Source organism: Novosphingobium sp. PASSN1 (assembly GCF_002278815.1).
On the sequence record NZ_NKIS01000005.1, the window covers coordinates 115344 to 173014 of the forward strand.

Annotated in this window: 45 protein-coding genes (2 of these 45 cut by a window edge); 19 read left to right on the top strand and 26 right to left on the bottom strand. The window is 65.3% G+C overall.

The window, feature by feature from the left end; genetic code table 11:
- The 3 genes from CFE35_RS10290 to CFE35_RS10300 all read left to right on the top strand — a co-directional run.
- Positions 1–306, top strand: partial view of a peroxiredoxin gene (locus CFE35_RS10290; RefSeq protein WP_292930507.1) — the 3' portion only. 174 nt of this gene lie to the left of the window's left edge; 306 of the gene's 480 nt are visible here — the last part of the coding sequence; the start codon falls outside the window, past its left edge; it ends in the stop codon at positions 304–306.
- 149 nt (positions 307–455) lie between these two features.
- Positions 456–1457 (top strand): sterol desaturase family protein, encoded by a 1002-nt coding sequence (locus CFE35_RS10295; protein WP_292930508.1) that lies wholly within the window; start codon positions 456–458, stop codon positions 1455–1457.
- Positions 1458–1460: 3 nt separating this feature from the next.
- Positions 1461–2138 (top strand): hypothetical protein, encoded by a 678-nt coding sequence (locus CFE35_RS10300; protein WP_292930509.1) that lies wholly within the window; start codon positions 1461–1463, stop codon positions 2136–2138.
- A gap of 15 nt (positions 2139–2153) precedes the next feature.
- On the opposite strand, the gene CFE35_RS10305 is transcribed toward CFE35_RS10300, so the two are convergent.
- The 7 genes from CFE35_RS10305 to CFE35_RS10335 all read right to left on the bottom strand — a co-directional run bounded on the left by CFE35_RS10305 (position 2154) and on the right by CFE35_RS10335 (position 9680).
- Positions 2154–2882, bottom strand: coding sequence for a TorF family putative porin (locus CFE35_RS10305; RefSeq protein WP_292930510.1), 729 nt, complete (start codon positions 2880–2882; stop codon positions 2154–2156).
- 46 nt (positions 2883–2928) lie between these two features.
- Positions 2929–3396, bottom strand: a complete 468-nt coding sequence (locus tag CFE35_RS10310; RefSeq protein ID WP_292930511.1) for a hypothetical protein — start codon at positions 3394–3396, stop codon at positions 2929–2931.
- A gap of 113 nt (positions 3397–3509) precedes the next feature.
- Positions 3510–4124, bottom strand: coding sequence for a GTP cyclohydrolase I FolE (gene folE / locus CFE35_RS10315; RefSeq protein WP_292930512.1), 615 nt, complete (start codon positions 4122–4124; stop codon positions 3510–3512).
- A gap of 49 nt (positions 4125–4173) precedes the next feature.
- Complete coding sequence (locus CFE35_RS10320) at positions 4174–4485, bottom strand: septum formation initiator family protein (RefSeq protein ID WP_292930513.1); 312 nt, start codon at positions 4483–4485, stop codon at positions 4174–4176.
- A gap of 81 nt (positions 4486–4566) precedes the next feature.
- A complete protein-coding gene (locus CFE35_RS10325) occupies positions 4567–5823 on the bottom strand; it encodes a hypothetical protein (protein ID WP_292930514.1) in 1257 nt (418 codons plus the stop codon).
- A gap of 48 nt (positions 5824–5871) precedes the next feature.
- A complete protein-coding gene (locus tag CFE35_RS10330) occupies positions 5872–7674 on the bottom strand; it encodes an adenylate/guanylate cyclase domain-containing protein (protein ID WP_292930515.1) in 1803 nt (600 codons plus the stop codon).
- Positions 7671–9680, bottom strand: coding sequence for a toll/interleukin-1 receptor domain-containing protein (locus CFE35_RS10335; protein WP_292930516.1), 2010 nt, complete (start codon positions 9678–9680; stop codon positions 7671–7673). Before CFE35_RS10335 ends, CFE35_RS10330 begins: the two co-directional genes overlap by 4 nt.
- A gap of 81 nt (positions 9681–9761) precedes the next feature.
- Between CFE35_RS10335 and CFE35_RS10340 the strand changes: the two genes are divergently transcribed.
- Together CFE35_RS10340 and CFE35_RS10345 are read left to right on the top strand one after the other, a co-directional pair.
- Entirely contained in the window at positions 9762–12536 is a 2775-nt protein-coding gene (locus CFE35_RS10340) for a calcium-binding protein (protein ID WP_292930517.1), read from the top strand.
- Between the two features lie 90 nt (positions 12537–12626).
- Positions 12627–13079: a PaaI family thioesterase gene (locus tag CFE35_RS10345; RefSeq protein ID WP_292930518.1), complete on the top strand. Its 453-nt coding sequence runs from the start codon at positions 12627–12629 to the stop codon at positions 13077–13079.
- 43 nt (positions 13080–13122) lie between these two features.
- Here CFE35_RS10345 and CFE35_RS10350 read toward each other — a convergent pair whose 3' ends face one another.
- Complete coding sequence (locus CFE35_RS10350) at positions 13123–13422, bottom strand: hypothetical protein (RefSeq protein ID WP_292930519.1); 300 nt, start codon at positions 13420–13422, stop codon at positions 13123–13125.
- A 157-nt stretch (positions 13423–13579) separates the two neighbouring features.
- Here CFE35_RS10350 and CFE35_RS10355 point away from each other — a divergent pair, with 157 nt between their 5' ends.
- The 3 genes from CFE35_RS10355 (at position 13580) to CFE35_RS10365 (ending at position 17950) form a co-directional block, all read left to right on the top strand.
- Positions 13580–15325, top strand: coding sequence for a monovalent cation:proton antiporter-2 (CPA2) family protein (locus CFE35_RS10355; protein WP_292930650.1), 1746 nt, complete (start codon positions 13580–13582; stop codon positions 15323–15325).
- Positions 15326–15424: 99 nt separating this feature from the next.
- The gene (locus tag CFE35_RS10360; RefSeq protein WP_292930520.1) at positions 15425–15865 is read left to right on the top strand and encodes a MarR family winged helix-turn-helix transcriptional regulator; all 441 of its coding nucleotides are present in this window, start codon (positions 15425–15427) and stop codon (positions 15863–15865) included.
- 108 nt (positions 15866–15973) lie between these two features.
- A complete protein-coding gene (locus CFE35_RS10365) occupies positions 15974–17950 on the top strand; it encodes a TonB-dependent receptor (protein WP_292930521.1) in 1977 nt (658 codons plus the stop codon).
- Positions 17951–18097: 147 nt separating this feature from the next.
- Here CFE35_RS10365 and CFE35_RS10370 read toward each other — a convergent pair whose 3' ends face one another.
- Entirely contained in the window at positions 18098–20158 is a 2061-nt protein-coding gene (locus CFE35_RS10370) for a tetratricopeptide repeat-containing sulfotransferase family protein (RefSeq protein ID WP_292930522.1), read from the bottom strand.
- A 387-nt stretch (positions 20159–20545) separates the two neighbouring features.
- Between CFE35_RS10370 and CFE35_RS10375 the strand changes: the two genes are divergently transcribed.
- A complete protein-coding gene (locus CFE35_RS10375; protein ID WP_292930523.1) occupies positions 20546–23242 on the top strand; it encodes a TonB-dependent receptor in 2697 nt (898 codons plus the stop codon).
- A 288-nt stretch (positions 23243–23530) separates the two neighbouring features.
- On the opposite strand, the gene CFE35_RS10380 is transcribed toward CFE35_RS10375, so the two are convergent.
- Positions 23531–25711: a molybdopterin cofactor-binding domain-containing protein gene (locus tag CFE35_RS10380; RefSeq protein WP_292930524.1), complete on the bottom strand. Its 2181-nt coding sequence runs from the start codon at positions 25709–25711 to the stop codon at positions 23531–23533.
- Entirely contained in the window at positions 25708–26181 is a 474-nt protein-coding gene (locus CFE35_RS10385) for a (2Fe-2S)-binding protein (protein WP_292930525.1), read from the bottom strand. The genes CFE35_RS10380 and CFE35_RS10385 overlap by 4 nt, the downstream gene beginning before the upstream one ends.
- A 245-nt stretch (positions 26182–26426) precedes the next feature.
- On the opposite strand from CFE35_RS10385, the gene CFE35_RS10390 reads away from it, so the two are divergent.
- The 8 genes from CFE35_RS10390 to CFE35_RS10425 all read left to right on the top strand — a co-directional run bounded on the left by CFE35_RS10390 (position 26427) and on the right by CFE35_RS10425 (position 32722).
- Positions 26427–27131, top strand: coding sequence for a TetR/AcrR family transcriptional regulator (locus CFE35_RS10390; protein ID WP_292930526.1), 705 nt, complete (start codon positions 26427–26429; stop codon positions 27129–27131).
- Between the two features lie 438 nt (positions 27132–27569).
- Complete coding sequence (locus CFE35_RS10395; protein ID WP_292930527.1) at positions 27570–28769, top strand: amine dehydrogenase large subunit; 1200 nt, start codon at positions 27570–27572, stop codon at positions 28767–28769.
- Positions 28769–29347: a MauE/DoxX family redox-associated membrane protein gene (locus tag CFE35_RS10400; RefSeq protein WP_292930528.1), complete on the top strand. Its 579-nt coding sequence runs from the start codon at positions 28769–28771 to the stop codon at positions 29345–29347. Before CFE35_RS10395 ends, CFE35_RS10400 begins: the two co-directional genes overlap by 1 nt.
- 4 nt (positions 29348–29351) lie before the next feature.
- A complete protein-coding gene (locus CFE35_RS10405) occupies positions 29352–29954 on the top strand; it encodes a methylamine utilization protein MauD (RefSeq protein WP_292930529.1) in 603 nt (200 codons plus the stop codon).
- Positions 29955–30021: 67 nt separating this feature from the next.
- Entirely contained in the window at positions 30022–30564 is a 543-nt protein-coding gene (locus tag CFE35_RS10410) for a methylamine dehydrogenase light chain (protein WP_292930530.1), read from the top strand.
- A 58-nt stretch (positions 30565–30622) separates the two neighbouring features.
- A complete protein-coding gene (locus tag CFE35_RS10415) occupies positions 30623–31162 on the top strand; it encodes a cytochrome C (RefSeq protein ID WP_292930531.1) in 540 nt (179 codons plus the stop codon).
- A complete protein-coding gene (locus CFE35_RS10420) occupies positions 31159–32154 on the top strand; it encodes an XdhC family protein (protein ID WP_292930532.1) in 996 nt (331 codons plus the stop codon). The genes CFE35_RS10415 and CFE35_RS10420 overlap by 4 nt, the downstream gene beginning before the upstream one ends.
- Positions 32135–32722, top strand: coding sequence for an NTP transferase domain-containing protein (locus CFE35_RS10425; RefSeq protein ID WP_292930533.1), 588 nt, complete (start codon positions 32135–32137; stop codon positions 32720–32722). The genes CFE35_RS10420 and CFE35_RS10425 overlap by 20 nt, the downstream gene beginning before the upstream one ends.
- On the opposite strand, the gene glpK is transcribed toward CFE35_RS10425, so the two are convergent.
- From glpK to CFE35_RS10500, 15 genes are all read right to left on the bottom strand, one after another.
- Positions 32714–34198 carry a glycerol kinase GlpK gene (gene glpK / locus CFE35_RS10430; protein ID WP_292930534.1) on the bottom strand — a complete coding sequence of 495 codons (1485 nt, stop codon included), beginning with the start codon at positions 34196–34198 and terminating at the stop codon, positions 32714–32716. The two genes, CFE35_RS10425 and glpK, sit on opposite strands and share 9 nt — an antisense overlap.
- Before the next feature lie 94 nt (positions 34199–34292).
- On the bottom strand, positions 34293–36038 hold the full coding sequence (locus CFE35_RS10435; protein ID WP_292930535.1) for an amidohydrolase family protein: 1746 nt from the start codon (positions 36036–36038) through the stop codon (positions 34293–34295).
- An 85-nt stretch (positions 36039–36123) separates the two neighbouring features.
- On the bottom strand, positions 36124–37500 hold the full coding sequence (locus CFE35_RS10440; protein ID WP_292930536.1) for an L-serine ammonia-lyase: 1377 nt from the start codon (positions 37498–37500) through the stop codon (positions 36124–36126).
- Entirely contained in the window at positions 37497–38006 is a 510-nt protein-coding gene (locus tag CFE35_RS10445; protein ID WP_292930537.1) for a prolyl-tRNA synthetase associated domain-containing protein, read from the bottom strand. The genes CFE35_RS10440 and CFE35_RS10445 overlap by 4 nt, the downstream gene beginning before the upstream one ends.
- A complete protein-coding gene (locus CFE35_RS10450; RefSeq protein WP_292930538.1) occupies positions 38003–38530 on the bottom strand; it encodes a sarcosine oxidase subunit gamma family protein in 528 nt (175 codons plus the stop codon). The genes CFE35_RS10445 and CFE35_RS10450 overlap by 4 nt, the downstream gene beginning before the upstream one ends.
- Entirely contained in the window at positions 38523–41387 is a 2865-nt protein-coding gene (locus CFE35_RS10455; RefSeq protein WP_292930539.1) for a glycine cleavage T C-terminal barrel domain-containing protein, read from the bottom strand. Before CFE35_RS10455 ends, CFE35_RS10450 begins: the two co-directional genes overlap by 8 nt.
- Positions 41384–41656: a sarcosine oxidase subunit delta gene (locus CFE35_RS10460; RefSeq protein WP_292930540.1), complete on the bottom strand. Its 273-nt coding sequence runs from the start codon at positions 41654–41656 to the stop codon at positions 41384–41386. Before CFE35_RS10460 ends, CFE35_RS10455 begins: the two co-directional genes overlap by 4 nt.
- 10 nt (positions 41657–41666) lie before the next feature.
- On the bottom strand, positions 41667–42920 hold the full coding sequence (locus CFE35_RS10465; RefSeq protein WP_147157922.1) for a sarcosine oxidase subunit beta family protein: 1254 nt from the start codon (positions 42918–42920) through the stop codon (positions 41667–41669).
- The gene (locus CFE35_RS10470) at positions 42917–44164 is read right to left on the bottom strand and encodes an aromatic ring-hydroxylating dioxygenase subunit alpha (protein ID WP_292930541.1); all 1248 of its coding nucleotides are present in this window, start codon (positions 44162–44164) and stop codon (positions 42917–42919) included. Before CFE35_RS10470 ends, CFE35_RS10465 begins: the two co-directional genes overlap by 4 nt.
- Before the next feature lie 4 nt (positions 44165–44168).
- Positions 44169–46676 (bottom strand): FAD-dependent oxidoreductase, encoded by a 2508-nt coding sequence (locus CFE35_RS10475; RefSeq protein ID WP_292930542.1) that lies wholly within the window; start codon positions 46674–46676, stop codon positions 44169–44171.
- A 254-nt stretch (positions 46677–46930) separates the two neighbouring features.
- Positions 46931–48595 (bottom strand): APC family permease, encoded by a 1665-nt coding sequence (locus CFE35_RS10480; protein WP_292930543.1) that lies wholly within the window; start codon positions 48593–48595, stop codon positions 46931–46933.
- Positions 48592–50259: a choline dehydrogenase gene (betA, locus tag CFE35_RS10485; protein WP_292930544.1), complete on the bottom strand. Its 1668-nt coding sequence runs from the start codon at positions 50257–50259 to the stop codon at positions 48592–48594. The genes CFE35_RS10480 and betA overlap by 4 nt, the downstream gene beginning before the upstream one ends.
- The gene (gene betB / locus CFE35_RS10490) at positions 50246–51655 is read right to left on the bottom strand and encodes a betaine-aldehyde dehydrogenase (protein WP_292930545.1); all 1410 of its coding nucleotides are present in this window, start codon (positions 51653–51655) and stop codon (positions 50246–50248) included. The genes betA and betB overlap by 14 nt, the downstream gene beginning before the upstream one ends.
- A 190-nt stretch (positions 51656–51845) precedes the next feature.
- Positions 51846–54302: a TonB-dependent receptor gene (locus CFE35_RS10495; RefSeq protein ID WP_292930546.1), complete on the bottom strand. Its 2457-nt coding sequence runs from the start codon at positions 54300–54302 to the stop codon at positions 51846–51848.
- A gap of 211 nt (positions 54303–54513) precedes the next feature.
- Positions 54514–56856: a transketolase gene (locus tag CFE35_RS10500; protein WP_292930547.1), complete on the bottom strand. Its 2343-nt coding sequence runs from the start codon at positions 56854–56856 to the stop codon at positions 54514–54516.
- A 135-nt stretch (positions 56857–56991) separates the two neighbouring features.
- On the opposite strand from CFE35_RS10500, the gene CFE35_RS10505 reads away from it, so the two are divergent.
- Together CFE35_RS10505 and CFE35_RS10510 are read left to right on the top strand one after the other, a co-directional pair.
- Positions 56992–57465 (top strand): Lrp/AsnC family transcriptional regulator, encoded by a 474-nt coding sequence (locus tag CFE35_RS10505; protein ID WP_292930548.1) that lies wholly within the window; start codon positions 56992–56994, stop codon positions 57463–57465.
- Between the two features lie 100 nt (positions 57466–57565).
- A protein-coding gene (locus CFE35_RS10510; RefSeq protein ID WP_292930549.1) for a CoA transferase crosses the window boundary here: on the top strand, positions 57566–57671 show its 5' portion. 1103 nt of this gene lie beyond the right edge of the window; the window shows 106 of its 1209 coding nt (coding positions 1–106); it begins with the start codon at positions 57566–57568; its stop codon lies beyond the right edge, outside the window.

Below are 57671 nucleotides of genomic sequence, written 5' to 3' on the forward strand. Positions count from 1 at the left end.
GAAAAGGCCGCCGAGATTCGCGCCAAGGGCGTGGACGAAATCGCCTGCACCGCAGTCAACGATCCCTTCGTGATGAAGGCATGGGGTGCTGCGTCAGGTTCGGCCGACGTCACCATGCTGGCGGACGGCAATGGCGATTTCGCCAAGGCGCTCGGCCTGACGATGGACGGCAGCGGCTTCGGCCTTGGCCTGCGCGGCCAGCGTTTTGCCATGGTTATCAACGATGGCACCGTCGAACAGCTCCACGTCGAAGCCCCGGGCGACTTCAAGGTCTCTGCGGCCGAGTATGTGCTCGAGCACCTGTGACGTAATAAATCGTAATACTCATGCCGCAGTGCAGCGCATACGGCGCTTCCCTGCGGCATGAACTACCCCTGAAATTGCCCGTTTGCGGGCTTGACGACTGTCAAATATTTGCCATCCTCCCCTCGCTGCACCGCACAATGGGGGCGTTGATGGACGGTATTCGAGTCGGTAAGCGCGTCGTCGGGACCCAGTCCCCGGTCACTATCGGGTGGGACAACATCCCCAAAGTGGAAGGCGGCACCTTCAAGCGCCTGTTCTTCACCCTGTTCCAGCCCGCCGTGCTCTTCGGGATGATCGCGTTCTGGTATTACGCGCCAAATTCCATTGCCAAGGCCTCGACCGCGATCGGCATCGGCATCGGCTTTCGCGTGATCCTGCAGATCCTCGAACTGACCAACCCGCGCCACAAAAGCTGGCAGATCACCTGGAAAGAACTGGCCACCGACCTGTTCTACGTCGGCGTATCGGCCACACTGGTGAACTTGGCTGAAAACTACATCGGCAGCGACGTGGCGATCGAGGCGATCCAGAAGGGCATGGATCTCGAAAAGTTCGCGTGGTTCACCAGCCTGCCGCTGCTGGTGCAGGCGGTCCTGATCCTGTTCATCTTCGATTTCGGGCAATACTGGATGCACCGCGGGATGCACAACTGGTATCCGCTGTGGCTGCCGCATTCGGTCCACCACTACATCACCCAGCTCAACGTCCACAAAGGCGCGGTGGGCAATCCGGTCGAACTGTTCCTGATCGGCCTCGGCATCGGCGGGCTGTTCGATTTCCTGCCGCGCGCGTTTCTGCTGGCAGGTGCCATCGGCATGTCGGTCGGCGCATACCAGCACATCAACGTGCGCTTCAACACGCCGCGCTGGTGGCGCTTTATGTTCAACACGACCGAGCATCACAGCCTGCACCATTCGCAGGACTTTGAATCGACGCGCAGCAACTATGCCAACACCTTCATCCTGATCGACCGCATGTTCGGCACATGCATCGATGGCGAGGCGGAGCTGCTCGGCATGGAAGGCGGCCGCCGGATGTCGATCCGCGAACAGATGCTCTATCCTTTCACCGAAGGCTGGAAGGCGTGGAAGGAACGCGCGACCCGCGCACGGTTCTTTGATGATGCGCCCTCTGCGGTTCCGGCGGAATAAGGCGTGGCCTCCTCCTTCAGCGCCGAGCACGCACACACCCCGCCCGCCCCGCACCGCTCGCTCTGGCGCATGATCGACTGGATCTGGCACATCCGCGGCGAAGTCCCGCTGCCTGCCGGGCAGACGGCGGACGAGGCGTTCGGCAAGCTCGATCCGCTGTTCGCCCATGCCGGGACGATCCACGCGCGCATGGGCAACCACCTCACCATGACCAAGCACGATCCGCTGGCGCAGGATCCACTCGCGGTGATCGATGCGGGCACGATGCAGATCGAAGCAGCAGGCGATGGCGCGATACTGCGCTACCATCTCGTCAGCCGCGCACTGCTCTATTGCTTCCTCGCGCCGCTGCTGTTCCTTGGCGTGGGGCAGCTCACCGCCGCGCTCGGCACGCTGGAAAAGACGCCGATCGAGGACAAGGCGGACAAAAAGAAGGACAAGCAGGCCGAAATCCAGCTCAATCCCGTCGACAAGTTCCTCGGCGCGCCTGCGCCCGAGAAGCCGAAGGACGAGAAGAAGGACGGGAAAGACAAGAAGGCAGGCGGCGACAAGGAGAAGGACAAGTTCTCCCCCACCCCGGCCTATGTCTTTGCCGGGATCTTCGCGGCGCTATGGCTGCTGGGCCGTTTGCTGGAGCCGTGGCTGATCCGGCGTCTGTTCACGCGCCAGTTGGCGGGATAAGCAGGCCGCGCCGCCTCAGAAGCTGAAGCGTACCCGCGCGACGATCCGGTCCGCACCGCCCGCCGGATCGGCAAAGGGCGAAATGGTGGCCCTGTCCGCCGCGATGTCGGTGCCGGTGTAGTCCAGCCCGAAGGTCAGCGGATAGCGGCTGTATTCCGCGCCCAGTTTCCAATCAACATAGTCCCCGTCCGGGCGCAGCCGTGCCGCGCGCGGGGCGTTGCCGCTACCGGTGGTGTAACCGGCGCTCGCCAGCAGCGTTATCGGCAGGCCCGGCAAACCGGCGTCTGCCGCTGCGCGCAAGTGCAGATTGTCGCCGCCGATGGTGCTTTGGGAAGGCGCATACCAGACCGTGGCGGAGAGGCGCAGCGGCCCGATGCCATAGCGCGCGCCCAGCGCCAGTTCGCCATAATCCATGCCCTCATTCCGGCCCTGCGCCGCGCCGCCGAACACGTGGCCAATCGCTTCGGTGCGGAGGGTGACTGCGCCGAGTGACCAATCACGCCCCAGCGCAATATCGGCCACGACGTCCGCGCCGCCATGGCGCACCGCGCCGCGCAGCGCTGCCATGCGCAGCGAAACGTCCGCTATGCCGAGATCGACGCGCGCATCGGCGGAGGCGGAAGCCTTGCCGCCGCTCCAGCTGATCCCCGCGCGCACCTCGTTGCTCGCAGCCTCTGCCCCGGCATCGAAGGATTGTGCGCGCGCTGGATCGGTTGCGGCAAATCCGACCGATGCGACAAGCATCGCACCGGCCAGCGCCACATTCCTGTTTGATGCCGCGAGGGCTGCCTCAGCCGCCAAGCGAGGCCTTGCGCATGCTGTCAACTTCGGTGAGGAGCACCGCGCGGTCCTGCTCCACCAGCGCCATCAGCGCGGCGTGAATCTCATCGCGGTGGCGGGCGGCGATACGCTCTGCGCCATGTTCACGGTCCGGGCACCAGCCCGGAGTGGAGCCCTTCACCACATCGCTACGGACAAGCGAGCGGCGTGCCTGATGGCCCGAGCCGAGCCGGGCATGGCGTTCAACCGCCAGCGAAACCGTCCACCGGCAGCTGAGCGAGCTGGGCCGTCCGGCCGCGCCAACACCGCCGACCTGCTGCATCGCGACACGGGGCTTGCCCGCATAGTCGGCTGCGATGGGGCCTTCGGGGTGATTGATCGTGGTCGTGTATTCAGCGGCCTGCGCCGGAGCGCACATCGCCAGGGCCGCTGCCGCTGCGGCAAGCGCGCAAGTCTTCATCGGTTTCATCTCCTGCATCGGCCCGGCTTTTCTCCGGGTCCGATTGCAAGATAAGCATTGTCTGATGTTCAGGGAACGTCCGGCTGGTAATAATTTATTGCTGCAACCTGCCCCCAAGGGTCAGGCCGCGCTCAGTAGCCCATCAGGCTGAGCACTTCCTTGCGGCTGCGGTTGTCTTCCAGGAACGTACCCATCATGCGGCTCGTGACCATGCCCACGCCGGGGGTGCGCACGCCGCGCCCGGTCATGCAGCCGTGCTGCGCCTCGATCACCACCGCCACGCCGTGCGGCTTGAGGTTGTCCCAGATGCAGGTGGCGACTTCGGCCGTCAGCCGTTCCTGAATCTGCAGCCGCCGCGCATAAGCATTGAGCACGCGCGCCAGCTTGGAAATGCCGACCACCTTGTTGCGCGGCAGGTAGGCGATGGCCGCCTTGCCGATGATCGGCGCCATGTGGTGTTCACAGTGCGACTGGAACGGGATATCCTTCAGCAGCACCAGCTCGTTGTAGCCGCCCACTTCCTCGAACTGGCGCGCAAGGTGCGCCGCCGGATCCTCGGCATAGCCCTGGCAATATTCCTTCCACGCGCGGGCCACGCGGCGCGGCGTATCGAGCAGGCCTTCACGCTCCGGATCATCGCCCGACCAACGGATCAGGGTGCGGATTGCATTCTGCACCTCGTCTGGCACTGAAATCTTGCCATCTTCGGCAAAGTCATCGTCATCGTGCCCATGATGGACGGTCATGTTCAGGTCTGCTCCTTCAGGGGTGCTGCGCGCCGTACGGCGCCGTGCGTCACTTACGCTGGATGACGATCTCGTCCGGATGCGCCACATTGAGATCGGAGCGCAGCAGTTCGCCGACGAGGTCCGGATCAGCGTGACGCGGATCGAGCAGGTTCACGCGGTTGTGAAGCCGGTCGCGCTCGGCCTGAAGCTGCTTCACTTCGGCCTGGCGCTGTTCGAGCAGGCGGGCATTTTCGGTCCACGCCAGCACGCCGCTGGGCCCTGCCAGCGCGATCGAGCCGAGCAGCAGCAACGCAACCAACGCAAAGCTCTGCGTCAGGCTTTCGCGCGGCAGCTTGAGGTGGGACTTTCGCCTTTTCATCAAAACGGACAGAATCACACTTGTTGTGCCGATTCAACCCGAAAAGCGACTTATCCCGACATCAAGAGCAGGTCGCACTGCTCAGAACGCAGGAAGGGGCATCCGGTCCCGCAGACTGGAAGTGCCGGTGGTGCCCGTCCCGTCAGCCGTGGCGACCGGGTCTGACGGCAGCCCGAAACCCGGTTCCTGCAGCGAGACCTCCTGCAAGGCGGCCGCCGCATCGTCCTGCACCGCGCGTTCTTTGCGGCTGCGCCGCTGATCCGCTGCGGGCATGGCGAAAGGTGCAGCGACCAGGCGATTGCGACGATCTTCGGCGAGCAATGGCGGCGCCGCAGCCGTGGCAGCGGCACGCGCAGGGGATTGGGCCGACTGCGACCGTGCGGGACGTTCGGCCATCGGCGCACGGCGCGGCTTGTCCTTCGGGCGCGGCGCGGGCGCGACATCGAGCAATGCCAGTGGACGCGGCGCAGCAGCCCGATCTGCGGTGATTGGAGCGCTTGTCCGGGCGTTCGGGCTGGCCGACGCGGCGGCTGCGAAGGGTTCAGGCCGCATGGCAGGTGCCTTGGGCGCTATCTGCGGCTGCGCAGCCGCATGACCTTGCGACGCTGCGCCGCGACCGGTCAATTCGGGGGGCAGCGCTTCGGCATAATCCCAGGCCGAAGCAGGACGACGCATCTCCGCGCTGACATCGCTCGTCAAAGCCGTTGTCCGAGGACCGGGACGCATGGGCGGCGGTGCCAGCACGATCTGCACGGGCTGCGGCTCTGCCGGGCGTGCCACCACCGAGGCAGCGGGGCCAGCCGGAGCACGCACCACCGGCGCACCGCTCACGATGCGCACAGGTGCCAGCAAACCGGCATCGGGCTGGGGCACGCGGGGCGTGATCGCCGGTGCGGAAGTCGCATGCCCGGCGATCCGGGCAGCTGCAACGGGCGCAAGTGCTGGCGCAGCATCTGCCGCCGGCAGCGGCCCGCGTTGCCGGCCCGGGGCCGCCGGAGCTGCATGCACCGCTGCGGCTGGGATGGAGACCACCCGCACCTTTGCAACTGCCGCGACAACGGGCTGTGACGCGGCCCTGCCAAACGCGGGTTGGGGCATGGTGATGCGCGCTGGCGCAAGCTTGTCAGGCGACTGGCTAGGCCCTTGCGGGGCCGAAACCACGTATTCCGCCGACGCTGTGCGCAGCAGCAGGCCCGCACCAATCAGCACGGACACAAAGCGAAGAACGCCGAACGTCATGGACCGAACGGGATGGTTCTTGGGCGGCGCAGGCAGGGTTTGCGGCGCATCGCCCTGCGGCAAAACCGTGATGTCTGCGCCCTGAAAAACCTGCCCCATGCCACCCAAATCCCGTGCGCCCCGGCAGGAACCGGGAGCAGCTAAGGGTCAGCGCGTAGCCGATTCGCATGAGTCCTTGATGACAAACGCGTCATTAACCCTGATTCTTTCGAGCCGGTAAATCCGCTCCACCCCGAAGTCCTTGGCCAGCGCCAGCCGCCCGACATAGCGGCAGGCGAAAGCATCGCGGCAGGTCATCTCCACCGCCGCCGCCATCGGCTCGGTCACGTAGACTTGCCCCGGCGGCGTGATCGGCTCGACCCGCGCCGCGCGCGAGACTTCGGTGCCATAATAGTTGGGCAGGCCCGTCACCGGATCGTCCACGGCATAGACCGAGCCATAGTGCGCCGCGATGCGCATGCCGCTGCCCGGCGGCAGGCCGAGCGCCGCCGCGTCGATACCGGCGAGCGCATCCTGCAATCCGCACAGCACCGTGGCCGCCGCGCGGACATCATCGAGCGCCAGGTAGAGCGCATCGCCCCAGGTGTTGAGGCACTTGATCTCGGCCCGGTGCGCGGTCAGCACGGCGGCGCAACGCCCCATCACATCGCTCCAGAACTGGGGCATGACCGGTTCGGGCAGGCGCGAGAAGCCTTTGAAATCGGTGAACACGATGACCCGCAGCGCGCGTTCCACCGGCACCGCGCCAACCCCCGGCGCAAACGTGCCGCGCGCGCGGGGCAAGTTCGCGCCATCGATCACCACAGTCCGCCCGCCGCCGGCGCGCCAGCGCGTCACATCGGCGCCCGCCCCCGCAATCCCGCCCGCATAGGCCCCATCCCATACAGCGATCTGCACGGCTTCCCCGCCAAGCTGCGCCGCGCGCAAGCGGGCAAGGCCCATCGCCACTTCGCTGCCGAACGCGATCTGGGTATCATCGCCGACATAGCGCATGGCAGAAGCGCGGTGCGTGGTCGCTGCGCCCGCAAGGCAGCGCTGAAAGCGCGCTTCCCAGCCCGGCCCGCCCGGCCGCACCGAAAGCGCGAGAAAATCCTCTTCGGCAAACGGCAGAACCGCGTGGAACTCGATGCCCAGCGCAAGGCAGGTTTCCGCGATCACGATGTCCGCCCCGCAGGCAAGCGGACCGAACATCGCCCCGATCCGCTCGGCCTCCAGCACCGCACGCAATTCGTCAGCGATCCGCGCTTCGGCGGCCGCATCCTCACGGAACATATGCCCGGTGAGCACGGCACTGCGCGGCGGCCGGATCGGATCGAGCGAAACCGCCAGCCCCGCGCAGGCCGGGCTGGCCAGCAGCGCGGTGAACTGGCGGAAGGTGGAGGCGCGGGCGGCCACGGTTGCGCTCGCGCGCCCGGTTGCCGCCAGCAGCATCGCCTCAGCCTCAGCGCCCCGGCCCAGCAGCAGCAGCGCCTCGGCGGCGGTGGCGAGCGCCCAGTAGTCCTGCTCGGGCGCGGTTTGGGCACCGGCCAGCGCCGTCTCTGCATAGCGGCGTGCTGGTTCGCCCTCCCCCGCCAGCGCGGCCATCGCTGCGGCGTTGATCGCGGAATAAAAGTCGCTCTTGGCCGCATGGACCGCGCCATACGTCGCCGCCGCTTCGGAAAAGCGCGCCGCGCGCTCCGCCGGTGCCGCGGCAAAGGCTGCGTCCTTGAGGATGCGGCCGCGCAGTGCGAGGCTGTCGACATCGCCCCGCGCGCCGACGCCCGCTTCCTCATAGCGCCGCAGCGCGCCCTGCCAGTCCCCCATGCCCGCCAGCGCGCGCACTTCGATATAGGCCAGCTCGCTGTCCGGCTCGGCGCTTTCGGTGGCGAGGTCATAGGCGCTGAACACATCGCCGCGCGACAAGGCCTCACGCGCGGCGTTCAATGTAGCGGCAGGGTCTGCTGCGCTCATCGCACCAGCGCCTCGTGCCCGCGTTCCGCCACGCCGATGTAAGTGCCCGCAGGCCAGCGCTGCGTCACCGCCGCGCGGCTGCGCGCAATCAGCGCCGCCCCTTCGGCGCGCTGGCCCGCCCTTGCCAGACAGGCCCCGCGCACGTTCTCCAGCCAGCCGCTGCGCCACGGCGTGCCCGCATGATCGCGCGCAATGGCCGGGGCCGCCTCGGCCACCAGTGCCAGCCCGCGCGCGGTATCACCGCCCGCACAGGCGCTTTCGGCGGCATCGGTGAGTACCGGGCCGCGCATGGGATGATCGGTCTCACGCCCCAGCCGCGCTGCGCGGGCAAACAGCTCTGCCGCCTCAGCCCGCCGCCCGGTCTGGCTGCGCGCGATGCCGAGGTTGCCATAGAAAAACACCAGATCGTCCACTTTCGTCCCGCGTTGCCCTTCGACCACGGCAATCGCGCGCTCCAGCAGCGGCACGGCTTCGGCAAAGCGGCGCTGGTCGATCAGCATCCGCGCCAGATTGTTGAGCGTGATGCCAATATCGGGATGCTTCGGCCCGAGCACGCGCTCGTCCTTGACGAGATTGGCGCGGTAGACCGCCTCTGCGCCCTTGAGATCGCCCGAAGCATAGGCAATGCTGGCCAGCGAATTGCGGTTGTCGGTCACGCTCGGGCTGTTCTCGCCCTCCACCGCAAGGCGGATGGCCAGCGCCTCGGTCGCCAGCTTGCGCGCAAGGGCATAGTTCCTGACCGTGACGGCGTTGTTGCCCAGCGCTTCCAGATCGCGGGCGACATCGGCGCGCCCTTCATCGCCAAGGCTGCGGTCGATCGCCAGTGCTTCGTTGAGCAAGCCCTCGGCCCCTTTCGCATCGCCATCGCCCGATTGCAGCTGGCCCAGCCCGAACAGCACGCGCGAGCGCAGCGACGGCGTAACGCGGGGCGCGCCAAGCAGACCCTGCGCGCGGCGAAAGTTTTCAGCGGCGCGCGCATAATCGCCCAGCAGCACTTGCGTTTCGGCCAGCGTCGTCAACTGGCGCACGCGCACGTCGCCCTCGCCGTGGCTGAACTTCAGCGTCGCGCCGACAATCGCATAACCGCGCTGATAGAGCCCGAGCGCGTTGTAGACCTCGGCCAGCGTCACGCCCAGATCGGCGCGCGCGGCGGGTTCCTTTTCCAGCCCGGTTTCCAGCATCCGCGCACCGCGATCGACCACTTCGCGCGCGGTGATCTTCTCGCCCTCGCCTTGCGCGATCGAGGGATCGGAAACACGGAACATGCCCTTCACGAACGAGAGCGTGCGCTCTGCGGTCATCGTGCGCTGTTCGGCGATCAGCCTCGCTTCCTCGGCCTGTTGGCGCGCAATGACGGCGGCGATGGCAAGGCCCGTCGTCACCACGAAGCCCACGGTGGAAGCTGCCGCGATGATCGCGAGGCGCTGCTGCCGCCGCGCCGCCTCGCGCTGGCGCAATTCGTCATAAGGAACGCCGAGAATGCCGGCCAGGAGCTTGAGCTTGGCCCCCTGCTTGCCGTCCTGCCCGGGCCGCGCATCGGCGGCGAGCGGCTCGCTCTCCGCGCCTTCGAGGATCGCGGGCGGCAGCGCGGCGAGTTCGGGATCGTCCGACATCGGCTCGCCGCCAACGATGATCAGCCGGATCCGATCACGCCGCCCCATCGCGATAAAGGCGCGGATTTCCTCGTTCACCCAGCGCGAGCGTGCGCCATTGGGCGAACAGACCACCACCAGATAGGCCGCGTCCTCCAGACCTTGCCGCACGGCTGCGGCAAGGTCGGCGCCGCTGGCCAGTTCGTCGCGATCACGAAACACCGGCGGCAGGCGCTTGCCCAGCGGTCCGAAGGCGGAATCGCGCCCCCGCAGCCGGGGCGGTATGGAATAGCGTTCCAGCGCCCGGTGCAGCCAGACTGCCCAGCCCTTGTCCTTGTGGTTATAGCTGATGAACGCGCTGTACTTCAGACCCCGCCCCCTTCGGCCGTCACCTGCCCCGCTGCAAAGTGACAAAACGCACCCTACATGCGCCGGATTGTGTTACGGCACACCAATTGGCAAGCGCAAACGCTAGGTTTCCCGGGGGAAAGCGACATGTCACGCAGCCGCAGACTGGCCGTTGACGATAACAATACGTGGTTGATCCGGGCGGAATATCTAGCTGATCCACTGGCGGGTCCGGACGGCACTGTCGATCACGGCGATGTGGACTACATCGTGTTCGCCTCCGATGGCAGCGGTGATGAGGCCTTCACCGTCAAGCCCGGTCTCTATGGAGACTTCTCCAGCGTGTTCCAGACCTTCGTCGTCTGGGGCAAAGGCCTTGTCTCGTTCGGCGCGCCGACGGCAGACCAGATCGCGTTTATGGCCGCAGCGACCGACGCAACCGATCTCGGCAAGTTTCCCGGAGCCTTTATCCACGCGGGCTATTCCGACCCCGCCGCCAACGACCTCTACGTGGCGATCAAGGATCCCGATATCGTCGCTGGCGCTGACGCCTATACCATCATCGAATTCGGCTCGACCACGATCACGATCTACCGCGACCGCGTCACCTTCAGCAACGGCGCAGGCGTGGTCGATCTGGGCACGGGAGTGCGCCTCACCCCGCAAGATGCGGAAAATGGCGCCGTGCGCCTCAGCCACCTGCTCTCAGTCAACGGCACGGCTGGTGACAACGTCATCGATGCAACGGCGGCACCGCAGACGATCCACGGACTCGGCGGCAACGATACGATCCGGGGCGGAGCCGGGGCGAGCGACCTTTACGGTGATGCGGGCAATGACCGCATTACCGGCGGCATCGCGCAGGACCGCCTCTATGGCGGCGAAGGCATCGACACGATCACGGGCAGCTACGGCGACGTGATCTATGGAGGTGGCGGGAACGACCGGCTCAGCGCCGCACGCGGCGTGACCGTGGACGGCGGCAGCGGGGTCGACCGGCTCCATCTCGATTTCACCGGGTTCGGGTTGGTCATCGATGTCGCCTTGCCCGATGGAACCAGCGGAACGCTGGCCGCGATCGGAACGAGTTACACCGCGATCGAACAGATCGACATCACCGGCGGCAACAACAACGACCGGCTGCTGGGCAACAGCGCAGATAACGTCATCAACGGCGGCGCCGGTGCTGATGCGATCGATGGCGGCGCGGGCAACGATATCCTCGATGCCGGCATAGGCGGCCCTGCACCGGAGCCGATCGTCGAGACCACGAGCCGCGATAGCGCGACGGCGATCGCGATCGACACCGCATTCAGCGCAGTCGCGGGCGCTTCGCCCCAGGCCGTGCTGGCCTATACCGAGCAATCCTTCGCAGCCGATCCCGCCTACTACAGCTTCGACGTGCTGGCGGGCGGCGACCTCCTGATCGAAAGCGACAATGGCCAGCCGCTCTCCGCAGGCTATTCGCTGACGCTGTTTGATGCAGATGGCAATCAGGTTGCCACCAATGACCCCGGATTTGGCCTCAGCGTCGCCGATCTGGCCGCCGGGCGCTATGTCGTGCTGGTGGAAAACCAGAGCGACAGTGGTTTCGTCAAGACCGGCCACGTCAGGGTCAACCTCTCGACCGCAACGCCGCAAGTGCGCCGCAACGACCTGACCGGGGGCTCAGGCGACGATACGTATCTGGTCCATGCCGCATCGGACCGGATCACCGAAAAGGCAGGGCAAGGCTTCGACGCGGTAATTGCCGACATCACGTGGACCCTGTCGGACAACGTCGAGAAGCTCACGCTCAAGGCGGGTGCAGGCGCCATCAACGGCGTTGGCAACGCCCTTGCCAACACCATCGTTGGCAACGAGGCGGGCAATATCCTCAACGGCGGCTCGGGCAGCGACACCCTGATCGGCGGCGGCGGCAATGATTTCCTGCGCGGCGATACGGGGGCAGACCGCATGGCAGGCGGCGCCGGCGATGATGGCTACCGCGTTGACAACGTGCTCGACGTGGTGATCGAAAAGCCCGGCGAAGGCTCCGACAAGGTCACCACCAACGTCACGTTCACGCTGGCCGACAACGTCGAGATTCTGGTGATGGCGGGGCTTGATCCGCTGTCCGGCACGGGCAACGCGCTGGCCAACCAACTGTTCGGGAATGCAGCTGCCAACCTGCTCGATGGCAGGGCGGGAGCCGACCTGATGCTTGGCGGCGGCGGCGGTGATACCTACCGTGTCGATAACGCTGGCGACATGGTCTACGAGACGGTCACAGTCGCGAGCAGTGTCGATGCCGGCGGCTTGGACACCGTCCTCAGCAGCGTGACGTACAGCCTTGAGCCGAACGGCCGGCAATTCGTCGAGAACCTCACGCTGACCGGCACCGCAGCCATCGATGCGACCGGCAATTCGCTGGCAAACCTCCTTCGCGGCAACGGGGCAAACAACGTGCTGTCGGGCAATGGGGGTGCCGATACGCTGATGGGCTATGGTGGAGACGATCGGCTGCTGGGCGGGCCGGGGCGCGACACGCTGACCGGTGGCAGCGGCAATGATGTGCTCAATCCGGGAAGCGGGATCGATACCCTGTCCGGCGGCGCAGGAGCAGACTGGTTCGTGTTCAACGATACCGCCATACTCGATGGCAAGACGAAGTCCGCCGCAGACAGCATCGCTGACTTCAGCCATGCCGAAAAGGACCGCATCGATCTGCGCGCGGTGGATGCAAATGCGCTGGTCTCGGGCGATCAGGCCTTTGCCTATCGCGGCACGGCTGCCTTCACGCACCACGCCGGGGAATTGCGCATCGAAGCGAGCGCAGCGGGCACCTTCCTCGCCGGTGACCAGAACGGAGACGGCAGCGCGGACTTCTACATCCGCCTGACGCCCGGCATCACACTCATCGCTGCCGACTTCCTGCTTTAGACCCCTGCACTTCCACCGTCCCGGTTGACGGAAGGCATTTGCTTGGCCAGCGCGAGCCGGCTTCACGTCATCATCAGGGAATCGCCGTCCATGCCAGCTTCACCCCCGCCGTTTGCCGGAAAACTGGAACCAGCTGGTGATCCCGCGTGGGCGGGGTGGTATCACTGGGCAGGCAACGATCCGTTCGAGGACGACGTTGGCCCGTTCTACGTCCGCCGCGATGCGCAAGGGCTGGTCACCGGCTTTCGGCCTGGTCCGCGCAACTGCAACGCCCACGGCACGATCCACGGCGGCTGCCTGATGACTTTCGGCGATTTTTCACTGTTCATGATCGCCAGCGGCTCCGGCGAGGAAATGAGCGGGGTCACCGTGACGTTCAACAGTGAATTCGTCGGTCCGGCGCGGGCCGGGCAGCTGCTCGAAGCGCGCGGCGAAGTGATCCGCGCGGGGCGCAGCCTTGTGTTCGGGCGCGGGCTGATCACCGCAGATGGCGAACCGGCGCTGGCCTTTTCAGGCACGTTCAAACGCGTCCGGCCGCGCTGACGGCATCAGGCGGGGGAGGACAGCGCCCTCCCCCGCATCCCCGTCAGCCGATGCGCTTGCCGTCCATCGGAAAGCTGCCGAACATGCCTGCCGTCACCGTTCCATTCAGCGCGTCGCCATCGATCGTCGCGGTGCAATCGAGCTTCATCGGCATCGGCACGGTGATGTTGCTCGACCAGCTGATGGTGTTGCCATCGACCGTGCCGCCAGTGATTTCCATGTTGCCCATCGGCCCCGAATTGCTGCCGCTGAAGCTGGCGCCATCGACTTCGACGGTGAGGATCGAGGTTTGATCGCCCATCGGCGAATGGGTCACGCATTCATACTTGCCGGCAACAGACATGGAGCTCTCCCTTGTGGTTCAAGACCGCAGGGAACCATGCTGCCTACACCAATGTCAATAGTATTGGTCCGGCCCGGACATGTGTTCGCGCACGGTTGACCTGGCGGGCAGGAGGGCGGACAACCGTGACGTGACGTCTTCCCATCCTGCCTCGATCATGCACGACGGCTTTCTGCTGCTCGGCTTCGCGCTTGCCTTCGTGCTGCTGTTCCGCCGCCTCGGCCTCGGCGCGACGCTGGGCTATCTCGTCGCGGGCGCGGTGCTGGGGCCGTTCGTGCTGAACCTTGTCGGCGATGCAGAGCAGAAGCTGGGCTTTGCCGAACTGGGCATCACACTGCTGCTGTTCCTCGTCGGGCTGGAGCTTGATCCGTCCAAGCTCTGGAAGATGAAGCGCGACATTCTCGGCCTCGGTCTGCTGCAAGTCTCGCTCTGCGGGGCGGCGCTGGCCGGGGCGCTCATGCTGACGACCGACTTCTCGCCGGCCGCCGCGATTGCGCTGGGCCTGCCGCTGGCGCTTTCGTCGACCGCGCAGGTCCTGCCGATGCTGCAATCCTCGGGTCGCCTCAAGACCCGGTTCGGGGAGCGGGCGTTTTCGGTCCTGCTGTTTCAGGATCTCTCGATCATCCCGCTGATCACGATCATCACCGCGCTGAGCCGCAACCCCGCCGATGCGGGCGGCCCGCCGGGATGGCTGCTCGCGCTGGAAACCGTGGCGGCCATCGCCGGTCTGGTCGCGGCCGGGCGCTTCCTCATCCGTCCGCTGTTCCGCCTGATCGGCAACATGGGCGAGCGCGAGATGTTCGTGGTCGCCGCGCTGTTCACCGTACTGGCGGCGGGCGCGGTGATGGAACTGCTCGGCCTGTCGACCGCGCTCGGCGCGTTCATCGCGGGTGTCATGCTGGCCGACAGCCCCTATCGCCACGAGCTAGAGGCCGATGTGGAGCCGTTCCGCTCGATCCTGCTCGGCCTTTTCTTCCTCGCCGTGGGCATGATGCTCGATCTTGGCGCCATCGCGCGCGATCCGCTGTTCGTGCTCTCGATGGCGGTGATGCTGATCACGGTGAAGGCAGCGGTGATCTTCGTCGTCGCGCGCCTGTTCGGGATGCCGTGGCGCGGCGCATTGGCGCTCGGCCTGCTGCTCAGCCAGGGCGGCGAATTCGGCTTCGTCCTCTTTGCGCAGGCCAGCCATGCGCTGCTGATCGCGCCCGAGGCCGCGAGCCTGTTCGGGGCGGTCGTCACCCTTTCGATGGCCACCACACCGTTCCTGATGATGGCCACGCGCCGCTTCCGCGCCGAACCCGTCTCCGCCGCCGGATCGCGCGAAGGCCCCAGCAACGACGGCGCAAATGCGCTGATCGTGGGCTATGGCCGCTTCGGGCAGGCGGCGGGCCAGGTGCTGCAGACGGCGGGCATCACCGTCACCCTGATCGACACCGATGTCGACATGATCGATACCGCCGGCACGTTCGGCGCCAAGGTTTACTTCGGCGATGGCACGCGGATCGACATGCTGCGGCAGGCTGGGGCCGCCGATGCCGAGATGATCCTGTTCTGCCTCGATGGCGATCAACTCGATGCGCCCGTGCTCCACGCGGTGCACGAAGCCTTCCCCCGCGCCGCGCTCTATGTCCGCGCGTTCGATCGGCGCGTGGTGATAAAATTGCGCGGCGCGCCTGCCACGCTGATCGTGCGCGAAACCTACGAATCCGCTGTCACCATGGCCCGCGCCGCGCTCGACAATGCGGGGCTGAGCAACGAGGCGATTACCCGCGCCGAAACCCTGTTCCGCGCGCGCGATGCCGAGCGGCTGGCGATCCAGGTCGCAACTGGCGATCCCCGCGCCGCGCGCGACCGCCTGATCCACGAGCCCGAGCCCCAGGAGGCCGCAGGCGAACCCGGCTAAGTAGTTGCACTTGCATGGACTTTCCCATGCAGGCGCATCATGTTTTCGATGCATCGGCATGGGATTTTCCATGCTCGTGCACCGAAAGGCCCTGATCCGATGGCCCAACCTGCCGCCACCACCCTGCTGGCCTGGACGCGCTTGCTCCGCGCCGCCGATTTGGCCGCACAGCACTGCGCCGAAGCCCTTCGCAAGGTCGGCCTGCCGCCGCCCGAATGGTACGATGTGCTGCTCGCGCTCGAACGCGGCGGGGCGCAGCGTCCGCGCGATCTGCAGGCCGCGCTGGGCATGGAGCAGTATGCCCTGTCGCGGCTGATCGACCGGCTGGTCAAGGCCCACCTCCTGATCCGCACCCCCTGCCCCACCGATGCGCGCGGCCACATGCTGACACTCACGATCGAAGGCCTGGCAATGCGCGCCGCGATGTGGCCGATCTATGCCGAAGCCATCGAAACCGCGCTGGGCGGGCGCGTGAACGAAGAAGACCGCGCCGCACTCGCCCGCCTGCTCGCCCCGCTGGCAGAACCCATGGCTGCCTGATCCAACGGGCAAATCCCTTGACACCGCGCCCCGCCCCGGCAACGGCCAACAGGCCCCTATCCTGTTGAAAGCGCCCGTTCCGTGCCTCGTCCGTTTCACAGTGCCGCCGTGTCCCTGCTCCTTGCCAGCGTCGCCTGGTCCAGCCCCGCGCTGGCAGACGAGGCTGCCCCCGATCAGATTGTGGTCACGGGCCGCGGCCTTGATGCAGCGCCCGCCGCCACGGCTTATAACGTGCAGGATATCGACGCCGAGCGGCTCGCCGTGGCGGCCTCGGGCCGGCTGGAAGATGCGCTGTCCGCCGCCGCGGGCTTCCAGCAGTTCCGCCGGTCTGACAGCCGCGCCTCCAACCCCTCCGCGCAAGGGATCACCCTGCGCGCGCTGGGCGGCAATGCCACCAGCCGCACGTTGATGCTGCTCGACGGCGTGCCGGTTGCCGATCCCTTCTTCGGTTATGTCCCCCTCTCCGCCCTCGCACCGGAACGGCTGGCCTCGGTCCGCGTCATGCGCGGCGGCGGCTCGGGCGCGTTTGGTGCGGGCGCAGTCGCGGGCACGATTGACCTGACCAGCGCCGGGCCGGACCAGCTCGGCCTGTTCAATGGCCGCGCGCTGGTCGATGATCGCGGCGAGACCGAGCTTTCCGCCACGCTCGCCCCGAAGCTGGGGGCTGGTTACCTCGTCGCCAGCGGCAGGTGGGACCGGGGCCGCGGCTTTTGGACCACGCCGACCGATCAGCGCGTGCCCGCCAGCGTGCGCGCCCGCTATGAAAACTGGTCCGCCAGCGTTCGTGCCGTCGCCCCGCTCACGCCCGATATCGAGCTTCAGGCCCGCGTCGGCGCGTTCCACGATGCGCGCACCTTGCGCTTCGCCGGGGCAGACACTGCCGCCAGCGGACAAGACGGCAGCATCCGCCTTGTCGGGCGCGGGGCATGGCAGTTCGATGCGCTCGCCTATGTGCAGAGCCGCGATTTCAGCAATGTCGTCATCAGCGCGCGCAGCTTCCTGCCCACGCTGGACCAGCGCGCCACGCCGTCCACCGGCATCGGCGGCAAGCTGGAGCTGCGCCCGCCGCTAGGCTCAGCGCATGTCCTGCGTTTCGGGGCAGACTGGCGATATGGCGAAGGCCGCACCGAGGAAGACGTGTACACGCAGGGCGTGAAAACCGGCCAGCGCCGCGCGGGCGGCACCAACCGCGATCTGGGCCTGTTCATCGAGGATGACTGGACTTTCGGCCCGGTGGTCCTCACCGCAGGCGCGCGCGCAGATCGCTGGTCGGTCAGCGGCGGCAAGCTGGAGCAGGCCATCGCGGGCGCGCCGCCGCGCGTTGCCTATCCCAACCGTTCAGGCTGGCAGGGCAGCTACCGGGGCGGCGCGGTGTTCAACGTGAGCAAGACGCTGGCCCTGCGCGGCTCGGCCTATACCGGCCTGCGCCAGCCCACGCTCAACGAACTCTACCGCAGCTTCACCGTGTTCCCGGTCGTCACCAAGGCCAATGCCGCGCTGGAAAACGAGAAGCTGCGCGGCTTCGAAGGCGGGCTGGATTGGCACCCGCTGGAAGGCATCTCGCTTTCGGCCACCGCGTTCGACAACAAGGTACGCGGCGCCATCGCCAATGTCACCATCGGCGAGAACTTGCGCGAGCGGCGCAATGTCGGCGCGGTTCATGCCAAGGGCATCGAACTCGGCGCAGAGGCCAAGCTTGGCGCGATCTCGCTCACCGGCTCGTTCGCCTATACCGACGCTCAGGTCGAAGCCCCCGGCACTGCGCTGGACGGCAAGCGCCCGGCGCAGACCCCGCGCTACGCTGCCAGCGCGACCGCTGCCTGGCGTCCTTCACCGCGCACCACGCTGGCGCTCACGCTGCGCCACATCGGCGCGCAGTATGAAGACGATCTCGAAACCGATCTGCTGCCCGCCGCCACCACGCTCGATGCCTATGCCGAAGTGCCGCTCGCGCGCGGCTTCAGCTTCGTCCTGCGCGGTGAGAACTTGTGGGACGAGGTGATCGTGACGCGCAATGCGGGCGGTTCGATGGATCTGGGCACGCCGCGCACGCTGTGGGCCGGGGTGAAGGTCGCGTTTCGTTAAAACCTGGCGCCAGAATCTGACGACTATACGTTGATCATGGTCCCGTCGCCCCGTGCTCGACACGGGGCTTGGCTATCTTTTGCCGCCAAGGAAAGCCAAGGCCCGTGTCAAGCACGGGCCGACGATCCCGACTGACGCGATACTGCTCTATGGTCGCAAGCTTTCGGGCACCTCCGGATAGCACGTCGCCACATCGCCCAGCGCGGCTTCCAGCGGGCCGAGCCACGGCGCGAACGCCTTCCAGTGCTCCACCGCGTCGGTATAGATCGGGCGGCGCACCTGCTCCGAACTCGCCGTGCGCACCGCGCGGGTGTTGCGGTGGAATTCGAGACAGCCTTCCTCGAACGGCAGGCCGAGATAATCGAGCACCCGCCGCACTTCGCCTTCGGTATCGGCGACCATCCGCTCGTAGATCACGCGGTGCACCGCACCGGGGGCAGCGGTGTCGTAATGCGCCATCAGCTTCACGTAATCGCGGTAGTAGCGCCCGATCTCGGTAAGATCGTAAGTGAATGTCTGCCCGCGCGCGAAGTGCTGCTTCCAGCCGGAAAAGCAGCACGACATCGGATGGCGCCGCGCGTCCACGATCTTCGCATTGGGCAGGATCAGCCGGATCAGCCCGGTATGCTGCCAGTTGTTGGGCATCTTGTCGGTAAAGCGCAGGGCATCCGTCTTGCGGTGGACGCGCGTGCGCTCGATGTATTCCTCGCCCAGACGGAGCCGTTCCTTCGGCCCCAGCGCGCGCGCCATGGCGGCGAAATCGGCAAACTCGCCCTCGTCCACCCGCGATTGCAGGCGGGCGGCGATCACCATCATTTCCGAAAGCTCCATCGTGCCTTCGATCATGCTGTGGCTGGCCAGGATCTGCTCGACCAGCGTGGAGCCGGAGCGTGGCAGGCCGACGATGAAGATCGGATCTTCCGCAGGGCACCCGCCCTCACCCATCTGCGCAATGAAACTGCTGGTAAAGGTTGCCGCCGCCGCCCCCGCTTCGGCGGAAAGCTGGTCCGCATCATAGCGCACCAGTGTTCGGCGCAGGCGGTTGCCCTTGTCGTAGTGGCCGAACGCGCGCGCTGCATCGCCCGCATCCTCATAGGCCTTGCCGAGCGAGAAATGGAGGTGGAACACGTCCTCCTCGCGTCCTTCCTCACCCTCCAGCGAGGCCAGCGCCGCTTCCATCGCCGCGATGTCCGCCCCGTCCAGCATCACCGTCTTCAAGTTGGCAAGGCTCCACCAGGCCTCACCCAGTGCGGGCTGACGCGCCACTGCCGCGCGGTAGGCGGCAATCGCCTCGCCCTGCTCGCCCAGCGTCTTGAGCACATGGCCAAGGTTCTGCCACAGCAGCGGCTGATCGGGCGAAACGCGCAGCAGCGCTTCATAGATGCCGCGCGCCCGCTCCTGATCGCCCAGCCGCACCAGCACCGAAGCCAGCACCAGCCGCGCTGCAGAGCCTCCTACCGGGCTCTGCGCCAAGAGCTCGGCATGGCCCAGCGCATCGGGCAGACGGTTCACCTGCATCAGCAGCCGCACGAGGAAATCGCGCGCCAGATCGAAGCCCGGCGCGAGCATGACCGCGCGTTCGACCAGCCGCAGCGCCTCGGTCATGTCGCCGCGCCGCCACGCCAGTTCGCCCTGCATCCGCGTGCCGACAGGATCGTCCGGCAGGCGCGCTGCCCGCGCGGCGAGCTTGGCATCGGCTTCGTCCAGCTTGCCCGCGTTGATGTCCGCCGCCGCAGCCAGCAGTTCCGGATCGCGCGAGGCGGCATGGACGGCAGACAAGTCCGCACGCCATGCGTCCTCCTCGTGCCCTGCCTTGCGCAGCTGCGCCGCCAGCAGGAACCAGCCGCTCGCCACGCCGGGCTGCTGGCGGGTCAGCGCCTCCAGCGCGGCGATGGCCTGCTCAGGCCGCTCCGCCTCGCTTGCGGCTTGCGCCAGTTCCCACAGCACCATGGGCGGCCGCCGATCAGCGCCCGGGATCAGGGCCAACCGTGCGCACGCCTCATCCGCTCGGCCAAGACGGCGCAGCGCCTGCCCGGCAACGAACAAAGCAGGCGGCAGGCCCGGCACCGCGCGCAGGGCCTTCTCCGCTTCCGCAAGCGCGAAATCGGGGGCCGTATCGACGCAAGCGCCTGCCGCATCGAGCGCAGCCCGCAAGGCCGCATCAGGCCTGGCGCCGCGCGGCGGAACGGTAGGGTTTCCTATATCCATGGTTAGTTCCGATACCGCTGCATGCTGCATCATGTGCAGGTTTTGATACAGGTGCAACGCGCAAGAGGCAGCTCATGCTGCAAATGCGAAAATGAATGTTGACTCTCGGTAACAATGGAGCATCTTTCCTACAGGACAGGCGTCAGAAATGGCGGGTCCGGGGGATTACCATGGATTGAACACGGGCCTTGCGTGTGCAGGGCTGGCCAGAGGTCGCCAAGCGGCCATGGCCCAAGGGTTTTTGGCAGACTGCGAAACCGCAGGTGCGACAAATCCGGGTCAAGCCGCCGTGCAAGCGGCGCAAAGTGCGGCCAAAGGTCGCATCGCAGGAACGGACACGAAGGAGCCAGAACCGAGCCAGAGTATCGTCCCAGGGAGCCAGACGTTATGACAAACAAAACCGGTCGCCGGTCGCACATGCTGAGGGCATTGTGCCTCACTACTATTCTGGCCGGCGTCGCCGCGCCGCACGCCGCCTTTGCGCAGGATGCCCTCGCACCGCAGGCCGCTCCTGCCGATAGCACCGGCCCGGCCGGCGGCTTTGAAGAGATCATCGTCACAGCAACGCGCAAATCGGAAAGCGTGCAGAAAGTGCCGATCGCGATTCAGGCGCTGAACTCCGATTTCCTTGCACAGCGTCAGGTCAAGGGCCTGCAGGACTACGCAGCACTGCTCCCCTCGGTTTCCTTCGCCGGCATCGGCCCCGGCCGCAACGAGGTCTATTTCCGCGGCATCGTTCCTGCGGGCGGCGCTTACGCATCGGTCGGCTACTATCTCGACGAAATTCCCATCACCGGCTCCGAAGTGCCCGATATCCAGGTCTATGACATGGAGCGGCTTGAGGCGATTTCCGGCCCGCAGGGCACGCTGTTTGGCGCAGGCTCGCTGGCAGGCGTGCTGCGCTTCATCACCGCCAAGCCCAAGGTCGGCAAGTTCGAGTTCGGCGCTGACAGCGAAGTCAACAAGTTCGGCAAGGGCGGCTTCGGTGGCACGATCAAGTCGTACATCAACATTCCGGTCGGCGACCGACTCGCCATCCGCGCGATGGGTTATTATCGCAAGGAAGGCGGCTATATCGACAATGTCGATAACAAGGGCCAGTTCATCAGCGGCACGTCCGACAACCCCTTGGTGGCCGATCCGCGCCCTTCGGTGCTCACGCTTGGTGACGACAACCCGGCGACGTCCTACACGCTGACCAACTCGGCCATCGCCAAGAAGGACTACAACCCCGTCTACGAATATGGCGGCCGGCTCTCGATGCTGTGGGACGTAGCGGATGGCTGGGAAATCGCCCCGTCGGTCACGGCACAGCGCCAGATTTCCTATGGCTATTTCGGCTATGACACGCGCGTCGGCGATCTGCAGGTCCATGATTACGATCTGACCCGCAACGACGACAAGTGGGCGCAGGCAGCACTTACGGTGCATGGCCATATCGGCGATTTCGATCTGGTTTCGGCGACGGGCTATTATTACCGCAATCGCAAGATCAACAACGACTACACGTATTACACCGTCACCTATGACAGCTTCGGCGCAGGCTATGAAAATTACCTGCAGTTCTTCGACAAGGGCGGATGCAGCGGATCGGGCGCATCGCTCAAGTGCACAACGCTGCTCAATCCGAACCAGTATTATCACACGGTCCAGAAGAACAAGAAGTTCACGCAGGAAGTGCGGCTGACCACGCCCAAGACCTGGCCGTTCGACGTCACGGTCGGTGCGTTCTACCAGCGCCAGAAGAACATCACCGACAACAACTACGCGATCCGCGGTCTGGATCAGATCGTCGGCTACACCGCGTCCGGCGGCGGGGACAGCAATCCCGAAGGCTTCGGCATTCCCGAGGCGCAGGGCGGCACCATGATCCTCGGCACCCCGGCGGTGCGCGGCGATGCCTATTATCTCGAAGAATTCGATACGCTGTATCACGACACGGCGGTGTTCGCCGAGGCGCATTACAACATCACGCCCACGATCAAGATCACAGGCGGTATCCGCTATTTCTGGACCGACTTCCAGGTGGCCGGGTTCCAGGGCGTTGGTGCTTCAGCGGCGGTTGCACCGTCGATCTTCCTGCCCACCGGCGCCGAAGGTTGCCCGCTGCCGCTGACCGGTGCGCGTCTCGAGTGCCGCAACACCAACGCGCTCGATCCACAAAGCATTGGCCGCTACAGCGAAAAGGGCCAGACGCACAAAGTCGTGGTCGATTGGCAGTTTGCCGATCAGATGCTGTTTTATGCGAACTACTCGACCGGGTTCCGGCCCGGCGGTTACAACCGCCCGCTGCGCTTGCGCAAGACCGATACGCAGCCGCAGGTCGTCGTTGCTGCACCGGCCTACGAATCCGAAACGCTCACCAACTTCGAAATCGGCTTCAAGGGCACGTTCAACAACGTGTTCCGGCTCAACGCCGCGATCTATCTCGAAAAGTGGAACAATATCCAATACGGACTCGTCGTGGCCGGTGCGCAGGGCGCTGGCTATACCGGCAATGCCGGCAAGGCCGAGGTCAAGGGCGTGGAGTTCGACGCCGAACTCAAGCTCGGCAGGGTCACGATTTCGAGCAGCGGTGCCTACAACGATGGCAAGTTGAAGGGCAATTTCTGCAACTTCGTCGCAAACCGCGATACCAAGGTCATCAGCCAACTCGCCACTTGCACGGCAGGCGCATTCATCCCCGGCAACCTTGATACACCGCAGGTGGCCGCAGCGGACGGCACCCGCCTACCGCGCCAGCCCAAGTTCAAGGGCACGACAACCATCCGCCTCGATACCGATTTCGGCGCAATGAAGGGCTATTTCCAAGGCGCTGCGCTCTATCAGACCGGGGCGACGCAGGATCTCAATGAGTTCAACAACAAACTGCTGGGCAACACGGCCGGTTTCGTCAGCTTCGATTTCGGCGCGGGCGTGCGCAAGGACAACTGGACGGCGGACATCTTCATCCAGAATGCGTTCGACCGGCGCGGCCAATTGACGCGCAACACCTTCTGCTCGATTTCGGTCTGCGCAGGTTCATCGCGCACCTTCCCGATCCGGCCGCAGTTCTTCGGGCTCAAGCTGGGCTATCGCTACTAACCACTTTACCCTGCCGTAAGGCACTTTGCCCCTCGCGGTTCCGGCCGCGAGGGGTTTTTTGTCAGTCTTGGAAGCACACCAGCCTCTGATGACTTACCGTTGATCTGCTATCCGTAACCCCGTGCTTGGCACGGGGTTTGGCTGTTCCTCCGGCGAGACGTCGAAACAGAAAAGCCAAGGCCCGGATCAAGTCCGGGCCGACGATTTCCGTTTACGCCATCACACTCTAAAAACCCCTCCCACGGTAGGCGGGAGGGGTCTTGAGCGCCGCGTAATCGGCCAGTGGGCCTATGCCAGCGACATCGGCAGGCTGCGCAGCCGCTTGCCAGTGGCATCCTTGATCGCGTTGGCAATCGCGGGGATCACCGGCGGCAGGGTGGGTTCGCCCAGCCCGGTGGGCGAATTGTCGGTCACCACCCAGGTGATCGCCACGTCGCCCGGCGTCTGGTTGATGCGGATCAGCGGGAAATCGCCGAAGTTCTCGTTGGTGACCGCGCCCGCCTTCTGCTCGATCGGCTGCCACACCATCGCCTGCGCAATCCCGTCGATGACCGCGCCCTGCATCTGGTGTTCGGCCCCCAGCGGATTGATGACCTGGCTCCCGATGTCGCCCGCCACCCACACCTTATCGATGGTGATCGCGCCGTCTACCACGGTCAAGTCCACCACTTCGGCAAAGTAGCCACGGTGGCTGAAATAGAAGCCGAAGCCCCGGCCCTTTCCGGGCGTGGTCGACCGCTTGCCCGTCCAGCCCGCAAACTTGCACACCGCATCGACCACCCCGCGCGCGCGGCCGGTATCGAATGGCGGCTCATCCGGCTCGGGCGGCAGCTGGCGCGGCGCGCCCAGCGTGCGGCGCATCAGTTCGGGCAGGTCCGTGCCCGCCGCTTCGGCCACTTCATCGAGGAAGCCCTGAAACACGAAGGCCACCGCGTTCGAAGTCGGCGCGCGCAGCCAGCCGGTGGTCAAGTTGGTCTTGAGGTAGGAGACGCCGTAATGCACGTCGGGCAGCGTTGGCCCGGGGAACTCGGTGGCGTTCATGCCCGCCGCGCGCATGGCCTTGCCGCCTTCGCCGAAGGTCACGAAGTGGTCCTTCAGCGCTACCAGCGCGCCATTGGCATCGAGCCCTGCGGTCATGCGGTGCCAGCCTGCCGGGCGGAAGTAGTCGTTGCGCATGTCGTCGGCGCGATCGAACAGCAGCTTGACCGGTCGGCCCGGCACGGCCTTGGCCACGCAGGCGGTGAGGATCATGAAATCGCTCATCAACCGGCGCCCGAAGCCGCCGCCGATCCGCGTCATGTGGATGGTCATCGAAGCGGGATCGATCCCCAGCACTTTGGCGATATCGGCGCGCGCGGTGCCCGGGTCCTGCGTTGGCGCCCAGAACTCCAGCTTGCCGTCGTTGTGCCACAGCGCGGTGCAGTTCTGCGGCTCCAGCGTGGCGTGGGCGAGGAAGGGATACTCGTAGTCCGCGCTCACCACCTTGGCAGCCTTGGCCAGCGCGGCATCGGCATTGCCCGCCTTGAACAGATCGCTGGCCGGAGCAGCACCCAGCAGCGAACGCGCATCCTTGGTGTAGCCTTCGGTCGAATAGCCGTCGAACCCGGCGGTATCCCATTCCACCACCAGCTTTTCACGCGCCTTGTGCACGCGCCACCAGCTATCCCCGATGATCGCCACGGCATTGTGCTTGCCCGCCGGGATCTCGCCGTCGGTCAGCGGCGCGACGGCCAGCACGCCCTTTTCCTTGCGCACGGCGCTATCGTCAAAGCGTTTCAGCGTGCCGCTGATCACCGGGCACTTGACCATCGCGGCATAAAGCATGCCTTCGGGATGGGCATCGATGCCGAACAGCGGATCGCCGCGCACGATAGCAGGCGTATCCACGCCCTTCATCGACTTGCCGATGATCTTGAAATCCTTGGGCGATTTCAGCGCTACCTTTTCCAGATCGGGCGCAGCTATCTTCGCGGCCACGGGCGCGAGCGCGGCATACGTGATTGAACGCCCACTGGCAGCATGCTTCACCATGCCCGCCTCGGTCGTCAGGCTGGCGGCAGGCACGCCCCATTGCTTTGCGGCGGCGGCCACCAGCATCGCCCGCGCGCCTGCCCCGGCCTGCCGCGCGGGCAGCCAGTTGAGCGGCGTGGTCATGCTGCCACCGGCAAACTGCGGACCGTACTTTTCGGCGTTGTCATCCGCCTGCGCGATCTTGACCTGGCTCCACGCCACGTCGAGCTCTTCGGCGATCAGCATCGGCAGCATGGTCTTCACGCCCTGCCCGATCTCCGGATTCTTGGCGAGAATCGTCACCGTGTTGTCGGGTGCAATGCTCACGAACACGCCGAGCATGGCAGGCTCCGCCTTGCCCGATGCGGCAAAGGCCAGCTTCGCCTCGAATGTCAAAGCAGCCCCGCCCGCCAGCGAGGCGGCGAGGAACGAGCGGCGGTTCACCGAGACCGGGTTCATGCTGCCGCTCCCGCAATCGCCTTGCTCGCTTCGGCAATGGCCTTCTGGATGCGCAGATACGTGGCGCAGCGGCAGATGTTGCCCGCCATCCCGGCGGTCACTTCCTCGGCCGTGGGTTTGGCGTTCGCCGTCAGCATGGCGGTGGCCGACATGATCTGCCCCGCCTGGCAATAACCGCACTGCGGCACATCGAGCGCGGTCCACGCCTCGACCACCTTGGCGCCAACCGGCGATGCCGCCACGCCTTCGATCGTCACGATATCCTTGCCTGCCGCATCCGCCAGCGGGGTCTGGCACGAACGCACCGCTTCACCGTTCAGGATGACCGTGCAGGCCCCGCACAGCCCGGCGCCGCAGCCGAACTTGGTACCCGGCATGTTCAGATCCTCGCGCAGTACCCACAGCAGCGGTTTGTCCGGCTCGACATCCACGGTGCGGGGCTTGCGGTTCACGGTCAGCGAGATCGCCATGGCGGTCCTTTCGAGAAGCCGGGGCGAATGAACACGCCAAACCGGCATAGGCTGGTCAGAGATCCCGCTCAGGCCTGGCCCCGATACAACACAGTATCGACCAGCCGCCTTGCGGGTAATAATCTTTATATTTCAGATAATTGAAACAATAGAACAAAGTCTGGACAAAGTTCAGGATTCCGTCAAGCGCGATTTGCCGAACCGGCGGGCTGGCAGGGTATTCCGGCGCATGCTACGTCACCCCCATGTCCAGTAATACCGATACGCTGGCCGAGGCGTCCCGCACAGCCGGTGTCACCGAAGAGGGCACCATGGCCACCGGCCCGCGCCCGGGCACTTATGCGCGCGGCACGGAAACCGTCGATGCCATCCTCAAGGCCGCGCACGATGTGCTGGTGGAGGAAGGCGCGAGTGCCTTCACGATCCGCCGCATTGCCGCCGCCAGCGGCTTGAAGGTCGGCAATGTCAGCTACCATTTCCCGCGCAAGGAAATGCTGATCAAGATCATGCTCGACGAGCTGCTCGACAGCTATGACAAGCTGCTCGAAAGCGAAGTGCGCCGTCCGGACATTTCGCCCGAAGACCGGCTGCGCCTGATCATCCGCCTGTGCCTCGATGATATCGCGGGCAAGCGCACGACGCGCCTGTTCACCGAATTGTGGGCGCTGGCCAATCACAATGCCTTCGTGGCAGACCGCGTGCGCGTGTTCTACCAGCGCGTGCACGATTTCATCGGCGAAGTGGTGAGCCAGCTCAATCCGGCGCTCCCGGCAGAAGACGTGCAGACCGTGGCGCTCTACATCAGCGCCTCGATGGAAGGCTCCACGCCGTTTCTCGGCTTCGGCAAGCCATGGGCCGAAAAGATGCCGCAAATCACCGCAATCGCCGAGGAAGCGCTGTTGGCGCTTGCCAAGTCGATCACACCGCAGCAGATTGCACGCAAGCCATAAGGATGCGCGGGGCCACACGCCGTGGCCGATGCAGCACCCGGGCGCAGGAACGAGCACTGAACCGAACGGGCGCACCCGCGCGCCCGCTGTGTGAGGCCGCCTGATGTCCGATGTCTTCTCTTTGCCCATGCCAACGCCCCGCCACAGGCCCTTGCCTGTTGCGATCTGTGCAGTGCGTGTGGGGATCGGCCGCAGCACAGATCGAGCAGTGCCGCCATCCACCGGATCGGTGCACAGTCCGGGACAAAGCGCTTGACTAAAACTGGACATCCGTCAAAACTTCTTCGCAGCCGCACAATTTTGGTCCGCTTGCAGGCCGCAGCATCGCAGCGCATGATGCAGCATGGGAAGCAGGGCAGCAGTCACGATGGCGGGGCCGCCGATCATGGTGCCCCAATTCAGAGGTTCAGGCGTTTCAGGCAAAAGGGGCCAGGCCAGATGATGATGATGAAGGTTCAGGGCAAGTCATCGCTCACCGTCATGCGCAGGCGCGCCTGCTTCGCCGCAACGCTGGGCGCATTGGCTGTGCTTGGTTCAGCCGGCCCGGTGCAGGCCGCCGATCCGCTCCAGCCTGATCCGGAGCTTGAGGCCGTCACGCTCCCCGCCCCCAAGCCGAGCTGGGTCTTCGTCGAACGCGGCTTCGTCATGCCCGGCAATGCGATCTACGATACCGACACCGGCAAGATGCTCGGCCTCGTCGAATCCTCGAACCTGTCGGACCTCGCGCTCGATCCGGGCGGCAAGGCCGTCTATGTTTCGGAAAGCATCTGGACCAAGGGCTGGCGCGGCACCCGGCAGGACATGATCACGGTCTATGATGCCGCCACGCTCAAGCTCAAGACCGAGATCGCCATGCCGGGCCGCATCCTGATCGGCGGGCGGAAGTACAACTTCGTGATCGCGGATGCGGGCAAGACGGCTTACGTCTACAACCTCGATCCGGCCTCTTCGGTCAACGTGGTTGATCTCGCCAAGGGCAAGTTCGTCAAGAAGATCGAACTGGCCGGTTGCGCCAGCCTGATGCCGGTCACCGGCGTCGGCTTCTCGGCGCTGTGCTCGGATGGTTCGCTCGCCACGGTCAAGACCGCTGGTGCCAAGACCGATATCACGCGCTCGGCACCGTTCTTCTCGGCCACGAACGATCCGATCTTTGACAATTTCGGCTATGATCAGGCCAAGCAATCGGCCGTGTTCCTGACTTATACCGGTCAGGTCTACACCGCCAAGCTGGGCGCGGCGCCGACGATTTCCGAACCCTTCTCGATCCAGGTGGCCGCCGGGGTTTCGCCCGCCGACACCAAGCCGCTCGACGTGCACTGGTATCCGGGCGCGCGTCAGGGCCTTGCGCTGCACTTCGCCACTGGCCACGCCTTCGTACTGATGCACACCGGCGAATACTGGACCCACAAGGAATCCGGCACTGAAATCTGGGAACTCGATGTTGCCGCCAAAAAGGTCGTCAAGCGCATCCCGCTTGAAGATCCGGCGGCCCATATCGCAGTCACGCAGGAAGCCGAACCCAAGCTGGTTCTCGGCACTGAAAGCGGCACCCTGCTGATCCTAGATGCCAAGACCGGTGCCGAGAAGTTCAAGCTCGAAAAGTCCGCTGGCGGCGTGATCCGGACGCTTGAGCCCTGATGATGGACGGCGGGGCCATCACGCTTACGGATTTCAGCGGAGCCGGGTTCGGCCTGATCGGACTTGCCGGAGCGGTGGGCGTCGGCCTTGTGTTCCTGCAGGCCGCGCTGGCCAAGCTGCGGCACCGCGAACTGCTCAGCGGCGTGATCGCCAATTACCGCTTGCTGCCTGCCGCGCTGGTCGGCCCGGCGGCGCTGCTGCTCGCGCCGGTTGAATTGGCCGTAAGCCTTGGTCTGCTGCTGGGCGGCCACTGGCTTGCTGCGCTGGCGGCGGCGGTGCTGCTGGTGATCTTTGCTGCGGCCATAGGCATCAACATCGCGCGCGGGCGCAGCCAGATCGATTGCGGTTGCGGTCGATCGCAGCTGCGCCAGCCATTGAGCTGGTTGCTTGTGGGACGCAACCTGGCCCTTGCCGCACTGCTCGCTCCCCGGCTTGCAGGGCTGCCCAATCCGATCAGCACGACCACGACCGATCTTGCCATCGCCCTCGCCGGAGGGCTCGCGGTGTTCCTGATCGTCCAGCTTTTCAACGCCATCGGGGCGCTTGCGGGTTCACCGCTCGCCGCTTCGCGGAGATAACCGAATGCTGCTTTCCCTGCTCGTTTCGGCGGTCCTGTCGTGGATTGTCATCATCCTGCTCGTCGTGGCACTGCTCGCGCTGGCCCGGCAGGTCGGCGTACTGCACATGCGCGTCGCGCCGGCAGGTGCGCTGACGACAGCGGCCGGTCCGTCCGTCGGCAGCAGCGCCGCCGCGGTTCCCGCCACCACGATCGATGGCACGGCCACCACTGTCGGCGGCCATCTCCACGGCGTGCCGCTGCGGCTGCTCATGTTCGTCTCGCCCTCGTGCCCGCTGTGCAAGAACCTCATCCCGATGGCCAAGTCCTTTGCGCGCGATGAACGCGTCCAGCTGATCTTTGTCGGCGACGATGACCTCGCGGCCCAGCGCGAGATGATCACCCAGCAGGGCCTTGGCGGATACACCTTCATCAACGGGCCGGAAGTCGGCACGTTCTACGAAGTCGCCAAGCTGCCCTATGCGGTGCTGATGGACGAGCACGGGACGATCCTGTCCAAGGGCCTCGTCAACAGCCGCGAACATCTCGAAAGCCTGGTCATCGCTCACGAAATGGGCATCGGCTCGGTGCAGGATTACATCGGCAAGCTCAAGGCCGTGGTCAACTGATCGCCCGCAAAACACTTTTCACACTGAATTGGCACATAACTCTTCTTGGTCATTAGGGGACAAGCTCATGAAGACCTTCAATCCCGACGCCATGGGCGAAAAACTGCTCCGCCGCTTTGCTGGCGGCACCTCGCGCCGGGGCATCCTCTCACGGCTCGGCCTTGCGCTCGTGGCCGCGCCCGTGTTCCCGGTCCTTCCCGTCAGCCGCGCCAGCGCCGCCAAGCCGGACCGCTCGCCCGAGGCGAAGACCACTTTCGCCCGCAACGCGCAAAGCAAGGACGACACCAAGTGCGATTACTGGCGCTATTGCGCGATCGACGGTTCGCTCTGCTCGTGCTGCGGCGGCACGCTCAACCGCTGCCCACCGGGCGCGGAGCATTCGCCGGTCTCGTGGGTCGGCACTTGCATCAATCCCGATGATGGCCGCGCCTATCTGATCGCCTACCGCGATTGCTGCGGCAAGGCCTACTGCAACAAGTGCGATTGCGACGGCACCGACCGCGAAACACAGCTTTATGTGCCGCAGCTCAACAACGACGTGATCTGGTGCTTCGGCACGACCAGCATGGAGTATCACTGCTCCACTGCGGTGCTGGTCGGCACAGCCTGACCGTTCGGCGATACGTCGGGGCTTCCGGCGCACCGCGCAGATGGCTATGGGAGGGCGCATGAAACTTCGCGCAGGCCTCATTGCGGCAGCTTCTTTGCTGGGCACGCTCTCCCTTCCCGCCCTGCGCGCGGCCGAGCCGGACAACCACTCGCCCGATATCCCAGCCGCAGTGCGCCCAATGATGGCCAACCCCGAACTCGCGCAAAGCGATTTCATCGAGCAGTGCGCCGGATGCCACGGCGTGCGCGGCACCACCGTTCCGGCGCATCTGCCGGAGATCAAGGACCGCGTCGGCTGGTTTATGTGCACGCCGGGATCGCGTGCCTATCTGCTGCGCTTGCCCAATGTTGCGCACAGCCGCCTTACCGATAACGCCCAGCTCGCCGATCTGATGAACTATGTGGTCTTCGTGCTGGGCGGCAAGAGCGTGCCTGCGGGCACCAAGCCGTTCACCGGCGAAGAAGTGGCGCATGAACGCAAGTTCGCGCTCACCAGCGTCTCGCTCAAGGCAGAGCGGCTGCGGCTGGCCAATGAATCGATCCGCAAGTGCCGCGCTCCCGCTTCGCTGCGCCTGCAATATCCGGGATCAACGCAATGAGCAGCGCAGGCGGGATCGCGCATGATGATCGCACCATCCTCGGCTTTCTGGCCGATGCGGCAGCGGCCGGGAACGGCGGCGTGCTTGTCACCCTCACCGGCATCGAAGGAGCGTCCTCGCGCGGGATCGGCGCGCAGATGGCGGTGCTGGCCGATGGGCGCAGCGCCGGTTCTTTCTCGGGCGGCTGCATCGAAGCGGCGGTGATCGCCGAGGCGCAGGACGTGCTGGCGAAGGGCCTTGGCCGCAAGGTGCGCTACGGCGTCGGCTCGCCCTATCTCGACATTCGCCTTCCCTGCGGCGGCGGCATCGATCTGCTGTTCACCCTGTGCCCCGATCCTGCCGTGCTGCGCGCCGTGCTGGCCCGGCTCGATGCCCGCCGTGCCGCCGCGCTGCGGCTGAGCGAGGACGGCGCTGCGCTGCCCAATGCGCCGGACGCCCACGGCTTCCAGCGCAACTATGCGCCGCCGCTGCGGCTTGTCGCGCTTGGCCACGGTGAGGATCTGACTGCGCTGGTCCGCCTCTCGCGCGCGTTCGGCATCACGGTCGAAGCCTATGCCCCGGCCACCGACCGCCTCGCCATGGCCGAACCGGGCATCGCGCCGCTCGTCAGCCGCACGGCCCTGCCCGATCTCACCGGCGATCCGTGGACGGCGTTCGTGTTCCTGTTCCACGATCACGATTGGGAAGAGCAGCTCCTGCCCCATGCCCTAGCGCAGGACGGGTTCTATCACGGTGCGGTCGGCAGCGCGCGCACGCACCATGCGCGCCTCACTGGTCTGCGCCTCATCGGCGTGACGCAGAGCCGCCTCGACATGCTTCGCGGCGGAATCGGCCTCATTCCCGCTACGCGCGATCCGGCCACGCTGGCGCTCTCGATCCTGGGCGAAGTGGTGCAGGATTATCAGGCCTGTGCCGGGATGCCCGGCTGGAGCGGGCGTGCACCGGGCCGGGTGGGTCACGATCCCGCCTCGCATGTCCCCACCCGCAACTGAGCCTGCTTTTGAGGGGCTGGCGCTGGTGCTTCTGGCAGGTGGCCAGTCGGCACGCTTTGGCGGCCCCAAGCTGATCGCACCGCTCGGCGGCAAGCCGCTGGCGCTCCATGCCGCCGCAATGCTGGCCGCTCTGCCCTTTGCCGCGCGCTTTGCCGTGATCGGCCCGCACGCGCCCGATCTCGCCGCGCTCGGCTATCAGACGGTACCGCTCGATCCCCCCGGCGCAGCGCAAGCGCGTTCGCTGGCGCTTGGCGTCGCGGCTGCGCAGGCCAGCGGCGCGCGTGCCGTGCTCGTCGCGCTAGCCGATATGCCGCTCGTGCCGTCCGCGCATATCCGGGCGCTTGTCGAGGCCTTCGATGGCGAGCGTATCGCCACATCGGCAGGCGGGGTCACCATGCCGCCCGCGCTCTTCGGCGCGCAGCATTTCGCCGCGCTCACCGCGCTGGGGGGGGACCGCGGCGGAGCGAGCCTGCTGCGCGGCGCCCCCACCGTACCGCTTGACCCAGCGCTCGCGCTCGATGTGGATCGGCCCGAGGATATCGCCCGCGCAGAGGCGCTCCTACAATAGCGCCCGTTCAACAGCCTTGTGCCACCCGGCCACGAGGCTGCCGCGCATCGCCGCATCCATCTTCGGTTCGAACCGCCGGTCCGCCGCCCAGGTCGCCTCCAGCGCGGCAAGATCGCTCCACACGCCTGTCGCCAGCCCGGCCAGAAACGCCGCGCCCAGCGCCGTCGTCTCCACGCTGACGGGCCGTTCGACCGGGGCGACCAGCATATCCGCAAGGAACTGCCCCAGCCAGTCATTGGCCGACATGCCGCCATCGATGCGCAGCGCACCTTCCCCCGGATTGGCATCTTCCCGCATAGCCGTAATGAGATCGAGCGTCTGGTAGGCCACCGCCTCCAGCGCCGCGCGCGCAATGTGCGCCGCGCCGGAATCGAGCGTCAGCCCCGAAATCAACCCGCGCGCGTCCGGATCCCAATGCGGCGCGCCCAGCCCCACGAAGGCGGGCACCATGTAAACGCCGTGGTTGTCCGGCACGCGCACCGCCATGTCGTGCGTGTCAGAGGCATGGGTGATGATCTTGAGGCCGTCGCGCAGCCACTTGATCGCCGCGCCCGCCACGAAGATCGAACCTTCCAGCGCATAAGTCGTCTCACCGTTCAGGCGGTAGCCGACCGTGGTCAGCATCCGGTTCTTCGAGGCAATCGGCTTGCCGCCGATGTTCATCAGCGCAAACGCGCCGGTGCCATAAGTCGATTTGGCCATGCCGGGGCGGAAGCAGGCCTGCCCGAACAGCGCCGCTTGCTGATCCCCCGCCATGCCCGCAATCGGGATCGCGCGGCCAAGGATCGCAGGGTCGCTTGTCCCGAAAATACAGGCGTTATCTCGCACTTCGGGCAGCACCGAAGCGGGCACGCGCAGCAGGCGCAGCAGTTCCTCATCCCACGCCTGCGCGCCGATATCGAACAGCAGGGTGCGCGAGGCATTGGTCGGATCGGTCGCGTGGACTTTGCCCCGCGTCAGCCGCGAAAGCAGGAAGCAGTCGATGGTGCCGAACGCCAGTTCGCCGCGCTCTGCAGCCGCCCGCGCGCCTGCCACGTTATCGAGCATCCACGCCAGCTTGGTGCCCGAAAAATAGGGATCTAGCAGCAGCCCGGTCTTCGCCGCAAACAGCGGCTCCAGCCCATCCGCCTTGAGCTTGGCGCACGTATCGGCGGTGCGCCGGTCCTGCCACACGATGGCGCGGTGGATCGGCTTGCCGCTGTCACGCTCCCACACCGCCACCGTCTCGCGCTGGTTGGTGATGCCGATGGCGGCAATATCTGCCACGTCGATCCCGGCCTTGGCCACCGCCTCGCGCAGCACGGTGACAACGTCGCTCCAGATGTCCTCCAGATCATGCTCGACCCAGCCCGAGGCCGGATAGTGCTGCGCAAATTCGCGCTGCGCTACCGCGATGGGCGTGGCGGCAGCATCGAACACGATTGCCCGGCTGGACGTGGTTCCCTGATCGATGGCGAGAATATAGGGCGGCTGCATGGGGCTCCTCTTTCGGTTTCCCCGCAGCCTATCCGCAGGCCAGCGCGACCGGAAGCGCCCTTTGCTCACTGACCCATGGAATTTTGTGATCGCCCTACTTGCGCTGGTAGACAAGCTTCCCGCCGACGAACGTCATATCAACCTTGCCGCTGAGGAACGTCTCCTCCGGCGCGGTCAGCGGATCGAACGGCAGCACGATCATGTCGGCCAGCTTGCCCGGCTCGATGGTGCCCTTCTCCTTTTCCTCCCACGAAAGATATGCGCCATTGGCGGTATACATGCGGATCGCTTCGGCGCGGCTGACCGCTTCCTCGGCCCCGCGCACGGCGCCCGTCGGTCCCTTGCGCGTGGTGGCGGCATAGAGCCCCACGAGCGGCCCGATGGGCAGGTTGTCGCTGGCAAAGGCCATGAACAGGCCGAACTTCTTCACCGGCGTGGCCACCGCGTTGTTGTGCGCCAGCCGCCAATCATCGAGCAGCGCGGCATAGCGATCATCGAGATTGTAGAGGAAATTGGGCTGCTGCGAGATCATCACATGATCCTGCGCCATGATCGCCATCGTGTCCTCGGGCGGCATGATGGTGAAGTGATCCATGAACCAGCGCCGGTCGTTCGGCGCGTGGGCGGGATCGGGAATAGTCGTCAGCGCATTGTGATAGGCCTTCACCGCCTGCACGATGGCCGCATCGCCGATGGCGTGGATGCCCATCTGCCAGCCGAGCTTTGCCGCACTGTCGACCAGTTCCTGCAGCTCGGCATCGGTGAAGCGCCCCTTGCCGCGAAAGCCCGGCTGGCCCTTGTAGTCCGCCAGCAGCCAAGCCGTCGGACCGGTGAAGCCGCCATCCACCGCGTTCTCGCCAATCGCGCCGAGCCGCAGGTGATTGTCGCCATAGCCAGTGTGATAGGGAAACGCCTTCAGCCGCTCCGCGCCGGGATGGATGATATACATCGTGATGCGTGGCAGCTCGCTGCCCATCGCCGCGTAAATCTCCCGCGCGCGCTTCCATGTCATGTTCGACTGGCCCCACAGCGGATCTAGATCTTTCGAATCCGTCCCGCCCTTGCCCACCGGCTCGTCGTCGATGGTGCCGCTGGCATCGTGGAAGCTGGTGATGCCGAGAGCCAGCATCTGCTTGAGCCAGGTGATCGTCGGCCCGCGCATCGCTTCCCAGCCCGGATCGGGAATGAACTTCGAGACCACGTCCATGCGCTCGCGGATGATCCCGCTCGGCTCGCCGTCCGGGCCGCGCTCGATCAGGCCAGTCGCAGGCTCGGGGGTGGACTTGTCCACCTCTGCAATCCTGAACGCCGCCGTATTGTAGGCCGCCGAATGCGAACCGGCGCGCAGGAGGGCCACCGGATTATTTGGCGCGGCGGCATCAAGATCGGCGCGGCTCAGATTGCGCTTCTCGGCAAAGTTCGATTCCTGCCAGCCATAGCCGGTGATCCACTTGCCCGGCCCCAGTTCCTTGGCCTTCGCGCGCAGCATGGCCTGCACTTCGGCGATGCTCTTCGCATCCTGCACGGCGATATCATTGGGCGTAACCGGTTTGGGATGAAGGTGCGTATCGATGAAGCCGGGCATCAGGGTCTTGCCGCCAAGGTCGATCACCTTGCGCGCGGCATAGGCCTCCAGCAGTTCCTCGCCACCCACTGCAACGATGCGCTCGCCCTTCACCGCCACCGCAGTCTTGAGCGTGAAAGCCCGGTCAACCGTGATGACCTGGCCGTGATGGAGGATGAGGTCGACGGCTTCCTTGGACCATGCCGTCGTTGCAGGAAGCGCAAGGCTCGCCGCAATCAATCCGCCCCAAAGCCCCTTGCGCCGCGAAATCGCCATGCTGATGCCCCCCGATCCGGACCAACCCCGAACAGATGTCCTAGATCGTATCAAGCGGATCAGTGGCTGTCGATGGTCCTTCGCGTCAGCACTCCACGACGTTGACCGCGAGCCCGCCCTGCGAGGTTTCCTTGTACTTGTCGCGCATGTCGAACCCGGTCTGGCGCATCGTCTCGATCACTTTGTCGAGGCTGACCATATGCTGCCCGTCGCCCAGCAGCGCGAGGCGGGAGGCGTCGATGGCTTTTACCGCGCCCATCGCATTGCGCTCGATGCACGGGATCTGCACTAGGCCGCCGACCGGATCGCAGGTCAGACCCAGATTGTGTTCCATGCCGATTTCCGCCGCGTTCTCGATCTGCGCATTGCTGCCGCCCAGCACTGCCGTCAGCCCGGCCGCCGCCATCGAGCACGCCACGCCGACTTCGCCCTGGCAACCGACTTCCGCGCCCGAGATGGAGGCATTGCGCTTGTAGAGCGCGCCGATTGCCGCCGCCGTCAGCAGGAACACGCGCCGGCCGGCCACATCGCCGCGATAGCACCGCTCATAGTAGCGCAGTACCGCCGGGATGATGCCCGCCGCGCCATTGGTGGGCGCGGTGACCACACGGCCGCCCGCGGCGTTCTCCTCGTTGACCGCCATGGCCCAGAGGTTGATCCAGTCGAGCACCACCAGCGGATCGCTCAGCGCCGCCTGCTGTCGCGCGACGAGTTCCGCCGCGATGGCCTGTGCGCGGCGCTTGACCTTGAGCCCGCCCGGCAGCGTTCCGCCTTGCGAGGTGCCGCGATCAATGCAGGCCGCCATCGTATCGGCCAGCAGGTCGAGCCCTGCTTCCACCTCGGCAAGGGGGCGCAGCGCCGTCTCATTGGCCAGCATCAGCTCGGCAATGGTCAGCCCCGCCTCGCCCGCCATCTTGATAAGTTCATCGCCGGTGGTGAAGGGATAAGGGACCGGCGCAGTATCGCCCGCAGGCGCATTGCGGCCCGCCTCGTCCTCATCCAGCACAAAGCCGCCGCCGACCGAGTAGTAGAACCGGCGCAGCAATAGCGCGTCGTCTGCGCCGTAGGCGTTCAGCGCCATGGCATTGCTGTGGAAGGGCTGCCGCTCGCGCTGGTGGAAATGGAGATCGTCCGCCGGGGCAAACCGCACGCGGTGCTTGCCGAGCAGGTCGATGTGCCCGGTCTCATGCACCGCCGCGATCTTGCCGGGCGCGGCGTCGATATCGACCCCGGCAGGCGTCTCACCCATCAGGCCCAGCAGCACGGCGGTATCGGAAGCGTGCCCCTTCCCCGTCAGCGCCAGCGAGCCATAGAGATCGACTTCCACCCGCAGCGTATCAGCCAACAGCCCCCGCTCTTCGAGCAGAAGGCCGAACCGCCGCGCGGCCACCATCGGCCCCACGGTGTGCGAGCTCGAAGGCCCGACGCCGATCTTGAACAGCTCGAAGGTCGAGACGGTCATGCCTGATCGACTGGCGCACGTTCGGGAATGACGGCAATCAGCGGATCATGGCCCCATGCCGCCAGCGAGCGCACGAGATCGGCCCCGGAAAGGCCGATGGTCGCCGTGTTGCGCAAGGGATGAACATGCACCGCATCCGCCGAAGCAAGCTCAGTATCGAGCACCACGCGCACCGCGCTGCCGGTATCATTGAGCGCGGCCAAAGGCGTCACCGCACCCGGCGTCACCCCCAGCAGGCACTCCATGTCCTCGGCCTTGCCGAAGCTCAGCTTCTTGGCGCCGATCACGCCCGCCAGCGCCTTGAGGTCCACGCGGCGCGAATGCTCCACCGTGACAAGCCAGAACTGCCCGCCTGCGTCCTTCAGGAACAGGTTCTTGGTATGCGCGCCCGGCAGCGCGTCATGGATCGCAAGGCTTGCCTCGACCGTGAACACCGCTTCGTGCTCGAGGATAGACCATGCGATGCCCAGTGCGGCCAGCGCATCCTTCAGCGCAGCGTCACTCACTTGGCACCATGCATCGCGGCGATGAAGGCGTTCCACAGCCAGGTCGCAAAGCTGCACCACACTTCGACGTGCCAACGATCCTCGGCCTCGCGCCAGATCACGACTTCCACGGTCTCGAACACCGTCCGCGTCGCGCGGCCCACGCCCATGTTCGCCAGATCGAGCGGACAGCCGCTCGACAGCACCGCGAGCGCCCGCGGCCCGTCCAACACCAGACCAAGCGCGCGCGAAGACACGTCCACCACGCTGACGGGCAGCCCTTCACCGCGCGCGAGGTCGAAGTTGTCCGGCAGCACAACATACCATTCGTCAGGCCCGAGGCAGGCGATCCCGGCGTCCGTATCGCCGATCTTTTTCGGCACTTCGCGGCCCAGAACGCCTTCCAGCACCTTCGGATCGCGCGCGCGCATCGAATAGCGCACTTTGCCCCCGGTATGCGAGAGCGTCACGCCATGGGCTGCGACCGGCTCGGTGCCCAGCTTCAGCTCTGCCGCCGAAACCGCGATTTCTGCGATCTCAACCATTGAGGCAGCTCCCTTCGGCATCATAGAACATCGGCGTCACCACCTTGGCGCTGATCGTCTTGCCGGGCATCGGGATATGCAGCGTCTCGCCCATCCGGTCTCGCCCGCCCGCCACCAGCGCCATGGCGATGGAGCGGCCTAAGGTGGCGCTGTGATACGACGAGGTCACGTGCCCGATCATCGTCATCGGCACCGGCTGATTGGGGTCGGCCACGATCTGCGCGCCTTCTTCCAGCACCGCCTGCGGATCATCGGTGAGCAGACCAACCAGCTGCTTGCGCCCCGGCGCCACGATGTCCGGACGGCTCAGCGAGCGCTTGCCGACAAAGTCCGGCTTCTTCTTGCCAACCGCCCAGCCCAGCCCTGCATCGTCCGGGGTCACCGTGCCGTCGGTATCCTGCCCAACGATGATGAAGCCCTTCTCCGCACGCAGCACGTGCATCGTCTCGGTGCCATAGGCCGCCGCGCCGTGCTTCTGCCCCTCAGCCCAGATCGCTTCCCACACCATGCGGCCATGCTCGGCAGGTACGTTGACTTCGAAGCCCAGTTCGCCGGTGAAGCTCACGCGGAACAGGCGGGTTTCGACGCCGCAAATCTGCCCCTCGCGCACCGCCATGTGCGGGAACGCTTGCCCCGAAAGATCGATGCCTTCCACCAGCGGCGCAATCACGTCGCGCGCCTTCGGACCTTGCACCGCGATCACCGCCCACTGCTCGGTCGTGCTCGTCAGCCACACGTCGAGGTCGGACCATTCGGTCTGGAGGTAATCCTCCATCATGTTCAGCACGCGCGCCGCGCCGCCGGTCGTCGTCGTCAGGTGGAAGCGGTCAGGCGCAAGCCGCGCAGAAACGCCGTCATCGATGATGAAGCCGTGCTCGCCCAGCAGCAGGCCATAGCGGCACCGCCCCGGCTCCAGCGACTTCCACGGGTTCGTATACATGCGGTTGAGGAATTCCGCCGCATCCGGCCCCACAACTTCGATCTTGCCTAGCGTGGAAGCATCGAAAATGCCGACCGACGAACGCACCGTGCGGCACTCACGCGCCACGGCTGCGTCCATGTCCTCGGACCCTTGCGGGAAATAGCGCGCTCGCCGCCACTGCGCGACGTTCTCGTAGACCGCGCCGTGATCCGCGGCCCAATCGTCGATCACGCTCTTGCGCAAGGGCTGGAACAGCGCTTCCTTGTGATGCCCCAGCATCGCGCCGAAGCTCTGCGGCGTGTAGGGCGGGCGGAACGTCGTCAGGCCGATCTCGGTCACGGGCCTGTGCAGCACGCCAGATGCGATCTGGAGGCCGTTGAGGTTCGAGGTCTTGCCCTGATCGGTCGCCATGCCGTTGGTGGTGTAGCGTTTGATATGCTCGATCGAGCGGAAGCCTTCCTGCACCGCCAGGCCGATATCGCGCGCCTTCACGTCGTTCTGGAAATCGACGAAGGCCTTGCTTTCATGCAGCGGCTTGGGCGCGGGCAGAAGCCCACCGGAAAGCCCCGAGCCGAAGTCCCACGCACCCGCGCAGGCACCCACGCAGCGCAGGTTCTCATGGGTCTTGTCGGGCACATAGGCACCCCAGCTTTCATCCCAGCGCAGCGTGCCCTTGGCGTGGCTCCACAGGTGAACGGTCGGCGTCCAGCCACCGGCCATGAGCAGCGCGTCGCATTCCAGCTTCTCGCCCTTGCCGACGCCTGCCAGTGCGATGGTCACGCCCTTCACGGCAAGGCTGCCTGAAACCGAAGTCACCGCATAGCCCGGATAGCAGGCAATACCCGCATGGCGCGCAGCTTCGGCGAGTTCCGGCGCAATCTCGCGCCGCAGATCGACAATCGCGGCAATGTTCACGCCCGCCTTGTGCAGCGCCAGCGCGTCGTGCCAGCCGCTGTCATGGATCGCCATGACGACCACCTTGCGGCCCACCGCCACGCCGTATCGCAGGGCGAAAGTCCGCGCTGCACTCGCCAGCATCACGCCGGGCACGTCATTGCCCTCGAACACCAGCGGGCGTTCGATAGCACCCATCGCGAGGATGACCTCACCCGACCGGATGCGCCAAAGCTTCTCGCGTGGGCCTTCAGCCTCATCAACCGAAAGGTGATCGGTCAGCCGCTCTGCCGCAACCACGAAGTTCTGGTGATAGTGGCCGATGGCCGTTGTGCGCGAGAGGACCGTGACATTGTCCATCGCCGCCAGCTTGGCGGTTGCCTTTTCAAGCCACGCCCACTGTGCCGGATCGGAAAGGGCGCCGCCGCCGATTTCTTCCTGCTCGTCGATCAGAATCACCCGGCCGCCATTCGCCGCGGCTTCCAGCGCCGCCGCAATGCCGGCAGGACCAGCGCCAACGATCAGCGTCTCGCAGTGCGCATAGGTCGCGTCGTAGTGATCGGGATCGCGCGTCGTCGGGCTGTCGCCCAGCCCTGCCAGACGGCGGATGATCGGCTCGTAGACCTTCTCCCACGCGGCGCGGGGCCACATGAAAGTCTTGTTGTAGAAGCCCGCCGGGAAGAACGCGGAGAGCATGTTGTTGACCGCGATCAGGTCGGTCTTGAGCGTGGGGAAGCGGTTCTGGCTCGTCGCGTTGAGCCCATCGTGCAGCGCTACCGAAGGTGCGCGCAGGTTGGGCGTAACGCGGCCCGGGCCGCGGTCCACGGTCACCAGTGCGTTGGGCTCTTCCACGCCCGCACCGAGGATGCCGCGAGGGCGGTGATACTTGAACGAGCGCCCGAACAGCATCTGCCCTTGTGCCAGCAGCGCAGAAGCGAGGCTGTCCCCTGCATAGCCCCACTGCGCCTTGCCATCGAAGGTGAAATTGCGCTTGATGCGGCGATCAACGCGGCCGCCATCCGCCAGACGGAAACCACTCACTTGCGCGGCTCCCCGGCCTTGTAGGTTGTCTCGAACACGTCGGTCACCGTATCGCGCACCGCATTGAAGAAGCGCCCGCAGCCATGGGAATGCCGCCACCGTTCATGGTGCCGCCCGCGCGGATTGCTGCGGATGTAGAGGAATTCCTCCCACTGCTCGTCCGAGTAGGTCGAAGGATCGACCGGTCGCGCGATATGCGCCTCGCCGCCATAGACGAACTCCACTTCGGGGCGCGCCTCTTCGCAATAGGGGCAATGAATCAGGATCATGGCTTGTGCCTCAGTGCGCGACGGCGGCGGCAGCCGCTTCGTCGATCAGCCGGCCATTGCGGAACCGGTCGAGATTGTAGGGCGCGTTGATCTTGTGCGGTTCGTCGTGCGCCATGGTGTAGGCGAGGAGATCGCCCGCCCCCGGCGTCGCCTTGAACCCGCCGGTGCCCCAACCGCAGTTGACGTAGAGCCCCTTGACCGGTGTCTTGCCGAGGATCGGCGAGCGGTCCGGTGTCACATCCACGATGCCGCCCCACGTGCGCAGCATCCGCATGCGCGTGAAGATCGGGAAGATCTCGCAGATCGCCGCCAGCGTATGCTCCACGATGTGGAATGCGCCGCGCTGCGAATAGCTGGTGTACTGATCGGTGCCCGCGCCGATCACGAGTTCGCCCTTGTCGGACTGGCTCATGTAGGCATGGACGGTGTTCGACATGACGACGCAGGGGAAGATCGGCTTCACCGGTTCGGACACCAGCGCCTGCAGCGGATAGCTTTCGAGCGGAAAATCGAGCCCGGCCATCTTCATGACGAGCGAGGTGCTGCCCGCTGCCGAAACGCCCACCCGGCGCGAGGCGATGAAGCCGCGCTCGGTCTCGACGCCTTCGATGGCCCCGTCCGCGCCGCGGCGGATGCCCGTCACCGCGCAGTTCTGGATGATATCGACGCCCAATGCCGAAGCCGCGCGCGCATAGCCCCAGGCCACGCTGTCATGCCGCGCGGTGCCGCCGCGCCGTTGCAGCGCGCCGCCCAGCACCGGATGGCGCGTGCGCGGCGAGATATCGATAGGCGGGCAATAGGCCTTGCACTCTTCCGGGGTCAGCCATTCGTTGTCGACGCCGTTGAGCCGGTTCGCGTGGATGTGCCGCTTGAAGCTCTGCACATCATGCACGTTGTGCGCGAGCATCAGCACGCCGCGCTTGGAATACATGATGTTGTAGTTGAGGTCCTGGCTCAGCCCATCCCACAGCTTGACCGCGTGATCGTAGAGATGCGCGCTCTCGTCGTAGAGGTAGTTCGAGCGGATGATCGTGGTGTTGCGCCCGGTGTTGCCGCCGCCCAGCCAACCCTTCTCGATCACCGCAACGTTGGTGATGCCGTACTTCTTGGCGAGGTAATAGGCCGCACCAAGGCCGTGCCCGCCCGCGCCGACGATGATCGCGTCATAGCTCGCCTTGGGGGCCTTGTCCGGCCAGTGCTCGGGCCAGCCCTGATGGCTGCGGAACGCCTCGCCAATCAGATTGAAACCGGAAAACCGCTTCATCGCGCAGTTGCCTCCAGCGCGGCCTTGCTGCGCTCGACGTAAAAGGCCTTGAACGCGTCCACCAGCTTCTCCTCGACCGAATACATGCCCGGACGATAGCCATCGCCCTTGATGCCAGCGTGGTTGACTGCCGAAAGATGGCTGTCCTGCGCGTTGGTCGCGCGCCACACTGCGGCGAGGTTATCCACGTCGTAATCGACGCCTTCAACAGCATCTTCGTGCACGAGCCACGTGGTGCGCAGCAAAGTCTTGTCCGGTCCCAGCGGGGTGAGCGAGAACGTGACCACGTGATCGCAGCAGAAGTGGTGCCAGGAATTGGGCTGCGTCCACACCGAAAGGCTGGTCTGCTCCTTGTCGCCATGCGGCCAGATCAGCTTCTTCGAGGCCGGCTTGCCATCCAGCGTCTGCGTCACCGCACCGTTCGCCAGCGGCAGGCGGGCCACGCGGTGCCACCAGTTATCCGGAAACTCGACGAGTTCGTGGAAGATACCGAGTTCCTGCCAGCGCTGGCGCTGCGCTTCCAGCATGGCATCGAAATCAGCGTCATCGACAACGTCGTTCTCGCCGTCCTCGGGGAGCCCCTTGCCAAAGCCATACGTCGAAAGCGACTTCATCAGTTCGGGATGGCTCGCGTCGCAGTGATAGCACTCGCGGTTGTTTTCCATCACGAGCTTCCAGTTGGCGGGCTCGATCAAGTCGTCCTGCACCGCCACCTTCAGCTTCGTCATGTCGTAGATGGCGATCTGCTCTTCGATATCGGCCTTTACGCGGTCAATCGGCGGTGGATTGTCCGAAAGGCACAGGAAGATCAGCCCGCCGATGTTCTCGAGCGCGACGGGACGCAGGCCATTCTCGGCCTTGTCGAACTCCTCGGGCATGTTGCGCGCGGCCAGCAGCTTGCCATCGAGCGAGAACGTCCACTGGTGATAGGGGCAAACCAGCCGCGCCGCCTTGCCCGCGCCTTCGCACAGCTTTGCGCCGCGGTGGGTGCAGCTGTTGTGGAAGGCTTTGATCTCGCCCTCCTTGGTGCGCACCACGATCACCGAGGTATCGCCCAGCTCGAACAGGAAACGATCACCCGGGTTCTTCACATGCGCCACGGTGCAGGCATAGAGCCACACCGACTTGAGCATGACCTCGGTGTCGAACTTGTAGGCTTCCTCGCTCACGTAGAGCTTCTGCGGCAGGGTGAAGCCGGGCTTGTCTGCCTTCAGGCTGGCGGCAATCGCGTCAAAATGCATCATGGGATCAGCTCCGCAATGCGTTGTTGTCCGGGTCGAACGGCGAATCCGGGATGATGACCGCGCGGTGCGGCTCGCCCAGGATCACGATTTCCAGTTCCGTGCCGACGGTGGCATGTTCGGGTGCGACCATCGCGAGCGCAAGGCTCTTGCCGCAACGCCAGCCATAGCCGCCCGAAGTCGCGCGGCCAACCAGCGTGCCATCACGCAGGACTGCTTCGGAACCGCGTGCATCGGCATCGGTCACGCCCAGCACTTCGAGCGTGACGAACTGCCACTTGAGGCCCGCTTCCTTGCGCGCCAGCAGCCCTTCACGGCCCTTGAATGCGGGCTTCTTGAAGCTGACGAAGCGGTCCAGCCCGCTTTCGAGCGCAGCATATTCGATCGACAGCTCACGCGGGATCAGCTTGTAGCTCTTCTCGATCGCCATCGCAGTCATCGCGCGGATGCCGAACGGCTTGATCTGGAACTCCGCACCCGCCACCATGATCTTGTCGAAGATGTAGTTCTGCATCTCGATCGGGTGGTGGATTTCAAAGCCCAGCTCGCCGATGAAGTTCACGCGCAGCAGATCGACCTTGGCGAGCCCGAGCGAAACCGACTGGCCGGTGAGCCAGGGGAACGCGCCGTTCGAAAGATCGGCGTGGGTCAGCTTCTGCAGCACATCGCGCGACTTCGGACCTGCCACCACGAGCACGCCCATCGCCGTCGTCAGCCGCTCGAAGCGCACCGAACCGTCGGCCGGCAGGGCCTTGAGCAGATAGTCCTGATCATGCCGCTCCAGCGCGCCCGCCGAAACGAGGTAATACTGCTGCGGCCCCTTCTTGTAGACGGTGAACTCCGCGCGCACGCCGCCAGCGTCGGTCAGCAGATAGGAGAGCGGCACTCGGCCGATCTTCTTGGGGACCACGTTGGAAAGCAGGCCATTGAGCCAGTCTTCCGCGCCGGGGCCGGAAATCATGCACTTGGCAAACGCCGACATGTCCTGAATGCCCACATGCTCGGTAACATGGCGACATTCGTTGCCGACATGCTCGAAGTAGTTCGAGCGGCGGAACGACCACTTTTCGCGGATCGGCTCGCAGGGCACATCGGGATGATTGTGGTTGAGGATCACGTCCGGCTTGTCGAGCTCCGCCTCGCTCAGTTCATAGCCTTCGGGCGCAAACCAGTTGGGGCGCTCCCAGCCGAACACGCTGCCGAACACCGCGCCCAGCGCCTTCATGCGGTCGTAGCACGGGGTGCGGCGCAGCGGGCGCGCAGCCTCGCGCTCTTCGTCCGGATAGTGGCAGGTGAAGACCTTGGCGTAGGCTTCCTCGTTCTTCTCGATGAGGTAGCCCTCACCCGCATAGTCGCCAAAGCGGCGCGGATCGACGCCCATCATGTCGATGCTGGGTTCGCCTTCGACGATCCACTGCGCCAGCTGCCAGCCCGCGCCGCCCGCAGCGGTGATGCCGAACGAGTGACCTTCGTTGAGCCAGAAGTTCTTCTTGTCCCACGCCGGGCCGACGATGGGTGAACCATCGGGCGTATAGGCGATCGCGCCGTTGTAGACCTTCTTGACACCGACTTCGCCGAACGCGGGCACGCGCGCCATGGCGGAGAGGATGTAGGGCTCCAGACGCTCGAGCGCGTCGGGGAACAGTTCGTACTCGCTGTTGGCCGCCGGGCCTTTGACGTAGCAAGCGGGCGCGCCGACTTCGTAAGGCCCGAGCAGCAGGCCGCCCGCTTCCTCGCGCATGTACCAACTGGCGTCAGATTCGCGCAGGACGCCCATTTCCGGAAGGCCGGCCTTGCGGCGCGCCATGATTTCGGGGTGCTGTTCGGTCACGATGTACTGGTGCTCGACCGGCACGACCGGGATATCGAGACCGATCATCTCGCCCGTCTGGCGCGCGAAGCTGCCGGTGGCGGAGACGACGTGCTCGCAAGTGATCTCGCCCTGATCGGTGGTCACAACCCATTCGCCGTTGGCCTTCTGGGTGATGCCGGTCACGGTGGTGTTGCGGTAGATCGTCGCGCCGCGCTGACGGGCGCCCTTGGCCAGCGCCTGCGTGAGATCGGCGGGCTGGATATAGCCGTCAGCCGGGTGCTGGATCGCACCGAGCACGTTCGTCATGTCGGCCAGCGGCCAGATCGCCTTGACCTCGTCCGGGCTGAGGAAGTTGACCTCGACCCCGATGGTGCTCGCGACCCCGGCGTAGTACTTGTACTCGTCCATGCGGTCGCGCGTAGTAGCGAGGCGAATGTTCGAGACGTTGGAGAAGCCAACGTTGAGTTCAGTCTCGGCCTCAAGCGAGGGATAGAGCTCAACCGAGTACTGGTGGAGCTTGCCCACCGAATACGAGAGATTGAACAGCGGCAGCAGGCCCGCGGCGTGCCAGGTGGAACCGGAGGTCAGCTCCTTGCGCTCGATCAGGACGCAATCGCTCCAGCCCAGCTTGGCGAGGTGATAGAGCGTGCTCACGCCCACCACACCGCCACCGATGACCACTACCCGCGCTGTCGTCTTCATGATGCCCCTTGGCCTTCCGCTTTTTTATCAGAATGCCGTTATGCCAGCCGCGCGCGCAAGTCAGAACCGCTCTTTGCAGCCATCGCAAAGACTAATGCTGGGTATTAGGCAAAAGAACCCCTCCGACCTACCTTTCGGCAGGCCACCTCCCCATTTGTGCCTCCGGCAAAAATAGGAAGGAGCAGGTAGGTCCTCCCCATTTTTGCGCAGCACAATTGGGGAGGTGGCTCGCGAAGCGAGCCGGAGGGGTTCTTCTAGCCGACCACCACAGGCAGCTTCGCCAGCGAATGCGCCGCAAACACCACCAGCGCAGCGCCCGCCAGCGCCGCCCACGGCAGCACCCCGGCCCGCTTCACAGCAGGGCTTTCCGCAAAGTCTTCCGACAGCGCGGCCGGGAACACACCCTTGTCCTGCACATAATGGCGAAAGGCGAAGACCGGCAGGATCAGCAACACCCCGATCAGACCATTGCGCAAAGTCCCCGCGCCATAGACATCCGCCCCTGCCCCCATGAAGGCCATGTTCACGAAGCCCAGCACCGCGCCCAGCCCCAGCAGCCATGTCGGGCAGCGGAACGGGCGCTCCCAGTTGGCGCGGTCCATGCGGTGGATCCAGCCCGATTGCAGGTTGAGGAAGTTGAACGCCATGTAGCAGACGTTGGAAATCATCAGCACCGCGAAGTAGTCCGAGGCGAGCAGCAGCACGAGGTTGAAGGCAAGGTCGGTCCACATCGCCGCCGTCGGCGCGCCGTGGCTGTTCACCCGGCCGAGGTACTTGGGCAGCCAGCCATCGACTGCCGCCTGATAGAGCGTGCGCGAGGAGCCCATCATCGAGGTCATCACGATCAGCAGCAGCGAAAGGATCAGCATCGCGATGAACAGGTTGGCGACGATGACCGCGCCGCCTGCCGTCACGCCCAGCCCCTTGGTCACGATGGTGGCCAGCGCCAGCGCCACACCGGAGCCGTCACCGATGCGCGGGTCCATCATCGCTTCCAGCCCCAGCGAGGCCTGAAACGCCAGCGGCACCAGCGCGAAAATCACGATGCACAGGATACCCGAAGCGATCAGCGCGCGCGGGGTATCCTTCGCCGGGTTCTTGAACTCGCGGGTATAGCACACCGCCGTCTCGAACCCGTAAGTCGACCAGCCCGCGCCAAACATCGCGGCGGCCATCAGGGTGAGCCCATAGCCGTCCCACGTGCCGAAGTGGGCGTGGCCAGCCGCATCGCGCACCAGCGGCAGGATCGGAAACAGGTTCTGCGTCGGCAAGTCACCCGTGATCAGCGGCATGAAGCCGACGAGGATCAGCGGCGCAAGGCAGGCAATGCCGAGGATTTTCTGCGCATTCGCCGCCTTCGCCGCGCCGCCGTGCTGAAGCGCGAACGTCAGCAGCAGAAACGCCGTGCCGATGATCGAGACGGCATTGATCCTGAGGGTCAACTTGTCGCGGATGAAACCAAGATCGAGGAGCGTGATGTGCCAGGTGTTGATCGCGCTATCGGGCGCGAACAGGCTCGCCATGATGTAGCCCGCCGCCAGACTTGTGCCGAGCGTCAGTACCGGCGACCACGCCAGCCAGTTGCACCACACCGATATCGGCGCGACGAACTTGGAATATGGGAGCCACGCCGCCGCGCCATAGACCGAGGCACCGCCCGACTTGTGCGGATAGAGCCCAGCGATTTCGGCATAGACGAAGCTCTGCAGGAATCCCATCATGATCGAGGCGATGAAGATCACCCAGCTGGGCTGGCCAATCATCGTGGCAATGCCGCCGATGGTCAGCAGCACCCCCGCCGGAACCCCGGACGAAGCCCAGAACGCGCCCTTCCAGTCGAGCGAGCGGTGCAGCTCGCCGCTTTCCTCGATCCCGGCCCCCTCGATTCCGGCGACGTCGGTGATCGCGGCGCCGCTCATCGCTGAGCGGTTTCCCAGTTCGGCGCGACATAGTAGGGCGCGTTGGACGGGGCGAGCATGTCCTTGCCGAGTATATGGTCCGCGCCCTTCTCGCCGATCATGATCGTCGGCGCGTTGAGGTTGCCGGTGGTGACCGACGGCATGACCGAGCTGTCGACCACGCGCAGGCCCTCGACGCCAATCACCCGCAGTTCGGGATCGACCACGGCAAACGGATCATCCACCGCACCCATCTTGCAGGTGCACGATGGGTGATAGGCGCTTTCCACCTTCTGGCGCACGAATGCGTCGATGGCCTCGTCGCTGGTGACGTCAGCACCCGGCTGAATCTCGCGGCCCCGCCACGGTTCGAATGCGGGTTGCTGGAAGATCTCGCGCGTCAGCCGCACGCAGGCGCGCATTTCCTCGATATCGTCGGGATGGCTGAGGTAGTTGAAGCGGATCACCGGCTTGTCGGCTGGATCGGCGCTGCGCAGCGTGACGCTGCCCCGGCTCTTCGAACGCATCGGGCCGACGTGGGCCTGAAATCCGTGCTCGCTCGCAAGCGAATTGCCGTCGTAGCTGACGGCCATCGGGAAGAAGTGGTACTGGATATCGGGATAGCGGATGCCCGCCTTGCTGCGGATGAAGCCGCAAGTCTCGAAATGGTTGGTCGCCCCCAGCCCCGATTTCAGGAACAGCCAGCGCGCGCCGACCAGCCCTTTGCCGAAGAGATTCGCGTATTTGTAGAGCGTGACCGGCTTGGTGCAGGCCATCTGGAAATAGAATTCGAGATGATCCTGCAAGTTCGCGCCGACCCCCGCGCGGTCTGCCACGACCGGAATGCCATGCTGCGCCAGTTCCGCCGCCGGGCCGATGCCCGAAAGCTTGAGCAGTTGCGGCGAGTTGATCGGCCCGCCCGCAAGGATGACCTCGCGATTGGCCTTCACGATGGACCGCTTGCCATAGCGTTCGATCTCGCCGCCAACCGCGCGCTTGCCTTCCATCACGACTTTCGTCGCCAGCGTATGCTGCAACACGGTCAGGTTCGGCCGCCGCATCGCCGGGCGCAGATAGGCCTTGGCAGCAGAGCACCGCTCGCCATCGCGGACGGTCATGTCCATGCGGCCAAAGCCTTCCTGACGATACCCGTTGACGTCATCGGTCAGCGCGTAGCCTGCCTGCTTCGCGGCATCGAGCCACGCCTGATTGAGCGGGTTCTGCAAGGTGCCATAGCGCGTATCGAGCGGCCCATCGCCGCCGCGATATTCGGTGCCGCCTTCGTCGCGCTTCTCCGCCCGGCGGAAGTACGGCAGCACCGAGGCGTAGTTCCAGCCCCGCGCGCCTTCCTCTTCCCACCGTTCGAAATCGAGCGGATTGCCGCGAATGTAGACGAGGCCGTTGATCGAGGACGATCCGCCCAGCCCGAGCCCACGCGGCGTATGCAGCACGCGGCCATCGAGCCCCGGCTCGGGCTCGCTTTCATATTGCCAGTTCCACCGCGCGGTGTTCATCGGGATCGCCAGCGCGCTCGGCATCTGGATGTAGAGCGACTGGTCGGAGCCGCCGGCCTCCAGCACCAGCACCTTGTGCTTGCCATCCGCCGAGAGCCGGTCGGCCAGCACGCAGCCGGCCGAGCCCGCGCCGACGATCACATAGTCGAAATCCCCGTCAGTAAGGGGCATCGATCGGCTCCATCGCGACATAGACGCCCTTGAGGCGCGTGAAATGGTGGATCGCCTCGCGGCTGTTTTCAAAGCCGATGCCGGATTGCTTGAACCCGCCAAACGGCATCTCCACCGGGCAGATGTTGAAGGTGTTGATCCAGCACGAACCCGCATCAAGCGCCGCGATCACCCGGTGCGCGCGCGTCAGGTCATTCGTGAACACACCCGCCGCGAGGCCGAACTCGGTATCGTTCGCCCGGGCGATCACTTCGTCTTCACTGTCGAACGGCAGCACGGTCATGACGGGGCCGAAGATTTCCTCCCGCACCACGGTCATGTCGTCGGTGCAGGCGGCAAACACCGTCGGTGCCACGAAGAAACCTGCTGCCGGTACGCCTTCCGTCACGCGGTGGCCGCCGGTCAGCACCTCGGCGCCCTCGGCCTTGCCCTTCTCGATATAGCCCATGACCTTGTTCATGTGCGCTTCGGAAATCAGCGAGCCCATCTGAGTTGCGGGGTCCATCGGATCACCCAGCTTGATCCGCTCGGTGCGCGCCTTCAGGCTTTCGAGGAACTGCGGCATCACGCTGCGCTCAACGAACACGCGCGTGCCGTTGGAGCAGACTTCGCCCGCCGAGTAGAAGTTCGCCAGATGCGCGCCCGAAACCGCGTTTTCGATATCGGCATCGGCGAAAATGATCAGCGGCGATTTACCGCCAAGCTCCAGCGTCACGTTCTTGAGCGTCGCCGCCGCCCCCGCCATGATCCGCTTGCCGGTGGGCACGCTGCCCGTCAGCGAGATCTTGGCGATGCCGGGATGCTCGGTGAGCAGCGCGCCAGTCTCGCCAAAGCCGTGCAGCACCTGAAACAGGCCCTCGGGCAGGCCCGCCTCAAGGTAGATCTTCTCCACCTCGATCGCGGTCAGCGGGGTCAGCTCCGAAGGCTTGAAGATGATCGCATTGCCGCAGGCGAGCGCTGGCGCAGATTTCCAGCAGGCGATCTGGATCGGATAATTCCACGCGCCAATGCCGGCGCAAACGCCCAGCGGCTCGCGCCGGGTGTAGCCAAATGCCGCCGGCCCCAGATCGAGATGCTCGCCGGCAATCGTCGGAGCGATGCCCGCAAAGAATTCCAAGCAATCGATCCCCGAGACGACATCGACGACCAGCGTTTCCTGGATCGGCTTGCCGGTATCGCGCGTTTCCAGCGCAGCCAGCTCATCGTTGCGTTCGCGCAGGATTTCAGCGGCGCGGCGCAGGATCCGGCCGCGCTCGGTGCCGGTGCGCTTGGCCCATTCCTTCTGCGCGGCTGCCGCCTTGGCAACGGCGGCATCGACTTCGGCCTTTCCGGCGATGGGCAAGGTCGCCAGCACTTCACCGGTGGCGGGATTGATCGTCTGGAAGGTGTTGCTCATGCGCTTGTTTCGCTGCTTTCATATGGAAGAAAAACCCCTCCTTCAGCGCTTCGCGCTGCCACCTCCCCATTTGTGCCTGCGGCAAAAATGGGGAGGACCTTCTTGCCCTCCCCATTTTTCCCTGAGCTTGTCGAAGGGGCAAATGGGGAGGTGGCCCGCCGCAGGCGGGTCGGAGGGGTTCTTCTTCTACTTACTTCCCGAAGTGCCACACCGCGTTGACGCCCCACGTGCGCGGCTTGGCATAGACGCCCGTGGTATAGCCCCAGTAGGTCGAGGCATCGAAAGCGTAGACGCGGTACTGGCGTTCGAACACATTGTTCACGAAGAACGAGAGGTCGAGGTTGCTGTCCTTCGGGGTGAAGCCAACCCGCACGTTCTCCACGTGATAGGCCTTCTCGCGCTCCACCGGCGCGCACATCACGGTGAAGCAGAACTTGCCTGTGTAGAGCGCATCCGCCTGCAGCGAGGCGCGGCCGATTGCGGTGTCGAACTCGTAACGCACGAGCGCGTTGCCCGCGAAACCGGGCGCCTGCGGCAGGTCGCTGGTCTTCACCGTCACGCCATCGGGCAGCAGCACGCCCTTGACTTCGCTGTCCTGCACCGCGCCCGAAAGCTGCAGCGTCAGACCGGGGATCGGGCGGCTGGTGATGTCCGCTTCGATGCCCTTGATCTTGGCCGGCAGGTTGCGCACGACCTGCGCGGCGAACACCTGCACGAAGGCCTGGTAGTTCTTGTAGTCGTAGTAGAACGCCGCGAGATTGAACTGCGTGTTCCCCGGCAGCTTGGCCTTCACGCCCACTTCATAGGCGTTGAGCGTTTCGGGCCGATACGGAATGTTGTTGAGCACGTCGACGAGCTGCGTCGGGAACGGCGTACCGGTCGAGAAGGTGAACCCGCCAGACTTCGAGCCACGGTTGTAGCTGGCGTAGATCAGCGTATCGTCGCTGGGCTTGAAGTCGATTTCGGCGCGGGCAGTCACGCCCTTGAAGGTCGGGTTCGCCGCATCCGGCGTGGTCGTCACGCCCGAAGGCAGGCCGCTCTTGAAGCTCCACGTACCCGGCGTCACCGTGCCGGTCGTGTCGTTGTAGCGGATATCGTCCGGCCCGAAGTGCAGCGAAAGCGCGTAAGGCCCGGTCGGCGCGATGGCATCATAGACGCCGCGCTTCTTGTCCTGCCAATAGCGGATGCCGCCGATCAGCTTCCACTGGTCATTGATCTTGAATTCATCCTGCGCGAAGAACGCGAAGCTTTCCGTGCGCTGGCTGAAGCGCACGTTCGGATCGTACTGGATGAACGGCACAGCATACTTGGCGGCAAACTTGCCGTCGATGATCATGCCGAAGCCGCCGAAGGTCAGGTAGTTCTGGCCGAACGTGGCGGCAGCGCGGATTTCCTGGCTCACCTGGTTGGTGCGCGCGCGCTGGAAGAACACGGTGCCGCTCTCGTAGCACGTCACGCTCTGCGCAGGCGCGGGGCACGGCCCGGGCGCGCGCGGAATGCCCTGCTCCACGTAGGGGAACTCGGGAACGCTATCACCCTGTTCGATGTAGAACTTCTTGAGGTGCTGGTAGTCGGTAATCGAGGTCACATCGAACGCGCCAATCTTGGCATCCATGCGCAGCGTGGCGCCGAACACGTCGCGATCGACATAGGCATCGTTCGTGCCCGCCGTGCGCCACGGATTGCCGCCCTGCGAAGGCGTGATCGCCGGGTTCTTGTACCCGTTGCCGGTCGTGCCGACGACACCCCAATAGGAACAGGCCTCGTTCGGCCCGAGGAATTCACCCTGGAACTGCGCGTTGGGGCAAGTCGGCTCCAGCGAGTAGATGCCTGCCTGCCGCTCGCGGTCGGCCTTGGCATAGCGCACCGTCAGCTTGGCCTTGAAGTCGCTGCTCGGCTTCCACTGGATGATGCCGCGCAGCGCCCAGTGGTTGTCCGCGCCGCGATCCGGCTGGCCGGGCGTGATGTTCTGGATGTAGCCGTCATCGCGCGTGTACTGGCCCGAAACGCGCGCCGTCAGCGTATCGGACAGCGCGCCCGAAAGCGCGCCTTCCAGCACGACCTGATTGAACCGGCCATAGGTCGCCGAAACGTAGCCATCGAGATTCTCGGTCGGCTGCGCAGAGATGAACTGCACCGCGCCGCCGGTGGCATTGCGGCCAAACAGCGTACCCTGCGGACCGCGCAGCGCTTCGACGCGCGCAAGGTCGAACACCGGAAAGCTCGCCGCGGTGATCGACGAGGTATAGGCATCGTCCTGATAGACCGCGACCGGCGGCTCCTGCTGATCGCCATAGTCGTTCTGCGAGACGCCGCGAATGTTGTAGACCACCTGGCTCGAGCCATAAGCGTTGAACTTCAGGTTCGGGATCGCACGCACGACATCGGTGGCGTTGACGATGTTGAGCGACTTGATTTCCTTGGCGCTCAGCACGCTGACGGCGATGCCGACATCGTTGAGCTTCTGCTCGCGGCGCTGCGCCGTGACGACGATTTCGCCGGTCTGTTCAGGCGTGGCTGCGGTTTCGGCGGTGGCCTGTGCTTCCTGCGCAGAGGCCGGGGTGGCCAGCAGGCCCAGCGTGATGGCCGCAAGGGCCGTACCCGCCTGCATCGCGCGGCGGATGGTGTTCGTGTCCGTCATGGTCATGTTCTTTCTCCCCGGAGGACAGCGTCCCTCCCGCTTCTCCAGATGCGCAAGGACTGCATCAACGCCGGGAGCCGCGCAAGCGCGTGCACCGCGCGCCAAACCGAAAGCTGACGCGCGGTGCATTACTGCAACAACAATTTCAGAGACTTAAGCTTGAAAGGTCGAATATCTGACGACTAATAGTACCCATTAGATATCGGAATGCATCCCGCTATCCCTCCAGAAACAGCTCCGCCGCCGCATCGATGATCGCATCGGCATCAAGCCGGTAGGTGCGATAGAGGTCGGGCAGGTCGCCGGTCTGGCCGAACCGGTCGACCCCCAGCGGGCTCACCCGCATACCCTTCACAGCCCCGAGCCACGACAGCGCTGATGGCGAACCGTCAATCACCGTCACCAGCCCCGCCCCCGGCGCCAGCGCGCTCAGCAGCGTGTCGATATGGCTTGGCTGCGGCTTCTTCCCCGTCCAGCGCGCTGCACGACGCGCCGACCAGCCCCGGTGCAGCAGATCGGGCGAGGTCACATTGAGCAGTCCGAGGCCCGGCAAGTCTTCCACCAGCGTTTCCCATGCAGCCATCGCCTCGGGCGCAATCGCGCCGGTAAACACGATGGCGGCTTCAGCGCCCGGTGCAGGACGCTTGAGCCAGTAGGCCCCCTTCAGCGCATCGGCTTCCCAGCTCTCGTCCTCGCGCACCACTTGGGTGATCGAGCGTGTGCTGAGCCGCAGATAGACCGAAGCGCCATCGGGCTTTTGCATGTGTTCAAAGGCATGGCGCATCATCAACGCCACTTCATCGGCAAAGGCCGGTTCGAAGTAATCGAGGTTTGGCTGGCCCATCCCGATCAGCGGCGTGCCTATCGATTGGTGCGCGCCGCCTTCCGCGCCCAGCGTCAGCCCCGAAGGCGTGCCGACCAGCAGGAACCGCGCATCCTGATAGCAGCCATAGTTCAGCGCATCGAGCCCGCGCGCGATGAATGGGTCGTAGACCGTGCCCACAGGCAGCAGGCGCGTGCCGAAATGCTGCGCCGAAAGCCCGAAGGCCGCCAGCACGAGGAAGAAATTGGTTTCGGCAATCCCGAGTTCGACATGCTGCCCGGCGCTATTGCCCACCCACTTCTGCGCCGAAGGAATACGCGCGGCCTGAAAAACGTCCTTGAGTTCGCTCCGGCGAAACAGCCCGCGCCGGTTGACGAAACCGCCAAGGTTGGTGGTCTGCGTCACGTCGGGCGCGGTCGTCACGATGCGGTCGCCCAGTGCATCGCCCGGCCGGGCAAGGTCCATCAGGATGCGCCCGAACGCGCTTTGCGTGGATTGCTCCTCGCCCTCGGGCACCGGCAGCCGCGCGGGCACTGGGATGGCGGGAGGGCTATGCTCGGCAGGTTTCACCGCCAGCGCGCTACGCTCGACAAAGGCCTTCAGCTCAGCCGCGACATTGTCGCCCAGACCGCCCCACGGCTCCCACTCCGAGCCCTCGGCAATACCCATGCTCGCGCGCAGCCCCTCGATCTGCGCGGTGTTCATCATGCCCGAATGGTTGTCCTTGTGCCCTGCAAGCGGCAGGCCATAGCCCTTGACCGTGTAGGCAATGAACAACGTCGGCTTGTCGTCATTGGCCTCAGCGAAGGCTTCCACCAGCGTCTCGGCGCAGTGTCCGCCAAGGTTGGTCATCAGCTGCGCCAGCGCGGCATCGTCGAAGCTCTCGATCAGCGCGCGGGTCTTGGGCAGATCGCCCACATCCTTCATCAGCCGCTCGCGCCATGCCGCGCCGCCCTGATAGGTCAGCGCGGCGAACTCGGCATTGGGGCAATTGTCGATCCAGTCTTCCAGCGCCGCCCCGCCGGGCTTGGCGAAAACCGCCTTCTGCAGCTTGCCGCTTTTCAGCGTGATCACCCGCCAGCCGCAGGTTTCGAAGATATCGTCGAAGCGGCGGAACATGCGGTCTGCGGTCGTCGCATCCAGCGACTGGCGGTTGTAATCGACCACCCACCAGCAATTGCGGATATCGTGCTTGTAGGCCTCGATCAGGCACTCATAGATGTTGCCCTCGTCAAGCTCGGCATCGCCCATTAGCGCGATCATCCGGCCCGCATCGGCCTCGCTCATGTGCCCCTGCGCGATGCAATAGTCCTGCACCAGGCTGGCAAACGCCGTAATCGCCACGCCCAGCCCGACCGAGCCGGTGGAGAAATCCACCGGGATCTGGTCCTTGGTGCGCGAGGGATAGCTCTGCATCCCCCCCAGCCCGCGAAACCGCTGCAATTGCTCCAGCGACTGATTGCCCAGCATATAGTGGATCGCGTGCAGCAGCGGCCCGGCGTGCGGCTTCACCGCCACTTTGTCTTGCGGGCGCAGCGCGTGGAAATAGAGCGCGGCCATGATCGTCGACATCGAGGCGCAGCTGGCCTGATGCCCACCGACTTTCATCCCGTCGCGCTTCGTGCGGATGTTGTTCGCGTTGTGCACCGTCCACGCCGAAAGCCAGCGCAGCCGGGCATCGAGCGTTTCGATGGCGGGGATCAGATCAACTTTTGGATCGGCAAGAACGGTGGTCATGACAGGCTACGGGTCCATCAGGGTGTGCTTGGCCAAAACATAGCGTGCGGCGCGAATTAGCCTATTGCGAAGTTTGCCTCGCACAGGCACAGATTTGGCACAATCTGCCAACTATGGCGCAATGAGTAAAAGATAATGCCAGATTATGATCTAGATGCGATTGACCGCAAGATCCTGCGCCGCCTGCAGCAGAACGGGCGGCTGACGAACCAGCAGCTGTGCGAGGATGTCGGCCTCAGCCCCAGCCCGTGCCTGCGCCGAGTGCGCGCGCTGGAGGAGCGGGGGATCATCACCGGCTATGTCGCGCTGGTCGAGCCTGAAGTGATCGGCCTGCCGGTCAATGCGTTCGTGCGCATCCGGCTCGATCAGCAGGACGATGCCCACCTCGAACGCTTCGAAAGTGCCGTCGCCGAATTTCCCGAAGTGATGGACTGCTATCTGATGACGGGCGAGGCCGACTATCAGCTGCGCGTCCTCGTCCCCTCGCTCGCCGCGTTCGAGGATTTCCTGCGCAAGCGCCTCACCCGAATCGCGGGCGTGGCGCAGGTGACGACGAGCTTTGCATTGCGTCCCATCGTCAACCGCACCGCGCTGCCAGTGCCCGACTAGCGCAGGATTCCAGCCCTCAGCCGCAGCTATCCCCTTGGCTTAACCGCTCGATTGATTACACGGTTGCACCAACCACAAGAAACGTCCTGAAAGCCCAGCCATGTACAATCTGCTCTCCGGCATCACGGTGATCGAGGTATCCTCGTTTGTCGCCTCGCCCACCATCGGGCTCTATCTCGCCCAGTTCGGGGCCGAAGTGATCCGCG

Excerpts from the sequence above, each read along its gene's own strand:
- CFE35_RS10295 (WP_292930508.1), top strand. The coding sequence starts at position 456 with ATGGACGGTATTCGAGTCGGTAAGCGCGTCGTCGGGACCCAGTCCCCG.
- CFE35_RS10305 (WP_292930510.1), bottom strand. The coding sequence starts at position 2,882 with ATGCTTGTCGCATCGGTCGGATTTGCCGCAACCGATCCAGCGCGCGCA.
- CFE35_RS10310 (WP_292930511.1), bottom strand. The coding sequence starts at position 3,396 with ATGCAGGAGATGAAACCGATGAAGACTTGCGCGCTTGCCGCAGCGGCA.
- folE (WP_292930512.1), bottom strand. The coding sequence starts at position 4,124 with ATGACCGTCCATCATGGGCACGATGACGATGACTTTGCCGAAGATGGC.
- CFE35_RS10320 (WP_292930513.1), bottom strand. The coding sequence starts at position 4,485 with ATGAAAAGGCGAAAGTCCCACCTCAAGCTGCCGCGCGAAAGCCTGACG.
- CFE35_RS10325 (WP_292930514.1), bottom strand. The coding sequence starts at position 5,823 with ATGGGGCAGGTTTTTCAGGGCGCAGACATCACGGTTTTGCCGCAGGGC.
- CFE35_RS10330 (WP_292930515.1), bottom strand. The coding sequence starts at position 7,674 with ATGAGCGCAGCAGACCCTGCCGCTACATTGAACGCCGCGCGTGAGGCC.
- CFE35_RS10340 (WP_292930517.1), top strand. The coding sequence starts at position 9,762 with ATGTCACGCAGCCGCAGACTGGCCGTTGACGATAACAATACGTGGTTG.
- CFE35_RS10345 (WP_292930518.1), top strand. The coding sequence starts at position 12,627 with ATGCCAGCTTCACCCCCGCCGTTTGCCGGAAAACTGGAACCAGCTGGT.
- CFE35_RS10350 (WP_292930519.1), bottom strand. The coding sequence starts at position 13,422 with ATGTCTGTTGCCGGCAAGTATGAATGCGTGACCCATTCGCCGATGGGC.
- CFE35_RS10355 (WP_292930650.1), top strand. The coding sequence starts at position 13,580 with ATGCACGACGGCTTTCTGCTGCTCGGCTTCGCGCTTGCCTTCGTGCTG.
- CFE35_RS10360 (WP_292930520.1), top strand. The coding sequence starts at position 15,425 with ATGGCCCAACCTGCCGCCACCACCCTGCTGGCCTGGACGCGCTTGCTC.
- CFE35_RS10370 (WP_292930522.1), bottom strand. The coding sequence starts at position 20,158 with ATGGATATAGGAAACCCTACCGTTCCGCCGCGCGGCGCCAGGCCTGAT.
- CFE35_RS10375 (WP_292930523.1), top strand. The coding sequence starts at position 20,546 with ATGACAAACAAAACCGGTCGCCGGTCGCACATGCTGAGGGCATTGTGC.
- CFE35_RS10380 (WP_292930524.1), bottom strand. The coding sequence starts at position 25,711 with ATGAACCCGGTCTCGGTGAACCGCCGCTCGTTCCTCGCCGCCTCGCTG.
- CFE35_RS10385 (WP_292930525.1), bottom strand. The coding sequence starts at position 26,181 with ATGGCGATCTCGCTGACCGTGAACCGCAAGCCCCGCACCGTGGATGTC.
- CFE35_RS10390 (WP_292930526.1), top strand. The coding sequence starts at position 26,427 with ATGTCCAGTAATACCGATACGCTGGCCGAGGCGTCCCGCACAGCCGGT.
- CFE35_RS10395 (WP_292930527.1), top strand. The coding sequence starts at position 27,570 with ATGATGATGATGAAGGTTCAGGGCAAGTCATCGCTCACCGTCATGCGC.
- CFE35_RS10400 (WP_292930528.1), top strand. The coding sequence starts at position 28,769 with ATGATGGACGGCGGGGCCATCACGCTTACGGATTTCAGCGGAGCCGGG.
- CFE35_RS10405 (WP_292930529.1), top strand. The coding sequence starts at position 29,352 with ATGCTGCTTTCCCTGCTCGTTTCGGCGGTCCTGTCGTGGATTGTCATC.
- CFE35_RS10410 (WP_292930530.1), top strand. The coding sequence starts at position 30,022 with ATGAAGACCTTCAATCCCGACGCCATGGGCGAAAAACTGCTCCGCCGC.
- CFE35_RS10415 (WP_292930531.1), top strand. The coding sequence starts at position 30,623 with ATGAAACTTCGCGCAGGCCTCATTGCGGCAGCTTCTTTGCTGGGCACG.
- CFE35_RS10420 (WP_292930532.1), top strand. The coding sequence starts at position 31,159 with ATGAGCAGCGCAGGCGGGATCGCGCATGATGATCGCACCATCCTCGGC.
- CFE35_RS10425 (WP_292930533.1), top strand. The coding sequence starts at position 32,135 with ATGTCCCCACCCGCAACTGAGCCTGCTTTTGAGGGGCTGGCGCTGGTG.
- glpK (WP_292930534.1), bottom strand. The coding sequence starts at position 34,198 with ATGCAGCCGCCCTATATTCTCGCCATCGATCAGGGAACCACGTCCAGC.
- CFE35_RS10435 (WP_292930535.1), bottom strand. The coding sequence starts at position 36,038 with ATGGCGATTTCGCGGCGCAAGGGGCTTTGGGGCGGATTGATTGCGGCG.
- CFE35_RS10440 (WP_292930536.1), bottom strand. The coding sequence starts at position 37,500 with ATGACCGTCTCGACCTTCGAGCTGTTCAAGATCGGCGTCGGGCCTTCG.
- CFE35_RS10450 (WP_292930538.1), bottom strand. The coding sequence starts at position 38,530 with ATGGTTGAGATCGCAGAAATCGCGGTTTCGGCGGCAGAGCTGAAGCTG.
- CFE35_RS10460 (WP_292930540.1), bottom strand. The coding sequence starts at position 41,656 with ATGATCCTGATTCATTGCCCCTATTGCGAAGAGGCGCGCCCCGAAGTG.
- CFE35_RS10465 (WP_147157922.1), bottom strand. The coding sequence starts at position 42,920 with ATGAAGCGGTTTTCCGGTTTCAATCTGATTGGCGAGGCGTTCCGCAGC.
- CFE35_RS10470 (WP_292930541.1), bottom strand. The coding sequence starts at position 44,164 with ATGATGCATTTTGACGCGATTGCCGCCAGCCTGAAGGCAGACAAGCCC.
- CFE35_RS10475 (WP_292930542.1), bottom strand. The coding sequence starts at position 46,676 with ATGAAGACGACAGCGCGGGTAGTGGTCATCGGTGGCGGTGTGGTGGGC.
- CFE35_RS10480 (WP_292930543.1), bottom strand. The coding sequence starts at position 48,595 with ATGAGCGGCGCCGCGATCACCGACGTCGCCGGAATCGAGGGGGCCGGG.
- betA (WP_292930544.1), bottom strand. The coding sequence starts at position 50,259 with ATGCCCCTTACTGACGGGGATTTCGACTATGTGATCGTCGGCGCGGGC.
- betB (WP_292930545.1), bottom strand. The coding sequence starts at position 51,655 with ATGAGCAACACCTTCCAGACGATCAATCCCGCCACCGGTGAAGTGCTG.
- CFE35_RS10495 (WP_292930546.1), bottom strand. The coding sequence starts at position 54,302 with ATGACCATGACGGACACGAACACCATCCGCCGCGCGATGCAGGCGGGT.
- CFE35_RS10500 (WP_292930547.1), bottom strand. The coding sequence starts at position 56,856 with ATGACCACCGTTCTTGCCGATCCAAAAGTTGATCTGATCCCCGCCATC.
- CFE35_RS10505 (WP_292930548.1), top strand. The coding sequence starts at position 56,992 with ATGCCAGATTATGATCTAGATGCGATTGACCGCAAGATCCTGCGCCGC.